Genomic DNA, 57,671 nt, shown 5'->3' with positions numbered 1-57,671 from the left:
CTGGTTATATGGCGGTGCAAGCCTTATTACAACCTTTATGAACTTAGGTCTAGTTGATGAATTTAGATTATCAGTTCATCCTGTTATTTTGGGAGAAGGAAAACCATTGTTTGTTGATATAAAACAGAGATTAAATTTAAAACTGGTGAATACCAGAACTTTCTCCTCTGGTGTTGTGCAACTAATCTATCATTTAAATAGGGATTAATCATAAAGAAGCTATTTTTTACCAATTGGACATATATCACTGCAATGTAAAGGTAATATTGGTGAGGAAATATGTAGGAGGGGTAAAGTTATTAGGCTAGAATTCTTGTTGTATCAAAGATTCTAGCCTTATTATTTAGGTGAGAAGTAATGAATTCATTATGATTTTTCTAGCTGGTCTGTTTCAGCTTAGTTCAGCGAATGGAGGAACCCATTCCATCTGCAAAAGCTGATACAGTATAAAAAATATTCCTGCGGAGGTTCCTCGAAATTCTGCGGTATTCCACAAAAAGAGTGCAGTTTTTATCATCTTCAAGCTGAGTACAATGTAAGAGTAGGATAAAGGCAGACAATAATCAAACTTCCACATAATGAAAGGAGTGTATATTATGTTTGATTGTGTAATTGTAGGCGGGGGACCAGCAGGTTTAAATGCTGCACTTGTATTAGGCAGGGCAAGAAGGAACGTGGCCTTATTCGATCATAATTCACCAAGAAACGCGGTGACTCACGAGTCGCATGGCTTTATAACTAGAGATGGAATTAATCCAATGGAATTTAGAGAAATTGCTCACCAAGACATAGCCAAATATCCTTCTGTAACGGTCAGAAATAAAAAAATTACGAACGTTGAAAAAAAGGGAAGGTTTTTTGAACTCGTGACAGAAGACGGGAAATGTATTAAAGCGAAGAAAGTTATATTAGCAACTGGTCTCAAGGAAATCCATCCGTCCGTGGAAAACCTAATGGATTATTACGGAAAAAGTCTTTTTAATTGTCCGTATTGTGATGGATGGGAGTTGAAAGACCGTCCGCTGATCGTGATATCAGAATTCCCATCTGCTTATCATATGGCTAAAATTGTTTATAATTGGAGCAAAGACTTAATCGTTTGTACCAATGGACACCAGGTTTTAACTTCCGAGCAAAAAGATTTGCTTCAAAGAAAAGGAATAAAGGTAATTGAACAAACGATCAAAACACTCGTTGGGGTAAATGGATTTTTAGAAGCTGTCATTTTTGAGGATGGTGAAGCAGTTCAAAGGGAAGGTGGATTTGTGACACCCGAATGGATTCAGGCTTCACTTTTTGGAAAATCTTTAGGATGTGAAATAAACCAGCTTGGTGGAATTATAACAGACGAGTTCGGCAGGACAAATATTGAAGGTGTTTATGCGGCAGGTGATTCATCCGTAATTGCTCCTTCACAAGTGATTATTGCCGCGGCCCAAGGCAGCAGATCCGCCATTGGTGTGAATACGGACTTAACTGAAGAGGATTTTCATTAGATCATGCGCTTACAGCGCGAAAAGGAAAGTTCAATTAGATGATTTGTGTTTTATAATAAATATTTTTTAATAAGAAAAAGAGAAATCCACTCCATTCCATTGGAGTGGATTAATTTTTATTCTTGAGGATTTATGATGGCTAAAACCTGATGGTCTGCACATTTCCCATTTATATTAACATTGCTCTTTTAGATCCCTTCTATTTCTAGCACTCTAATCGATCCAATAATTATGTGTCATAACATCAGCAGCATTTTGGATATTTGACCAAAGGACTTTTTTCTTATATGAAGAATATACATTAGGTGGTTAGAATTATATAAACTAAGATATTTGGGGGATTTCCATGTTTATCGGACACTATTCAGTTAGTTTAGCCTTAAAAAAAGCTGATATATCAATTCCTTTATGGAAACTGTTTTTGGCAGTCCAATTTGTAGACATTATTTGGTCAATATTTATATTCTTAGGTTTCGAAAAAGCGAATATAGACTTACATACGAACTAACCTTCCGCGATACAGTTAGAACTAAGTATGATTAAGTTTTCGCACTTCCTTGTACACTATAACTACGGAAATTGTTCCATTGTCCGAATTTGCCACTTTAACATCCACGTAATTCAATAGGTCGAGTTTACTCAAGAACTCATTAACCTGTTCCTCCACATCACTTGGCGCACCTGTAATGATCTTTGTACATATCTTGCGGATTGTGAAATCCATAACGCCCGCTCCTCTGATCAATTGAAATTCACTAATTACTATCACTACACCATTTCCATGTATCCTTTGTAGACATTTTTACACAACAGAAGGGGAATTCCGGTTATTCCCCCTGTTGTTGTGGTCGGATTAAACTTTCACTAGGATTTACTGTTTTTCTGACTCGTACCTACCCAAATAGCAAGAATGAAGACGATGATACCAAAAATGACACTATTCCACATTGCCCCTGCATCACTGGAGAAACCGTACACCCAAGGAGATATGATGAGCCAGATACCAATTAAACCTGTAAGCCAAAGTTGCCACACAATCAACACCTCCATGAAGATCTGACGTTGACGTCAATGTCATTAAAATATATATGACTTTTAAAAATAAATATTCACGGGGAATCACTTTTAATTAACTGTGAATATGGAAAATTCAGTTAAATTAATTGGACGTAAACGTAATATTTATTTATAATATTGTTTAATATATCAGGAGGTCAGTTTTTATGGATGAGTTTCTGAAAATAGATGAAGTAGCAAATCAAACAGGTTTAAGTAAACGAACCATTAGGTATTATGAAGAGTTGGGTATTTTACCTTCCCCAGAACGCAGCGGGGGAGGAACAAGGCTTTACAAACAGCAGCATATTAAATTCTTAAAGCGAATTACAGTTGCCAAAGAAGTACTAGGGTTTACGTTACAAGAACTACAGGAATTCCTATTACTCACGGAAATGTTAGAAAGCCACAAAGAAGAATATAAAAAGGTATCTGATCCACATGAGCAAAAAGTAAAATTGACCGAAATCATTAAAATCCTTGATGGTGAACTTGAGATAATTGAACAAAAGATTAGGAAAATACATAGTGTTCAAACAGAGCTAGTAACTCTAAGGGAACGTGCACGTGCGTTGATTGAACTGAAGAATAATGAATAACACTAACGTATGGCCTCTTGGGGAATATTACAATCAGCCTATAAAAGGCAATATGCTGATAAATCCCTCATTATACCAATATTGTGCGATGAAGGCAAAAAAAAGACCTTATTTACAGGTCAATGGAGAAATCTTTAGAAAATGTCTAATTTCGTCTACCGTAATCCCTAAATTTATAGCTTCTAAGATGAGGTCTACCCATTCATGATCTATTACTTCTTCAGTAGATAGCGTGATTTCCATAAAACCTCCTAAAAAATTTTAGAATTAGTTAAATCGGATACTGTGGGTTTTTTAGCTGATTAAAGCTTTAAAGTCTCATAAGAAAATATTAATACAAAAGACGTATGTAAAGTATGGAAAAAATTCCAAAAATTTCGACAGCACTTTAATATTAAATCCGATAAATGTACAATAGTTACATAATGAGATAGAGAAAAACGGCGCTGGTTCCAAAAGGTCCTTTAATGTAATAACGCCAGGTTAAGTGAACGACAAACTCTACTAAGGTTTAAGTTGCTTTCTTTTTTCTTTTTCTTTTTCTAAAAAAATCTTAAAATCTTCTTTCGTAATATTAGATTTCATAGCTTCCTTTACTAACTCAATCCAGTCTTTAGGGAGATCAGCCTCGCTTTTTTTCATCGTTATCCCTCCATTTATTGTAAATAAGAGAATGCATAGAAAAACTACCTTTAATATAATTTTCGAAATATAACAGCTTTTTTTGAGGTATCAAAGTAAATGAAAGATAAATGAAAAATACGTAATAATCTTATAATACAAATGTGGGCGATTTTAAATAAAACAGGAATCCCTATTTGTTTATAGAAGTGAAGAAAGAGGGAAGATGAATAATAGAAAAAAAGTATCAATATCTCCTAATAGTTAATAATAAATGTAAAGGAGGTGTGATACTTTGGCTAAAGATGTACTATGTGAGGTAAACAATTGTACTTATTGGGGCGATGGAAACCAATGTAATGCAGATGCTATTTATGTAGTCAGTCATAAAGGCAAGCAGGCAACTAATAGTGAAGAAACCGATTGTAAGACATTCGTTCCACAAATCTGATGTTTTGGGATAGCCTTGGCTGAGGTTATCCCTTTTATAATAATATTATTGATAATAATTATCAATTTCATTCATGATAACGATATATTAATTTTTCTTAGCTTATCTATTGTTGGAACCAAATAGAAGAAGTTGGAGGAGGGGATGATTCAATCTGTTATTTGTTGAGCTGCATATCAGTTTATCTAAGTGAGAACAATTGTGTACATCAATGGTTATTGATGGCTATTGCGAAGTTCAATTCCTTTTCCATCCTATTTTATTTTAGTGAAGATTTTTCCATTATTTAACTCACACCAATCTGACAATTCGTCATATGTTTCCTTTTCCCCATATTTTTCAAAAAAAGCTTCCTTATTTTCGAATACTTCCATTTCACCATTTTCTAGTAATGTTACCATTTGATAAGGATTTAATAGAAAAACCTTGGAAACAGCTATTAATTCTCCTATATGGATATTTTCAGCTATATTTTCCATTATTTCCGCTCCTTTTGAAGATCGCATTTAATTAAAACTTCTTAAAGTATTTACCAAAGGTGCCGATATTATTTATTGTGACTACTTTAGCTTTTTCGGATTGTTTTTTAATTTTCTTCCCTGTCACAATTGACTTTTCAATTACCTCTTTGGAGTGATTACCATTTATTTGGATATACTTTCCAATTTGGTGCGTTTACTTTCGAAATGGGTACTATTACTTTCCACAATCATGATTTTACTTACACTTTCTGGCCAAATACTTACCATAATACCTGATTTACTTTCCGAACTTATTTTTTAGCGGGAAATCATCTCAAAAAGCCAGGCGGCGAGCCTGGCTTAGGTAACATAATAATACCTTTTTAAATTTACTCGCTTTGTTTGTGGTTTTACTCGCGGAAAATTAGGATTTAATGCCAACTTTTGGCCTTTTCTCGCCCAAATAGAGATTTTACTCGCGAACCCCCATTACGAGCGACTAAACCACCCCAAAAAAGGAACTTTTCAATTACCTCTTTGGAGTGATTACCATTTAATTGGATAAACTTTCCGATTTGGTGCGTTTACTTTTCAAATGGTTACTATTACTTTCCACAATCATGATTTTACTATCACTTTCTGGCCAAATACTTTTCAAAATACCTTATTTACTTTCCAATCTCATTTTTCACGGGATTGACCGAAATTGCTTTGTTAAATGGGGCTTTAAAGCATTTGTTATAATGCCCAAATAGAAGTAAGTACATAACTTTTATATCAATGGTTACACTAATGAAAAATTACCATAGGTGGATTTGATGAACCAAAAGGTTATTCATGCTGTTCATATTTATATAATACTGATTATGTCAACAGGTTTCGTAGTGCATGTTCTCAATCTTTCTGCATTATTATCTATTGCTAAGAGAGACTCTTGGTTAAGTGTTATCTTTAGTGCCATCCCAGTCACAATTTGGATACTTTTAGTTTTTTATATTTATAAAAAACTAAACAATCATGATTTGATCTCCTATCTTAAGAGTTCTTTTAACAAATGGGTTTTTGTAATTCTTTCCATCCTGTTTTGTAGTTACTTTTTATTAACTGCCTTTATGACTCTAAAATTTACAGTTTATTGGGCAAAAGACAACTACACACTTGATTTTCCTAATTATGTCGTGATATTCCTGTTTTCGCTCGTTTGCTATTATGCATCAGTTAAAGGGCTGCGGACGATTGCAACAATGGCCTTTCTGTTACTCCCTTTTGTGATACTTTTTGGACTTTTAGTGGGAATAGGCAATACGCCGAATAAAAATTATGAGCAATTATTTCCTTTATTTGAGGAAGGCTATAAAGGCTTTTTTCAAGGTATAGCCTATGCCTGTGAGGGTTTTTTTGAGATTTTCCTTATTCTCTTTTTAACCCAAAATCTTAAAGGTAAACTAAAGCTGAAGTGGCTTATATTAATGGGATTGTTTCTTGTTGGATTGTCCTTTGGCCCTTTAGCAGCGGCAATTGCCGAATTTGGTTCAGTAGAAGCGGGGAAAATGAGGAATCCAGCTTACGAGGAATGGAAATTGCTTACATTTGGCCAACATGTAACTCGCCTTGATTTTTTTTCTATTTTCCAGTGGCTCTCTGGTGCCTATATCCGAATCAGTTTATCACTATTTATAGCCGGAAAAGTTTTTACATATAAAAATGAAAAATGGTGGGTACTTACAATCCTTTACATCCTATTAATCGTGGCAGCATGTATTCCTTGGGATTCCACCTCATTTATTTACTTTATGAAAAGGTATTACTTTCCCATTAACCTTTTCTTTCAAATTTTTATCATGATGTTCCTATTACTATTTATGAAAATAAAGGTGAGAAGCCATGAGCGAGCGTCAAACAACAAGGAAAGTCCTTTACATTAACCAATTGAAAAGCTGGTTCGAAAGCTCTTCCGATATTGTCATTATGAAAAGAACTTATAAAGAAAAAGCAATTGCTGTTTCTTTGGAATTTTTGTATTGTTCCAATTTAGTGGATATGAAATATATAAACGAAGTCGTTTTTCCAAGCATTCATTCAGTAGTGGAAAAGGAAGATTCCTTAAATATTGATCAGTTAAGAAATCTGATCGAAGTAAGCCGTCTTAAAGATAGAAAAAACGTAAAAAGTGAAGTAGAACAGAAGCTGTTTTCAGGCGAATTAATCCTTTTTAGTTATGAATTAAACGATCTTTTTTTTATCCCTGCATCTGGCATTCCAAAGAGGAGCCCGGAAGAATCAAACTTAGAGCCTTCTGTAAGGGGGCCAAGAGATGGATTTGTTGAAAACATATCGGATAATTTGGCGTTAATTCGCCAGAGGTTAAAGACCTCCTCCTTAAAAAGCATAGAATATACGGTTGGGGAAAGAAGCAGAACGAAATTAATCTTGCTTTATATCGAAGACATTATGAACCCCGCCATTCTCGAAAACGTAAAAAAACGATTAGAATCCATCAAAATTGATATCGTCGTGAGCAGTTACGAAATTGAGGAGCATCTATATGACAATCTATTTTCTATTTTTCCCCTTATCGACTATATTGGGAGACCAGACTTTGCGGCCCAATCTTTGAATCAAGGAAGATTCGTCGTTCTAGTCGAAGGAAATCCAACTTGCTTAATTGGCCCGACAAATTTTAATCAAATTCTATACTCGCCTGAAGACGTCCATGAAAGCTTTTTCTATACTAGTTTAGTTCGAATCCTAAGACTAGCTGCCATGTTTGCCACCGTTTATTTACCAGGGTTTTACATTGCGTTAGTTACTTTTCAGCTTGATCAAATTCCTTATTCCCTTTTAGCTACGATTACCGTTTCGCGTCTTGGGCTCCCTTTACCCGCGGCCGCAGAAGCCTTTATTATGTTATTTTCTTTTGAATTATTTAAAGAGGGGGGCTTAAGGCTTCCAAAAGCGGTTGGTCAAACTGTGGCTGTTTTGGGCGGTTTAATTATCGGAGACGCAGCGATTCGGGCAGGATTAACGTCACCTACGATGTTAGTGATTATTGCTATTACGGTTCTCTCAGGATATACACTGATTAATCAAAATTTGGCAGGCAATATCGCGATTCTCCGGTTTATTGTCTTATTATTTTCAGCATTTCTAGGATTGTTTGGCTTCTTTATTTCTTTCTTTCTCATCACAACATTAGTGGTTTCTTTGGAAAGTCTCGGCCAACCCTATGTTTCCTTTTTATCCCAACCCCATAAAATGGATATTATCAAAAACATTTTTATGCTGCCATCCCGATTACGAAAGAAGAGAAATCAAGCGTATCGTCCAATTGACCCTGATAGTCAAAAGGAGTAATGTATGAGAACAAAATTATTTCTTTTTGGAAGTTGCTTGCTGTTAGCCCTTGCTGGTTGTTCCGCTGTGAAAGAAGTTCAATATGAAACGTATATTACGGCTTTGGGACTCGATTATTCTAAAGGAGAGTATATTTTGTATACCCAAGCCGTCAATTTCACCAATACGTCTAAACAAGAGAGCAGTGCAGGTCTGGAGCAATCCGCCACCATTCTAATCGGACAAGCAAAGGGAAAAAGCATCCAGGCTGCACTAAGTCAATTAGAGAAAAATGCAGCTATGCCGCTTTACTATGGTCATGTGAATACCATTATCTTAAGTAAAAATGTGTTAGAGAAAAAATTGCCGTCAGTCATTGAATTTATGGGGCATAATCCTTTTCTCAGATACAACTGTTGGCTTTATGGGACAAGCGAAGATATGAAAGAAATTTTATCAGGAGAGGGATTCTTCAATCTTCCATCATTATTTACAATCCTGCATCGCCCAGGACCCTTAAATCGAAATAATTTTTTCATGCCGATTGAAAAATATAATCGGTTCATCTCCAGATACTATCAAGCGGTTGGCAGCTATATCATCCCCTCTATTGAAATAAAGAAAGGGAAATTTCTAAAAAATAAAAGACCGATGAATATTGTTACTCTTACAGGCGGATATGTTATTGCTCAGCAAAAATACAAAGGTTGGGCAAATAAACAAGACCTTGTTGGATTAAAGTGGTTTTCTAAAGATGCTACAGACATCCCACTCTCATTATTTAAGGAAAGTGTCAGTGTAATAATCAAGAATCCTAAAGGGTCCATTAAAGTGGTTAGCGGGAGAAATCTGTCCTATCAATTAAGCGTAAAAACCCATGCAGTAATCGTTCATAATGAAGAAAATATTGGGGTAAAAAAAATCGAAAAAGAATTATCACAAGTAATAAAAAATCAAATTGTAAAAACTTTGAATAAAGGTGATGAAATAAATGCAGACCTTTTAAATATAAGTGAGAAACCATATCGATATCAAAACAAAACGTGGGATAAAAATACAATCAACAATTTTAAGAAAGATTTAGTTAAGGTTATAAAAGTAAAGATAAATATTGATGAAACTATAAATTATAAGCGATAACACTTGTTTGAATAATAATAAGACAGGAGTGATAAAGAAGAATACTGTAAAATAATGCACTTAAAACTAGGGGGTTTTAGGTGAACAAGGCCACAATGATAGCCCTTCTATTAAAGAAGGGCTTAACCATAGTTTGAAAGTTGTCAGCTGCAGACTGAAAAAACGGACGGGTCTTGTCTGTAATTAAATCAGTTGCTTCTCTGATTCCTTGGTATAATGCACGACTTGATCCAGGCTGCCATTTTTGAGTTTAACTGCCCATTCTGGATCCGCTAACACGGCACGGCCAATCGCTACATAGTCAAATTCGCCAGCTTTGATTTTTTCATCGATAATTTTAAGATTGTCTATAATTGTTACATTATCATTATCCTGATTGCTCAAATAAGCGCGGTTAATTCCGACAGAACCGACCGCAATCGTTGGCTTTTTAGTAATTCGTTTCGTCCACCCGGCTAGGCCTAATGACGGATCTTCATCTCTAAATTCAGGTTCCCAGATTCGTCTTGTAGAGCAGTGGAAAATATCGACGCCAGCTTCAACCAAAGGGGTAAGCAATTGTTCAAGCTCAGTAGAGTTATTAGCCAATTTAGCGTGATAATCGGTTCCTTTCCATTGTGAAAAACGCAGGACAATTGGAAAATCAGGCCCGACTGCTTTCCGGCAAGCACGAACAACATCTGCCGCAAACTTTGATCGCTCGCCTATATCCCCGCCATACTCATCTGTACGCTTGTTCGTTAGTTCCCAAAAAAATTGATCAATTAAGTAGCCATGCGCTCCATGCAATTCAATGCCGTCAAATCCGATGCGCTTCGCATTTGCTGCGGCTTCAGCGTATGCATTAATCATGTCAGTGACTTCTTCTTTCGTTAACGCCTTTATTTTCTCATTTCTCTGGCCTTTTAAAGTGTATCCAGACGGACTGACAGGAGGGGCGTCAACATTTGGTTCGCTGCCTGCTCTTCTTGCTGCACCTACATGCCATAATTGTGGAATGATTTTGCCGCCTGCTTGGTGGACTTCATTCACAACATTTGCCCAGCCATTTAAGGCTTCCTCACCATAAAAACGGGGAATATCGGCGCTCATGACTGCAGCGGGGTGGTTGATCGCTGTTCCTTCAGTAATGATAAGACCGATTCCATTCTCCGCACGTTTGCGGTAATATTGCGCAACATTTTCCCCAGGTACACCTTCTGGAGAAAACATTCTTGTCATTGGGGCCATCGCTAATCGGCTCTCTAACATTTCATTTCCAAACGGTACAGATTGTAACAAAGTATGACCTGCATATTTTTGTTCCAAGGCGGGCACTTCCTTCCATTTATGTGTTTAATCATGCTTCCTTTATTCTAACAATTTCTCTATATAAATATAAACTTAAAAGTCTTATTTTTTTCTATATTTCGGTAATATTTGCTATAACATGACATGTTAATTATTTGAGGAAACGCAGACGAAGGAACGTTTTTATTAATAAGTGACAAGGGCCTTAGCAGAGGCTATAATGAAACAAGAAAATACGTTCGGTATTTACAACAATTAAGGATACTAGGGGGAGTTTTTAATGGAAGAGAGCGTTAAATTAATCCTCAACGAACTACAAAAAATGAATGGCCGTCTGGACAACTTAGAAGCAGGTCAAGCAGGTTTAGTATCAGGACATAGAGGTTTAGAAGTAGAAATCCGTGCACTAAAAGAGGGTCAGGATAAGCTGCGTTTAGTTGTAATGGATATAAAAAATGGTCAAGAAAAATTGCAAAGGAATTTAATCCAAAGCTAAGGTGTTTATACGGAGAAAATATCCTATACTTGCAGTGAGTAAACCGTGTAGAATTCAAGAATTGATCAGGTTTGGAGGGGGACGATGATAAAATCTTTAAAAGGTCAATTTATCTTGTCAATTTTAGTTGCATTTTGTTTTATCTATAATTCCTTTAATTATACTGAGTTTACTGTTCAGGGAGAATTCCATATTCCTAAATTTTTATTTTACATGGTTATGATTTTTTCAGTTTTTAATGCTGGGTTACTAACACAGAAATATATTCAATCAATGAAAAAGTAAAAGCTTTAAGACATTTATTTTAATTTGTTAGAATGAAGATATTTTTTCAACAAGAAGAAGAGTGGCCCAATATGAGCCACTCTTTTTTTGCTTAAGTAAATTATCGTACAAGGACCCAAATCTTATATTGTGGTAGCGGTAGTGGTAAAATATAGTTCTCCTAGTATTTCCTTCACTTGATAGCTATTTGGTGAAAGTTCTTTGCCAACAAAGCTGTCAATCTCTGATTTTTCAACATCATACATCACTTCAATTTCTTTTGAAAACAAAAGTTTTTCTTTTTCAAGCAGGTTAGAAAGGGATGGTTGTTGTTTTGGCTGCAGATATTCCAGATTTAGAACTTGCTTTAATCCAGCAGAATAGTTTTCCAATGGGCGGGCACCGACAATTTTTACCCCTTTATTTTCTTCATTAACGATGATTATGGTGGGGAATCCTCTTACACCAAGATTTCGTGCCAAGGTAAAATCTTCATTTAATAATTGCTGTCCGGTATGTTGTTCGGCTTCATTTACAATCGCTTTTCCATCAAGTCCAAGCTTGTTGACAATCTTAATCAAAATGGATTCATCTGAAATGTTTTGATTAAAGGCGAAAAGAGCTTCTCGTGCACGCCGTAAATATTCAAATGCCAATGCGTCGTTATGAATTTTTTGAATCACTTTAAAGACACGAGATGGGGGATAGGATGATTGAACGGGATTGTCAATCATGAGCGAACCATCAATTGGCATGCGGGAATATTCACCGACTTCTCTCCAGTGACCAGCTACGTCTGCAGGTTTATAGATTCCATTTGCAGGATCAATTGGCCCATCATGCCATTTTTCCAGCAGCCCGCCCATAAATGTATGAAAATTAAAATGTTGTCCATACTGCTCTGCAAAACGCCGCAGAACTGGTTCGAGTGCCCAGCAATGCGAGCAAATCGGGTCCGTCACATAATATACATTAACGGTTTTCTTTGGTTGATTGAAATCAATGATTTCCATATTTTCATCTTCAACTACACCGCATACACCTGTTTCTAAATCACAAATCAGGTTATTGTTTTCATTCATTTCGAGATTCCTCCTTTGTTTTTGTTAAAAAAGCAGCTAACTTAGAATTGATTTCATATTTGTTATACAATTGCATTGTAGTACATAATGAAAAACACCAATACCAATAGATCATTGAATTTATCGTATATACAACACATTTGAACAATTGTCGAAAAAGTAGGAGGTACTTTTACATGAATCAGGAAAAAACGGACCCCCGAATTCTTCGGACACGTAAATTAATCATGGCTTCGTTTATTGAACTCTCAGGTAAAAAGGAATTCAAGGATATTACTATTAAAGATATTACAACAGAGGCAATGGTCAATCGTGCGACGTTTTATTATCATTTCGAGGATAAATATGACTTATTAGAAAAGGTCCTTTCGGAAGTCTTATTGATCAATTTGAAATCCGAACAGATTGAGCAAAACGAACTAAATGAAGAAACGATTGTTAGTATCTTCGCAGCCATAACAAATTTTCAAAATTCTTTATCCAATCGCTGCCATAGAGGCTATGAAGACACTATTGCCCGCATTATCAGGGATCAACTAGAAATCATTTTTTATAAAATGCTATTAAAAAAGTACCCCAATGATGAAAATCAAACCGTAAAACAAACAGCCGTCATGCTAAGCTGGGGACTCTACGGAACAGCAGTAGAATGGAGAAGAAATAGGGAAGTACAACCAGAGGAATACATCAAACCGCTCATCCCATTTATCATAAAGTGATGTATGGGGACCGGCCTCAAAACTCTTGCATTGGATGTTGGAAGTTTCATTGATTAATAGCATGAGCTTATAAACCAATAAATATTACATAAAGATTGTGAATAATTATAACTAAGGCGTAGTATTTAACATTATTAACGTTAAATACTACGCCTTGGAATACTGAATAAATTGATAAGGTAAACTAATAAGGAATAATCTTCATTGTAACTGCATTTTTATGAGTTTTTGATAAATCTATGTTTTTATTTAAGTTTGCGGCTGTCTTTCAGGCAGCTTTTTTTCTAATTCAACTATAGGTTCCACAGTTGTCAATATTCAAACTATCTCTTTATACTTGATACGGTAAAGGTTTGTATTGCAACATAAATTATTAATAATGTTAAGACAAAGAAAGGAATTGCTATTCTTTTCTTTTTTAATATGTATTGTTCTGTCCCCAATAAAAATATAGAACGGCAAGAATTATCTGTAGAACTCCATTATAGAAAAAATTGACAGTATTAGACGTTAAAGTGAAAATTAAGATAATGATCATGGGGATTGCCAAGATCATCTGAGCAATCACAATAGGCTATACTCTGTTCTTAAAATAGCAGTCACTTAATTTCATATTCTCTCTCCAGTAGGGGGGATTTTAATCTTTTCAAATCCATTATGATGAATGGAAAATTACCTTCATACCTTCATCTTCTCAGGTAGACTCTGTATCGACTGCACCACTAAATCCAGCTTTGATTCAATCTTTTTAATCGGTCTTCTTAGTAATTATTTTCCAGTACACTTAGAACCGTCCTTATGACATTTTTTAAGGAACAAATACATCCATTCAATTAAATTGGAAATAAATAAATAGGAATAATTGTAGATGTGGAGGAACGAAGATGAATGAAAATCAAACGGAAAAACTGAAGGGGACTGGTGAAAGTTCAGATTCCTTAACGAATCGTCAAGGTCATCCTATAACAGATAACCAAAATATTAGAACAGTAGGGAATCGGGGACCATCCACACTTGAGAATTATGATTTTATCGAAAAAATTTCTCATTTTGATCGCGAAAGAGTGCCTGAAAGAGTTGTTCATGCACGCGGAGCTGGTGCGCATGGATATTTTGAGGCTTATGGAAAAGTAGGTGATAAGCCCATTGCTAAATATACAAGAGCCAAGTTGTTCCAGGAAGCTGGAAAACGCACACCAGTTTTTGTTCGTTTTTCAACCGTGGCAGGTGCAGCGGAATCTCCGGAAACCGCACGTGATCCTCGAGGCTTTGCAGTTAAATTTAATACAGAGGATGGGAATTGGGATCTTGTCGGAAATAATCTAAAAATATTCTTTATTCGGGATGCGATGAAATTTCCAGACATGATTCATGCTTTTAAGCCCGACCCAGTCTCTAATTTAAGTAATCCTGAACGAATGTTCGACTTTCTTTCCCGTACCCCCGAAGCCACCCACATGGTTACTTTTCTATTTTCCCCTTGGGGAATTCCGGCCAATTACCGTCAGATGCAGGGATCGGGTGTCAATACATACAAATGGGTTAACAAAGACGGTGAGGCGGTGTTAATTAAGTACCATTGGGAACCGTTGAAACAAGGAATTAAGAATCTTACCCAAAAGGAAGCAGAGGAGATCCAAGCTAAAAATGTAAGCCATGCTACCCAGGATTTGTATGAGGCTATTGAGCGCGGTGATTATCCGGAGTGGGAACTTTGCGTTCAAATTATGAGTGATGATGATCATCCTGAGTTGGATTTTGATCCATTGGATGATACAAAACTATGGCCGACAGACAAATTTCCATTTTTAAAAGTCGGAAAAATGGTTTTAAACAAGAATCCAGAAAACTACTTTAATGAAGTGGAGCAGGCCGCGTTTGGGACAGGCGTATTGGTCGATGGATTGGATTTCTCGGATGATAAGATGCTTCAAGGCAGAACATTTTCTTATTCCGATACACAGCGCTATCGAGTAGGCACGAACTATTTGCAACTTCCGATTAATGCACCGAAAAAGCGTGTGGCAACTAATCAGCGCGGAGGCCAAATGTCCTATCATGTGGATCTCGCCCCTGGGCAAAATCCTCATGTCAATTATGAGCCTTCCGTGATTGGAGGATTAAAGGAAGCCGAGCAAATTGGTAAAGTCCATGAGCCGCACTACTACGATAAATTGGTTCGTGAAAAAATTGACCGCACCAATGATTTTGGACAAGCTGGAGAGACTTATCGCAGCCTAGAGGATTGGGAAAGAGATGAACTCATCAGTAATTTGGTGGACGCACTTAAAGTTTGCCGACCTGAAATTCAAAATAAAATGCTTGAATATTTCACGAATGCTGACGAGAATTATGGAAGACAAGTCAAAGAAGGTTTAGCCCAGGCAATGAAAATGAGTGAGGATTCCAACAATACCAGCTCAGCGGCAGCAGATGAAGCAGCCCACAAAGCAAAACAGATGGGACAAGAAGCAGATCCTTATTAATTTTTATACCGTGGGGAAGCGATTATGAGCGTAAGCATAATGTCATTTAAATAATATAGAAAAATTCACCGATTGGCGAGCCAAAAGCGAAGACAGTGGTGTAGTTTTTCTTAATGCGATCAGAATTTATGGGAATAAACTCTGATAAAAAAAATAATCCACCCTTGAGTTAGCGCTCAGGTGGATTACCTTCTACCAAGCCGGCTCCCTGAGAGGGAACCGGCTATTGCTGGACCGGACATGTTGTTGCATGTTCGGTATTTTTTTAAGCTTTATACTTTTTTATTATAACTGATAAAAAATGAAACTATTAATATAGATACAAATTTTCACGCCGGCCTTATGGTGATGCATGAGAACAGTCCCAGTGTATCTTTATTTTTTCCTTATTACACCCTTTTTCACTAAATTAATTAGCGTCCCTTTGTTTTTATATTTTTGATAAGCAATTAACCTATTCAAATCTTTAACGGTTAACTCAGTCGGGGCTATTGCCAATTCGAATTCGTCCTTAACTTTATCGATTAAAGAAAGGGCATACTCCACCTGTTTAGAAGTTAATTTATAATCATCTTCACCCGCATTTTGTTTTTCACTGACTTTTTCCGAAACAACATTTTCAATTGCCGCAGCGTGCTCTCTCAGTTTTGCATTTATTAATGCCTCCACATCAGCGTGGCTTATGGGCTGTTCCTTTTGTTGGGGCTTATTTTGATTCGAATTAAATAATTTATCTATGATTCCTTTAATCAATATTTCCACTCCACTTTCATAAGAGTTCTCATATGTATCACATTTTGATAGGATATATCTTCCATTCTATTATGAAATAAGTACTATCGAAATGACAATACTTTTGTTGAAATATGGGGATGTTTCTTTAGTCTCACATTCTAGTAAAAACGAAGCGCGAGAACCGGAACACACGCATCTTTTGTTTGGGCCAAACGCACTATTTGTAGTATAATGGAGAAAATTGCAAATTTTGGAGCGGGTGTTATGGCGATTACGATTCCTGAAACTATTCGATCATCTGCCACGACGGGAGAACGGTTATTTTTTCGAACTTTAAAAACTTATCTTCCAGATGATTATATAGTGTACTTCGAGCCTGAGATACAAGGGAAAAGGCCTGATTTTGTGATTATAGGTCCTGACCTAGGCATCGTTGTGCTGGAAGTGAAAGATTATACAAAAAATACACTCTTTCAACTTAATCACGATGAATGGCATATTGTGACGACTTCCGGCGATCAGGCGGTTATTAAAAGTCCAATGAAGCAGGCTAGGGATAATATGTTCCATGTTGTGGATGTCTTGAAAAAAGATAAAAACCTTATTCAATTGGATGGAAGATACAAATTTCAATTAAAATTCCCATACGGCCATGGTGTTGTTTTTACGAGGATGTTTTCAAAGGATTTTGTACAAGAGGGGCTTTACACGGTTATTGAACCTCACCTTTGTTTGACAAGGGATGAAATTGACCCGGAGAAGGAAGGATTTTCAGAAGAGATTTTAATGGAAAAGATCCTGAATATGTTTGTTGTCCCATTTCGCCTTAGGGAGCCACTTTCATTAGATGATATTAATGCCATTCGTTATCATTTATTTCCCGAGGTCCGAATCAGTGCTGAATTTAAGGCGCCTGTTCCATACCAGGATCAGCTATTATTATCTCTGCATCATATTAAGACAATGGATCTTCACCAGGAAAATTTGGCCAAGCAAATTGGTGATAAGAATCGTCTGATACGTGGAGTTGCCGGCAGCGGGAAAACAATTATTTTGGCAAGCCGGGCGAAAATGTTGTCCAAACAGAATCCGGATTGGAGAATCCTGATCCTCTGCTATAATATTTCACTGGCCAATGCCATCCAGCAAATGATTACCCATATGCTGAATGAACCGGAAGATCTTTTCGATTTTGACCCAAATGTAAAAACTGTGCAAAATCAAAACATCATAGTTCGTAACTTTCATTCTTGGTTAAGGAATGATTTAAAAATAAGGGAGCAGCTGCTGCCTGAAATTATGGAAAAAATCGAGCGTAAGGAAGCGATTCTTCCAACATATGATGCTGTTTTGATAGACGAAGGACAGGATTTTGAAGCGGATTGGCTAAGGCTCGTGAGCTTGCTCATCAACGCTGATACTCAATCACTCTTATTAGTAGAAGACAGGGCACAGACCATTTACAAACGTAAACGCTCTTACCTTCAAGACACAGGTTTGAGTTTCCAAGGACGTTCAAAGGTGTTGTCGATCAATTATCGAAACACCCAACAGATTGTCAAGTTTGCCTGGGATTTCTACCGTGAACATTCCATGTTTAAAAATAAAGTCGTCAATCGCGAATTAGAGGGGGAAATCATTGCCCCGCAAAGCACAAAGAGAAAAGGACCAGAGCCCGGTATCCTAAAGGCTGGGAATTTTTTTGATGAGATGAGACTTGTGGCCCGACAAATTAAAAAGCTGTATGAAGAGCGAAAAGTAACTCTTGATGAAATGTTAATTCTATACCGGGTGAAACGAACACATCAGTATCCGATTATTGATATTATTAAGCGTTTTTTATCTGAAGCGGGTTTGCCGTTTTACTGGATTACGGAAAATGATATTTCCAAACGTTCCTATAAAAAAGATGATGGCAGAGTTAAAATTAGTACCATCGACAGCAGCAAGGGACTGGATTTTCGTGCCGTCTTTATTGTCAATGTAGATTCGATGCCATTTCCACTCGAAGAGGATAAGGAGAGGGAGGTTTCGCTCCTCTATATTGGGATGACAAGAGCCAAGGAGTATCTTTGCTTGTCCTATTCGGGGGAATCGGAGTACACGAAATATTTGGATCAAATTCTCATGTTAAGAAACCAGAAGCGGAATGGGATGGAAAAGGTCAATTAATTTAAGAATGTAATAGGACGGTTCTTTGGCCTCTTTTTCTAGTGAAAGTGATGCACGAGAACCGTCCCGTGGATCTTGTTAAATGGTTAATTTTTCCACTTCGCTAAAGCCAGCCGTTTTTTTGAATTTCATATTATGTTTGAAGTTCTGCATGGAATCAGAGCAGTCAATGTGTTCAAAGTTAAGTTTGTTTAATGTTCTTTTATCGATTTTTACAGAAAGGATTGTCATCTGTCTTTGATATCCTGTTATGGAATCCAATATCGTATCAGTTGCATGGATATAGACTGTATCTAATGGTAGAAGGGCAAACATATCCCGGGCGATTCTTAAAACACAGCTGCAGACGTAATCCTGCTGGATATCAAAATATTTGCTCTTTGGCATAGGTTTTACAGATAATTTACCGGTTTTGGTTAAAGATAGCTGTTCTTTTGGAACTACTGTATCACTTTGGACGTCAAACTCTATTTCCATTACTTTTGGGTTTTCGGCGAAAAATTCAAAACCGCTGCCAAATTCAGTAAGGTCATCGAATGGTTCAAATTCTTGAATGACTTCAAAGTATGTATCAATATCACCCTCAATGACTTTTGTTGCTATTCTAACGTCTCTTTCCCACGAGCAGTATTCCTCGTCATCTTTTTTTCTTGCTTCCATTACTTCTTTTTGCAGCTTTTCTAGCTCTTTCTCCTGTTGTCCAAACAATTTTGCCACTAAATTTGGTTTGTAATGATGGAATTTTTCAATTGCAGCATTTTCATGGGAACCAATTTCTCCTTCATTTTTTCGAAAAGGCGGGTTTGTACTCCTCACTTTGATCCAATTAATCGGATCATCTGCTTCCTTATGAATGGAATGTATTCGGTCCAATGTATTTTGATAGGCATCAACCGCAAGAGCAGCTTGTTCTAGTTCATTTAGTCTAGCAGCTTCCTTTTGTCTTACTTGGATTTCCCTTTGTCTACTGTATGCGGGTGTTCTTCTGCTTTTTCCACCGGTGGAAGTGTAGTATATTCCTGTATTAGGAATACTTGCAGTAACTCTGCTCCCGCCTCTTGAATTAACACTATATCGTAATCCCTTTACACCGGCGCTTACCCCAATACTTTTAGTACTAACATTCAAACGAACTCCTGGAGCAATCTTGAAACTTTTCCTAAAACCAAAGCCCATCGTTACATCCCTCCCTCTATAAATGTTGATTTATCAACGGTTTGACCCGTTGGTGGAGTGTCGATAAAATATTTTTCGACACGAATCCTAATAAATTTTTCATATTATGTGAAACTATTCCAATGTATGGGTACGCTACGCGGTCACTACTGGATAATGATGGTAAGTGGTGCTCTGGAATTATGCAATGCACAATGGATCTCTGCGTAGCTTATGATGACGTACCCTCCCATGTCTCTGGGCATCTAAGTGCCTACATTCCTTCGTTCGGTCTAGTCATAAGGCAGAGGCTAGCGAAGCTCCTTTAGGGACTCGAGGTCGGATGGGAAAAATATTGCCAGCTTCTCCGTGTCATCCTGTTGTCTAGGTCTATAAGGGGATGTAGACTTTACATAGCCTCTGCGAGACTAGGAATATCCTTCATCATTCGCTGTGCGTCAAACGCTTTGTGCTTTGTACTTATTCCATGTAAGACTTTTAATAGTTTTCCGCATAGAACCACAATAGATTGCTTCTTCCGTAACGGGTTAACCTTACGGTTATTGTAATATTCATGCAGCTTTCGAAAGGCTTCATTATGGCGAACCATTGGCATCATTACTCGGAAAAGGAGGGCACGTAGCTTTCTTCTTCCCCGTTTGGAGATATGTTTTTGCCCTTTGTGCTGGCCGGAAGAGTTTTCACGTAAAGTTAATCCCGCAAGTTTAATGATTTGGCGTGGATCTTCATAGTGTGAAAAGCTACCGATTTCAGCCAACAAATCAACGATAGTGGTATCGCCCAGTCCTTGAACCGTTGAGAGCCATTCGTATTCTACAGACGTTTGTACAAGCGTGACTAATTGCTGTGTAATGCTTTCAATTTCTTGTTCCAACTGGTTGTAACGGCGAACGAGCGTGGCAATTTCAATACGGGCCATCTCACGTCCTTCTGTTACTCCGATGGAGTTAGAACTGACTTCAATAAGTTGTAGTGCTTTTGGTCGTTGTGGAGATTTTAGCCCCTCAACCTGTCGGTAAAGTGATAAGACTTCATCGGGTTGCTTTTGAAAAAGATCACTTGGAATTGGAGTACATTCAAGTACAGCCAGAGCCATTTTGCCGAATGACGGAAACACCTGAGTGAATTCAGGGAAATAGCGATCTAACCAGCGAATCATCATGTTTTTGACAGCACCTAATTCCTCTGTCAACTTACCTCTAAATGTTGACCCAACACGAAGCTCCGCCTCAATGGCTTTCAAAATACGTGGATAACTAAAGCGTCCATCTTTTATGAGACGAGCGATCACCAGCGCATCTTTGCGGTCATGTTTGGTTGGTAAATTGTCGTCCAACTCTTTTGAGCGCTTGACGTGCAAAGGATTAACCATTGCGAGGGGAATGCCTCGTTCCTCAAGGAAATAAGCTAAATTAAGCCAGTAATGGCCAGTAGGTTCAATCCCAACGATGACTTCTGTTTTTTCGTGTTCTTTCATCGCAGTTAGAATACGATGATAAAAATGCTGGAAACCATCATTAGACTGTAATATAGAAAATGATTTTTGGAGCACTCGCCCTCGATCATCTACAAAGCAGGCGAAATGTTTTCTCTTCGCAATATCGATTCCGACAACGAGTGTTTTTTCAGTGACTTGATTTATTTTATGGTTTTGTTTAAAATCCATATGGAGTCCTCCTTGGTTAACAAATTAGGGGTCAATTTCTGCAGATTTTGACACCCCGTATCATACCAAGAGGGCTCTTTTTTGTTCAAGTCCCCGAAAATCCTTCTAACAGGAATGCTCCTTTTTATAAAGTATATCAAAAAAGGGTTGCTAGGAAAAAGGTCCGTACGGAACCACCTAAAACATCGATATAAATTTTATTAAATGAATTAAACCTTTAATATAGCCTGAATGTTAATTGCCAGATACCTCCTATTGATTGGTGGTGTCTGGCAATTTTTTTATTAATCTATAAAATTAGGTTTTCAAATATTTAGCAGTTTGTTACCATTATAATGGTAAAAAAGATAGAAAGGGGTCGAGGTTTTGAGTAAAAAAGTTATACTTATAACTCTATCATTCATTTTATTGTTTGGCAGTTTTGTATCTGCTCATTCCGGGAGAACAGATTCGAATGGGGGACATAATTGCAGCGACAAATCAAAGGCAAAGGGATTGTGTACCGGTTACCACTACCATAATGGAGGAGGTTCAAGTTCCACTGGCAGTTCTTCAGGAAGTGGTTCAGTAAACATAAATGATAAAGATTGTTCAGATTTTGCCTCCTATGATGAAGTTGTGGCCTACTGGAATTCAAAGGGATATTCTGCAACTTATGACCCAGAAAACTTGGATGGATGGGGTAACGGCAAAGTAGATGATGGAATTCCTTGTGAAGCACCTGGTGGCTATGATTTAACCAAAATAAACAATAGTACTCAACAAATACAATATCAACAGGATCAAAAAGACATGGCTAATGGTGAACAGCAGGGATATTCACAGGGGGTGAATGATGGATATCAAGAACTGGCTAATAATAGTGCCGCATCCAGTGGTTCCCAAGCTTTTAAAAATGGATATGCTACAGGCTATAATAAGGGCTTCGAAGAAGGTAAGCAAAAAGTTACAGTAGAAAAAGAAAATGCAAGAAATGCCGGGTATGCCTTAGGCCAACAGCAAGGCAATTTAGAGATACCCGCTATATACTCTTTACATATCGGTTTAAAAAGTGCCTTTGAAGATGGGTTTAATAATGCCGTTATTGAACGGGTCGAACAAAAAAAGCAAGAATATAGTAAGCAAGGTTACAACGATGGTAAAAAAGATGTTCGCTCTTCACCTCAAAATGTCGAGGAAATATACATAAAAGCTTATGAAGACGGATATAAAAAGGCCCAACAAGAATTGAAAGATAAGTATATAGAACAAGGATATGAAGCTGCTTTTACCATGGTATCTTATAAATCACCAAACCTCACAAATAATAAATTTGTCCAATGGTATAAAGAAGGGTTTAACTCTAATAAAGAGGTACAAAAAATAAAGGAGGCAGCTCTTGCTTTAGGGAAAAATGGAGAAGATTTAATTATTCCAACGAGTTACAGTAAAGGCGAGAAAATATATAAGCATTATTATCAAAAGGGTTTAAAAGAGTATGAGGAAAGACAAAGTACAAACCAAAAAACAGCAGCTGGAGGACTTAGTATAGTTGCGCTTGCATGGTTAGGGAGAAGATTTTTTGTTGCAAAAAAAATGATCAGCTAAGGGGGACTTTTTATGAGAATTTATAAAACAATATGCCATAAAGTGGAAGATTTATTTGTTAAAGTTTTATCTAAAAACCAAGATCCATCCATTGTAAAAGATAAGGTTAGTTCCTACCGCAATAAGCAATTAGGCGATAAAAAACTTAAGATATAAGAACTTCTTTCGTACATTTTTATATTATTAGCCATAATTAATCGGAGCCAGAGGAATGTTCCCCTGGCTCATTTCCTAAAAATGTATCCAGAACCATTTTTCTGGTTCACTCCTAATCATCGTGATTCACAAAATCGGTGACAGAAGGCGGGATATGGATTCTTTGAATCGCACGAAGCCGGATCGTTCCTGGTATTGTGAAAGGGTTAGTTCGGAGCTATGATTGCAATCTTCTACGAATAAATCAGACAAATCTTGAGCAATCTTTTCATCATAGATCAGGGCATTGACTTCAAAGTTTAGCCTGAAGCTTCGCATATCAATGTTAGTGGTCCCGACAGAGGCTACCTCCTGGTCCACCAATATCGTTTTGGCATGTAAAAACCCATTTTCATATAACAAAATCTTCGCACCATATGACAAAAGTTCACCGGCATAAGCCAAGTTTGCCCAGTACACAAAGGGATGGTCAGGCTTGCTGGGGATCATGATCCGAACATCTACCCCGGATAGTAAGGCGATTTTGCAGGCATCCATAAAGCTGCTATCAGGAATAAAATAGGGTGTTTGGATATAGACACTTTTTTGCGCTGACATGATCATCTTCAAATACATATTTTTCAAATGTTCGGTCGTAGAGTTCGGACCGCTGGCGATAATTTGGATGGCACTGCTTCCGCAATGCCGCTCCTGATTCATAGTATAGGCTTCATGGTTGATTGTTTCTTGGTTGGTTGCCTGCTTCCAATCCAGCACGAATCTCCCTTGAATATGATTGACAGCCTCACCTGTGATTCGAAGATGGGTATCGCGCCAATTTCCGAACTTTTTATCCAGCCCCAAATATTCATTACCAATATTGAATCCGCCAATATATGCAATTTCGCCATCAATAATACAAATTTTCCGATGATTCCTTGTATTAATCCGAAAGTTGATTAATTTTAAAAAGGAAGGAAAAAACACTTCCACTTCGCCGCCGCACTCGATCAGTTCCTTGAAAAAGGAACGATTCATCCGCCGTGAACCCACTTCATCGTAAAGAACACGAACCCGTATCCCTTCCTTTGCTTTCTTTGTCAGTTCATCCCGCAGCCTTACCGCCAAGGAATCACGCTGAATGATGTAATATTGCAGATTAATCTCGATTTTTGCATTTCGAATATCTTGAAACAACGCGTCGAACTTGTCTTTTCCGTGATGAAAAATCGTTACATCATTATCGTTCGTAAGCAAGGCGTTCGATGATTTCATGTTCATTTTAATAAGATCCCCGTATCTTTGAAGCAAAGGGTTATGTAGAAAATCAGAACGGGTTAAGTGGCCCATCTGCAAATTTACAGCTTCATTTAAAAAACGTCTCTCTTCTTCTGAAAGTTTATAGAAATTCTTTTGCTTTAATTGGCGGCCCAAAAAGATATAGACCAAAAACCCTAGAATGGGCAGAAAAAATAAGACCAAAAGCCAGGCCCAGGTAGAACTGACATCCCGTCTCTCAACAAAAATTACCACAATGGCAAATATTAAATTCAAAAAAGTAATTAGTGCGATGAGTATCGTATTAATATTCTGTATTTCCATGGTACCTCTCCAGCGCCAAGATCCTTTATTTCAAATATATATAAAAGTTTCAGCAAAAGCCACAGAGACGGTTCCCATGGCTTTTTCTTTTTGGAAAAAGAGCCGGCTGAACCGCCCCTGTACCCTGCAGTCTTATCAAAACTTCCTAGGGAATTGTTTCACAATGGCAAAGGTGATGGTGTCCGCCATTTCTAAAGCTTCCAACTTAATCTTATCAAATACTGCAATACTTTCTCTAAAATTTTGTTGAAGTATTAGTACAGCTTCCCTTTCAGTAAGGGCCAGATGTTCGAAAAACATTTTTTGGAATTCTTTTCTTGATATAAAAGGATTTATTCTACTTAGGAATTCTGCAATTTCTGCGCCATTGGCGTACCATCTTCGCTCTGCATCTGTCACAGCTCTTTGATTGCCTGCTTTCGCAGCTGTAACCAGTTCTGCTGCAATAACAAGGTGCGCTCTTATTAAGTTGGCGAACTGTGCGGCTATTTTATTTCCATAGAAAGGCTTTAATAAATTTCCCATATCTGTAGCATTCCGGAGAAGCCGTGCGGTATTGGTGTCTAAATCAGGTAAATTAAATGCGATGCTATTGATTGTCAATCTTGTCCAATATACGTGCTGTTCCCAAACCAAACGCATAGAACTTTTCAAACGATCTTCCCGTTCACTAATGCCATCAGTGTTGAACCACGGATTCATAGTCTCACCCCCAAACACTCAAACTCAGTTTCAGTATATTCCGATTGTAAAAAATTGCTTGTACAATTTAGAATGCAATGTGACGGTTCATTTGCCTCATTTTCTAATAAAATTGAGGAACGAGAACAGTCCCGTGCCTGAAAAATGCAAAACTTTACTTTTGTTCTGAACAAAAACCTATTATAGTAGTAGATGGAGATAAATAATCATTTATAAAGTGGAAGACTTATATATTTTTGTAGGCAAATGGGAATTAGCATCAAGAAGTTATGGGAATATGGAGGCAAATTGAAAATGTTGAATATCCGTAATGTTAAAATGGAAGATCTTTCTGAGATTACTATCATTGAAAGCCTGTGTTTTCCAATAGAAGAGGCTGCGACGAAAGAAGCATTTGAAAAACGGATTCGTTTAATACCAGATACTTTCTTTGTGGCTGAAAGGAAAGGGGCGATTGTTGGGTTTGTTAATGGGCCCGTAATCGAAACACCTTTTATCACAGACGACTTATTTCGAGAAATCAAGGCTAATCCACTGACAGGCGGACATCAAAGTGTTCTTGGAATAGCGGTTACTCCGCATTTTCAAACCCGCGGTGTAGCGGCAGCGCTTCTTGCTCATATTGAAGAAGCAGCGACTGCCAAAAAACGTGAGACCATCACACTTACTTGTAAAGAAGACTTAATTCGCTTTTATGAAAAATTTGGCTATGTCAACATGGGTGTTTCAAAGTCAGAGCACGGCGGTGTAATTTGGTACAATATGGTTAAAATATTAACCTTATGATTGAACTCTATTTTAATGGAGAGAATGAAACGTGGGGACGGTTCTGTTGCATCACTTTAGTAGATAAAGTGAGGCGCGAGAACGGTCCCCATGCCTCATTAGCTAAGGAGTGTTGAGCGTGGCACGTGTTTTGTTTATTAATGGCGGTTCTGAAGGACATGTTAATCCGACTCTTGGAGTTGTGCGGGAGCTTGTTTCGCGGGGAGAAGAGGTCGTATACTTTACGATAGGGGCTTTTCGAGAACGCGTGGAGAAGACGGGTGCTACCGTAAGAACGTTTGATGGAGAGAAATTTATAAAAGCTTTTATTTCTGGTGGAAGAAAATATTTACTCGAAAGAATCAACGGTCTCTTGCGGACGGCAGATATCATGATTCCTAGTGTTCTAGAGCAAATCAAAGGGAAACAGTTTGATTATATCATTCACGATTCCATGTTTGGCTGCGGACGAATAATAGCCCAAATTCTGAAACTTCCGGCCGTTAATTCTTGTACTTCTTTTGCACAGACAAAAGCATCATTTGATCAAATGCTGGAACATCTGTCGCAAAATATTCCAGCTGAAATTCAGGATGAGTATCAGAACCTCACAAAAAAAATACTTGAAAAATATGATGTGGAGATCCATTCTCCTTATGAAGTTTTTTGTAACCCGGCACCACTTACAATCGTTTATACAACAAGGGAGTTTCAACCTTTTGGAGAAACATTTGACCATTCTTACAAATTTGTGGGTCCATCGATCTTTTTACGACCAATGCAAGAAAATTTCGAACTACCTGTAATCCAGGGAAAAAGCCTAATTTATATTTCACTGGGTACTGTCTTTAACGAAGCAATAGATTTCTATAAACTTTGTTTTAAGGCCTTTGGAAACACTGAACATACTGTGATCATGTCTGTTGGGGAAAAAACGCAACTCTCCGATTTGGGGGAGGTTCCTAAGAACTTCATTGTGAAAAATTATCTTCCACAAACAGAGGTATTGAAATCCACAAGGGTTTTCATCACCCATGGCGGTATGAACAGTGTTCATGAGGGCCTCTATTACGGGGTTCCGCTTATTGTTATCCCACAAAGCGCGGATCAGCCGATCATTGCCGGGCAAGTTGCCAAACTCGGAGCCGGTATTACACTACAGATGCAAAACCTGACTGCAAATCAATTATATGAAACTGTGGATCAAGTATTAAAAAAACCATCTTTCCAAAAAGCTGCTGAAAGCATCGGAGAATCTTTTCAAAAATCGGGTGGATATCACCAAGCTGTGGATGAGATTTTCAAATTTAATAATTGACATATGGGGACGGTTCTTTTTGCCTCTTTTTCTAGAGAAAGTGGGCCACGAGAACCGTCCCCGTGTGTCACTTAGTGAGGTGACTTTTGGATGAGTACTAAAGATCAAGTTTCTGTGAGCGGCCATAAAGATTATCAAGCAGAACTGGAGCGCTTGGAATTTACGAAGGAATATATCCGGACCGTTTTGGAAATTTCGAAGGGGAATAGAGAATTTTTCGTTGAAAATATGAGGCAATCCTTTGCTGAACTGAATTCTAAGGACAGCAGTACGAGCTACACCGATCTCCTCGCGAATGCCAGCTTTCTAGAATTAGCGGAAAGTGAATTGAAAAGGCTGGAGAGCGTGATTGGCAAACCATATTTTTCAAGGATTGATTATACTAGCGATAGTACGAAAAAAGAAGAAATTTTGTACATCGGTAAGGTGTCACTGTTTGACCGGGTGACACAGCAGCCCATTATCGTGGATTGGAGGTCCCCGATTGCCAATGTCTATTATGATGGAAGGCTCGGTGAGGTTTCCTATGAAGCCTACGGGGAGACCCAAACAGGTTATTTATCTTTAAAGAGGCAATATGACATTGCAGAGGGATTATTAAAGGAAATCAGAGACATCGATTTAACCACACACGATGAACTATTGCAGAAATCTTTGTCAGGTAAAGCGGACAATCGTTTAACAGAAATTGTGGCGACTATTCAAAATGAGCAAAATGAAGTGATTCGGGCATCACTGAAGCACCCCATCATCGTTCAGGGCGCGGCCGGAAGCGGGAAAACAACAATTGCACTCCATAGAATATCCTACTTTCTCTATACCTTTGGCTTTCAATTTCCTCCAGAAAAATTAATGATACTCGCGCCAAATCGATTGTTTATAGATTATATATCTGCCGTCTTACCGGAACTTGGTGTCAACAAAATCAATCAAACCACCTTTATCGATTTTATGAGAAGCTGCTTGGGGCAGAAAATAAAACTTTTTTCACCTAACTCCAAGTTGATGAAACTCCTTGAAAATAACGGATCCAATAAATCGATGCAGTGGGTTTCCAGTTATAAAGGCTCACTTGAATTTAAAGAATTAATCAATAGATATATCAAGGAATTGGAAAACAATCTTGCCCCAGAAGAGGATTTTGTTATCGAAATTTCCACGCTCATGAAAGGGAAAAAGCTTAAAAGACTATTTTTAAAAGAATATACGTATTTACCCATTTACAAAAGGCTTGGAAAAATAAAAAACCTTTTAGAAGATGATCTAAAAAGGAAAAAATCCATTATGTTATCAAAACTGAACAAGAAATACGAAGAAGCACTCGAAAATGTCCTTTATAACTGGAGGCAGGATGCCGAAAAAAGAAAGCAAAAAGTGGTCACCTTAATGGAAAGGAAGGAACAACGGAAAAAAAGGATCGAACAGGAGGCAAAAGTCGCTGTAAAAAAATATATGGATGCATTTGATATGAAAGATATTTTCACCTTATATCAGGAACTAATGACTTCTCCAGATTTGCTTCATAAGCATTCCAATACTCTGACTGAACAAGAATGTAAGGTTCTCAGTAAATATTGTCAGCGAATCTTTGAACGGGGGGCATATGAGCTTGAGGATTTAGCCCCGTTATTTTATATGAAGGCAAAGCTTGAAGGCATCGATGAAAAATATAAAATGCGCAGTATTTTCATAGATGAAGCACAGGATTACAGCTATTTTCAATTTGCCGCATTAAAAGAAGGGTTTGAAACAGAATTGTTCACCATAGTGGGTGACTTGGCACAAGGCATTCACTCCTATCGCGGCTTGAATAGCTGGACACCGGTATTGAAGGAGATCTTCCCAAATGCCAATTATCAAACCTTACAAAAAAGCTACCGGACAACCGTGGAAATCATGAATTTGGCAAACGATATCCTGATGCTGATTGATCAGGACTTGCCAAAAGTGGAACCCGTCATTCGGCATGGCCAAAAGCCGAGCTATAAAAAAATAGATCCTGAGAATTTGGAACAGGTAAAGCTGCTGCTGGAACAGGATATATCCTTACTCAAAAGTGAAGAACTGAACTCCATCGCGATTATTGGCCGTACCGATAAGGAATGCCAAAGAATTCAACAATTATTGGAAAATACCCAGCTTCCAATACAATTATTAGAAGAAAAACAAGAAATGAAGAAGGGTCATATCGTCATTTTGCCTTCTTATTTATCAAAAGGCTTGGAGTTTGATGCCGTTTTGCTAGTCTGCATAGAAGAGCCTTACACACAAGCGGATCTGGACATCAAATTGTTGTACGTCTCGATGACAAGACCGATGCACCGATTATATTTATATGGTAAAGAACCGTCAGACTTTTTATTAAATAGGGCTGAGTCTTTGCATTTTGAAAAGTGAAGCACAGGGACGGTACTTCTGCCTCATTTTCGCCAGAAAATGAGGCAAGAGAACCGTCCCCATGCAACACCTAAATTAAAATCTTTTTCTTTTTGAAGAGCTAAGAATTCCTATTTCTTCCCGGTATTTTGCGACAGTGCGCCTGGAGATTAGTACTCCATTTTGTTCTAGTTGTTTGACAATTTCTTGATCGGACAATGGTTTTCCTTTGTCTTCCTCATCAATCATTTTTTTAATTTGCTCCTTAATGGAAGCGGATGATTTCGTTTCCAGCTCACCAACACGGTTAATTCCTTTCGTAAACAAGTTTTTCAGATTAAAGAGTCCATGCTTTGTTTGAATATATTTGTTGCTGGTGGCACGGCTGATTGTGGATTCATGGAAATTCAATTCCTCTGCAATATCAGTTAATGTCATTGGTTTTAACCCACTCATTCCATGCTGAAGAAATTCTTTTTGTTTTTCTATAATGGCTTTTGTAACCTTGTAGAGGGTAAGTTTTCTTTTTGCTAAACCATTCATTAAAATCATGACTTCATTATATTTTTCTTTTAGATATTTGCTCGCTTCTTCTGAATCATTATGGTCCAGTGAATTTTTATAGCATTCATTTATTGATATAGTTGGAAGAAAACGATCGTTAACAATAATCATATGCTTATTATTTATATTTTCTATTATTACATCAGGAATGATATAGTGTGTCACTTCATGATAAAAATTGTTACATGGACGAGGATTTAAGGATTTAATATAGTCTGCTGATTCCTGAACTTCATGTACTGTAACATTATACATTTTTGCTATTCTTTGATACCGTTTTGCTGCTAAATCTTCTAGGTGGTTTTCAATAATGTGATAAGTTAATTGGTTACTATGTAATTGAAAATGCATTTGTAATAGAAGACATTCTTTAAGATTTCTAGCACCAACACCGATTGGTTCGAAAGTTTGTAAGATATTAACAGTTTTTTCTACATCGTCTATAGGAACAGAAAGAATATGTGCAATAATGGCTGAATCCATTTCTAGAAATCCATTATCATTTAAGTTTCTAATAAGGAACTTTAAAATGTCTTTTTGTAAAGAAGTGATGTTAGGTATAGTGATGATTTGTTCCAAAAGATGTTCCTCGAGCTTTTCTATTTTAGAATAGCAATGATTAATTGGGTTGTAGTCTTTATCGCGGTTGAATTTACCTATTGATTTGTAACTTTGTGCAGTAAAATCGTTCTGGGAATTTTCTTTTACAATTAATAGTGGATTGTCAAGCTCTTGTTGATGTAAAAATTCCACCAGTTCAATAGAAGAGTATTGTAGGATATTGATTGATTGGTGCAGTTCAGGCGACAAATTAACCTGTAACGTTTGTTTTTGATTTACTGCCACTCCAAATTGCATATTTTCACCTGCTTTTTTTGTAGGTTATACTAAACTTGTTTGCTTCAAAAGAATATCTTTGTTTAATTTTTCTACGAGGACTAAAAATGCATTATGTAAGGGCTTACAGTGATTTTGTAATGAATAGTTTCCAATTTAAATCGTACTTACTTAATAACAATTTAAACAACCTGGGATGTTTCTAGAAGAAGAAATTTAATAATAGTAAATTTGATATGAAAATTTATTTTAGTCCATATATTTATTTTTTATTTGTTATTCATAAAGATAATGGGAAGAAAATTATTTGTCAATTGGAAATCATAATAATTTTCTGAATTAATGCTTTTACTCCTTTTTAAATTAGAGAATTTTCAATAATACAAAACGTGTTTACGACATTAACTAGAAAATGCAAGGGTGATAAAAACATCATTGATGATGAAATACATCAAAAATGATGTTTTTATACATCATTTTTGAAAAAATACAAGAAAATCGACATTTGGATTTCTTAATACTTTAAATATAATAAATAACTAAGAGTACATCTAGGTCATATTTTTATTCCTTAAAACTAATAGATTCATAAGTGTTAAAAAAATGGCATGATTTTTGCAAGTAGTTATAGTGAGTGTAGTTTCCGTCACACTTTAAAATATTTAATATTATCGGAGGAGGATTTTTATGAAATTAGGTTTATTTTTACAGTCAGTTCATCCCCCTGAAAGGACTATGTATGATGCTACGCAATGGAATCTGGAAGTTATTAAAGAAGCAGATTCATTAGGTTATGAGGAAGTTTGGATTGGGGAGCATTTTACATTCAAATGGGAACCAATTCCTTCTCCTGATTTGCTCATTGCGCAAGCACTACGTGAGACGAAAAGAATTAAATTGGCTCCAGGTGCCCACATATTACCTTTACATCATCCTGTAGAACTTGCTCACCGGCTTGCCTACTTGGATCATTTAGCTCAAGGAAGACTGATGGTGGGAGTTGGGGCAGGTTCCGTTCTAACGGATCAAACTTATTTTGATATAGATATGGCAGCAGGGGAACATCATAGAATGTTTGCTGAGGCCTTAGAAATTATCTTGAAAGTTTGGACAGAGGAAGGTCCTTTTGAATATAAGGGGCAATTTTGGAACGTTAACCAGCCAGGGTACTCAGCTGAAGGACGATTAGGACCTCATATTAAACCATATCAAACGCCCCACCCTCCAATTGGAGTTTCAGGTATGAGTAAAGGATCAGGAACTCTGAAAAAGGCAGGACAGTATGGTTTTATCCCGATGAGCTTTGGTGGTGTTGACAATAGTATCGTTGCAAGTCACTGGGATGCTATTGAAGAGGGTGCGCAACTGAGCGGAAAAACGCCAGACCGTCAAGAATGGAGAGTCTCAAAAGATGTATTTGTTGCAGAAACAGATGAAGAGGCTTTTGAACAATCGATCAATTCTTGTATGGGAAGAGTTTACAAAGAAATGTTTATACCACTTTATGTCCCGGATAAAAAAGTGAGTGCTGAATATTTGATCCAGACAAATGGACTAATCGGTTCAGTTGAAACCGTAGCCAAAAAACTAGACGCACTTTATGAGGAAATAGGTGGCTTCGGTACCCTTCTAGTTACAGGATATGATTACACGGAGCAGCCGGAAGTGTGGAAAAAATCGATGAAACTGCTTGCGGAAGAAGTCCTTCCTCGTTTGAAACATAATCGTAAACAGTATTTCACAATTTCCTAATTTTGGAGAAATCGAAAAAACATATCATTCTGCAATTTAAAAAAGTTAAGGGATATAAATAAATGACAAAAGAGTGAAATAAATATGGAGATTAAACGATCTGAAGAACTCTATGATGTGCCTGATTTAGTTTTTTCGAGATTTTGCGATAGTGAATATCAGGTTAATAAAGGTGTTTATAATACTATAGATCAGTGGTTTTATCATATGGGGATAAAAAGCATAACATGCCGGAGAAAAACAATTATTGAGTTTTTTCATTTTATTCAAGCGACGGAAGAGTGTAAGAAGGTTAAATTCGGAAATGGCGGTTTAATATCAAGGCTTCAGCAATTTTGGGAAACAAGTGAACATTCAATGGCTCTTATTGATTCGAATTGAAAGAGCTTTGAAACCGTATAGATAATCAAAGTTACTATGTTCACGTGGCAAAGAGCGATTTATCTTAATTTCGCTCTTTTTTTATAGAATTAAGCTTAGTTTTGAAATCGATGCTAATAGAAAATAGTGGGACCTTCATAAGTGGCATAATGTAGAAAATCTTGTGGTCGATTAACAAATTAATTGCATGATGGAAACATGCATCAACAATGCATAAACACTTAAACGGATGTAAAATCACATCAAATTCTCTTAAAAAATCCTTCTATTACTTTTATATTCTTATTGGCATAAATCTTGCTATTAAAATTAATGAAGAAAAAAATATTTTACAAGGAGGAAAAGGATGGTAACTTTTAATAATTCTAAAGTTTTGTTCGATGAGGCAAAAAAGTATTTAGCATCTGGTGTTTCTAGTGACCTTAGGCTTAGTGTGAAACCTGTACCTTTGTATATTGAAAAGGCTGCAGGTGGCAGAATGACAGATGCAGATGGGAATGAATTAATCGATTATATTATGGCTCTTGGTCCGCAAATTTTAGGACATTCACATCCCGTCATTATTGAAGCTATACAACAACAGGTAGAAAAAGGGCAAGTTTACGGTGCTCAACATAGAGGAGAGATTGAACTTTCTAAAAGAATTATCAAGCATATTCCTTGTGCCGAGCAGGTAACTTTTAATAATTCTGGAACAGAGGCAGTACAAGTTGCATTAAGGCTGGCTAGAGGTTTTACTAAACGTCAAAAGATAATAAAATTTGAAGGACATTATCATGGCTGGATGGATACGATTACTAGTCCCATTTCTAATGGGCAATCAAAAAGTGCTGCAAATGATATTGTTACGCTCCCTTGGAATGATATAAATACTTTAGAGGACTTTTTAAGAATGAATTGCGAGGACATTGCTGCAATAATTACTGAGCCAATAATGGGCAACTGCGGCTGTATCTCACCTTTGCCAGGTTATTTGGAAAAAATGAGAGAACTAACCTCTCAAATGGGAATTGTTTTGATATTTGATGAAGTTATAACAGGATTTAGATTAGGCTTAGGAGGTGCCCAAGAATATCTAGGTGTCACCCCTGATTTAGTGGTTCTGGGCAAAGCTTTGGCGGGAGGTCTCCCTCTTAGTGCTGTTGCAGGAAAAAAAGAAATTATGGAATTGATTGCCGAGGGAAAGGTTTCACATAAGGGTACTCATAATGGAAATCCATTATGTACGGCTGCGGCAATTGCTGCCATTGATTATTTGGCAGAAGATAATGGTGCCGCCTACAAAAAAATGAACACCTTAGCGGATAAGTTAACTTCTAATTTTGAATTGTTAGCCCAGCAATTTCATTTCCCAGTTGTAATCAATAGAGCAGGTTCACTATTCAATACAATGTTTAATAAGTTGCCAAAGGTTACTAATTTTAATGAATTCCTGAAAAGTGACGGACGGCTATTTGCAAAATTTGCAGAGGACCTTCTAAATGAAGGTGTTATAGTTAAATCGGCAGGATTATGGTTTTTATCGGCTGGTCATAATGATCAAGACATTGATCAAACTTTAGCTGCTGTTGAGAAGGCATTCATTGAGTTAAGTAAAAGTAGTGGTATAAGACAATTAAATTAAGGTTCAGCAATCGTTCTCGTAGAAAATGTAAGAAACTATCAAACTTAATTTCTTGAAGTAGAGTATACTAAACTCAAGTATTAAAGAAATACTTGAGTTTAGATACCTGTATGCAAAGAGTTTCTCAAAAAGACTGAATATTCAATTAAATATTAATAAATTTCAGAAGGGGATGATTTTATTGAAAAAAGAGCACACAACCTTAGTTAGTGGTTCTGTAGGTGTTGTCCAGCTAGTTTTGCTGGTACTTGCAACGAACACCCCGGTGACTACAATCTTTGGAATGATACCTATTGCTATGATGTTTGGTAACGGCGTAGGTGTTCCAGGGCTTTACCTTTTCATCACAATTGTCTGGTTACTTTATGCAGTTGGTTATTCAAACATGACAAGATATGTACGTAACACAGGGGCTGCGTACGCCTTCAACGCACAAGGACTTGGTCGTCCAGTAGGTATCAGTGCTTCTTATTTAACCTTGCTTAATATAGATCTTTTTTACTTTGCTTGTTTAGGTATGTTTGGATATGCCTTGGACCTTTTCCTAAGTCAACATCTTAACATCCATCTCACGTGGTGGGGGTGTTCACTGATCGCTTGGGGCATTATAGCCATCCTAGGGTATCTGGAACTTGAAATTGGCGTTAAAGTATTGTCTACTTTGCTTACATTTGAGCTCATTATTTTTGCTATCTTGGCTGTCGTAGCTCTGTTTAATCCATCACCAGAGGGATATACAATGGCTCCACTTAATCCCAAAATGATTTTTAGCGGAGCAATAGGTTTAGCCATTATGTTTACTTTTGGATCCTTTACTGGTTTTGAATCAACCGCTGTTTACAGTGAGGAGGTTAAGGACCCGTTCCGCTCAGTACCCCGTGCAACCTATTGGTCTGTAGCTCTAATAGGTGGGTTTTTATGCCTCATTTCTTTTTCCCTGGTTCAAGGTTGGGGTGAACAGGGTATTGTAAACAAATTGAACGCATCATTTGCCGAAGGCGGAGATCCAACTTCTTTAATTACTGATTTATCCAACCGACTCCTTGGTGGATGGTCCGGTGTTGCTTTGGAATTCCTTCTGATCTGCAGTGTTTTTTGTTCATGCCTAGCTTGTCATAATTTACATTCTCGATATTTATTTGCTCTTGGACGGTCTAAAACCCTTCCTGCAGTATTTTCCAAGATTCATCCACGTTATGGCACTCCATATGTTGGTAGTATCTTTAGTTCTGTTCTAATATTAGCAGCTTTATTGATTGCGGCTGTTCTAGGTATGGATCCATACCTGCAAGTTTGGGGCTGGTTTGGTGGGGTAGGCTCCATGGGAGCCCTTCTTATGTTCAGTATTACTTCGATAGCTATCATTTCCTATTTTGTCCGTACAAAAAAAGATACTCGTCTATGGCATACGAAAATTGCCCCGGGGCTTGCTACAATTGGACTAATTGGCGCGACTATTTATACTTTCAAAAACTTTGACATTCTTCTTGGCCCTGGTCAAACCACTTTGAAGATCCTAATCATAATCACATTTTTATTTCTTGGGGCAGCAGGAATCATTGTCGGCCTTTGGATGAGAAAAAACAACCCTGAAGCGTATTCTAACATTGGAGCAAGCATTTCGGAGTCAGACCTATCAGTTGATTTATCTAATCAGGAAAATAATAGCGATGCCATTCAGGTTAACTCTTGAAGGAACTAAATGAATAAATAGATTTTGTTGGGAGGTGTCTTTGTGAGTGACCAGGAAAAAATGTTACAGTATAAAACTTCTATCATTCTTGGAAAGGATACGAGCCGGATGACATTAAACGAAATTATTGAAGAACTGGTTAATATTATTGAAATAAACACAATAATTTCGCTAAATTATGAACTGATTGAAGAAGGAATTTATAAATAATGGTTAAAACACGAAAGCAGCAATCTTCTTGACAGCTTTGATACGATAGAGGGATGGAATGTGAACCATCCCTCTATTCATTAGAGTTATAGATATTTTCAAATTTTATAGTATGATATAATATTAGAAAATTCTAATAATACAAGCTGTTGTGAGGTGAGAATATGAGTTATACATTGATGCTAAATGAAAATATCGGGCAGTTAGAATTACAAGGGATTTTCATCACAGATCGTAATTTTAATATAAATCAAGTCAATAAAATGGCTGCAAAAATGTTTACTGTAGACCAATTGAAAGAAATCATAAATATCTACAAAAGTATGTCTTCATATTTTTGTCTTAAACAATCTCAATGTGAAGTGGAAGTTATTGCTACTCAAGAATCGTTTATTTTCTTTTTAATCTTTAGAAATGATTCTATAATCACTGATAAAATTGTAAATGAACAGGATATATTACTGGACTCGTTAAAAGAAATTCTTAACTCATTATCAGATGGAGTTACGATTTGCAATCGTCATGGAATTTACATATATCATAATGACGCAGAAATAAAGATACACGGCATTGAGAGTAACGGCAGTCTTGGTAGGAGTGCTCAAGAATTAGTAGATTCAGGTTTTCTGAATGAATCCGCATGTTTAAAGGTTTTAAAAGAGAACAAGTCCGTAAATATCGTACAAACTTACAAAAATGGTAAACAGGTATTAGTCTCGGCAAGACCAATTAGAGATAAATATGGAGATATTCAATACGTTGTTTCTACGACTAGAGATATGACAAAACTAAAAGCATTAGAAAACGAAATAATTGAACTTGAAAAGCAAAACAAGAAAATGAATGAACAGCTAAAAGAACTTGAAGTCAAGACGTATATTCAAACTAATCTCATTGCAAATGACCCCAAAATGTTAAGCGTTGTAGAACGAGCTATTCGGGTTGCAGAGGTAGATTCATCTGTATTAATTCAGGGTGAATCTGGAGTGGGGAAGGAAGGGATTGCTAATCTGATTCATCAAAAAAGCAAACGTCAAGATAAACGTCTCATAACGATTAACTGTGGTGCGATTCCCGAGCAATTATTAGAGTCTGAGTTATTTGGATACGAGAGAGGAGCCTTTACCGGTGCTAATTCTAAAGGAAAGCAAGGTTTATTTGAAGTCGCATCTGGCGGAACTATCTTTCTCGATGAAATAGGTGAAATGCCATTACAGCTTCAGGTGAAACTTCTCAGGGTTCTACAAGAATCTGAAATAACTAGAATTGGAGGGCATAAGCCAATACAAATCGAGGTTCGTATAATTACTGCAACAAACCGTGATTTGGGCAAACTGGTAAAAGAGGGGAAATTTAGAGAGGATCTCTTTTATCGTTTAAATATCATACCTATTCTTATTCCACCATTGAGAGAAAGGAAAGAAGATATTTTGCCAATTATATATCATTTTTTAAATGATATAAAACATAAATATGGACTAAATAGGTCGTTTACTCCTGAAACATTAGATAGGTTTAGAAATCTTCAGTGGCCAGGAAATGTAAGGCAGTTAAAGAACTTAATTGAAAGAATCTGCTTAATGATCAATAAACCAGAAATTTCATTAAGGGATATTGAACATGAATTGAATAGTGAATTGACTACTGAATTAACAACAATAGAAAGTTTAGAAATAAACACCCCTTCTAATTTAACTAAGTCATTTAGTTCATCTATGGAATTATTACCTTTAAAAGAACAGGTTGAACAATTTGAGCGGAAAATAATTATAGAAACAGTTAACCAATTTCCAAGCATAAGAAAAGCAGCAAAAGCACTAAAGCTTGATCAATCAACATTAGTTAGAAAAATGCAAAAGTACCGAATCCACAGAGAAGTTTCTTATGAAATCAATTAACCCCATCTACTACAATAGAGAAATCATACAAAAGGAAAACTTTATATTTATAAGGGACTTGTCGACTGACGGTCTCTTTTATTTTTTGCTCTGACATTTACAAGAATGATGAAAAAACGTCGAAATAAATGATATTTATCAATAGTGTTGCGAACATACATCGTTATAGTGAATCAGGGATTATTTCTTGAGAGTATAAACAGCCATTAAACATCCTATTTATGACGCAGAGGAATTATTTCCTATATATTTCAAAAATTGGCATGAATATTGCTGATTAAAAAGTAAGAACTGTTTTTGATTTGAAAAAAATAAAAAGTTTATTGGTCACCAACAAATCCTATTGGAGAGGTCTTTTTAGCAACTTTTAGAAAACCCAGATTTTAAGCCTTCGCTTTTTTTTTCACTCTATTTAGTATTTTCCACGGATGATGCATTTTTGCAAAAAGCGATGTCACAAAAGCGAGGTAAGATTGCATTATTCCTCTTACTCAGAGGATGTTTATAAAGGTGTGCTGTGATGGAATGTTGGCATGAATTTTGCAGATGGTATAACTAATAACTTTACTTATCTGAATATATATACTCATCTTCCTCAACTCAAAAGGGATAGAAGCAGAAAATGGAAATCAATCGGTATCTGTACTTCCTTCTATGTCACGGTGGTTAACTATCTAGGAAGGGATTTCTATTTAGGAAACCAATAAGGAGGTGAATAGCTAATGGAGGAAACATCATCGCATATTGGGTCCGTACTAAGTCAATCGGACAATCGAGTTTCACCAATTCTTTTCAGATTACGAGAGAGGGGATGAGGAGCTCATTCTTTTAGGTGAGATTATTTATGCTTGTTATATTGTCCGTACTAAAACCACAGCACCTGTGCCAAATTTCAACCATGAAAGAATAGAAGAATTTGAGAATCGGAACGTATAACCACTAATCGTCTAGTTGATATACTCTTTCGGAACGACAGAGGTTACGTTCCTCTCAAGCTGGAGATTAAATGCTTGATTAAGCAATTCATTGGAAAAAGTTATTTAACGGAGTGTGATCTTATGTCAAATAAATATACAATATTATCTTCGCCTATTAAGGTAGGAAATGTCGAGTTAAAGAATCGAATTATGACAAGTGGCCACCAAACTACTTTACCTCAAAACCATTTTCCAACAAAAGAGTTTGCTGCCTATCATCTTGAACGGGCTAAAGGTGGATGTGGTTTAATTGTCGTGGAAGCCCATGGCGCCCACCGGACAAGTTTTAACATACCTACAAAGATCGATTCAACTAATCCGGAAATTGTTGACTTCTATCAGGAACTCACAAAAGAAATAAAGGAATATGGTACAAGTATAATAGCACAAATTATGCATAATGGTAGTTCAGCCTTTCTAAGTGATAGACTATCCGAAGTGGTTTCAGCTTCAGATACACCTTCTGATAGATTCTACGTGGTTCCTAGGGAATTAGAGGAGGAAGAAATTGAGGAAATTATTGAAGGGTTTGTTGTTTCTGCAAAAAATTTAAAAGATGGTGGATTTGATGGAATTGAATTAACAGGTTCACATAATTATCTTTTTGCGCAGTTTTGGAACCCCCGAACAAATACAAGAAAAGATCAATGGGGAGGCACATTTGAAAATAGACTAAGGTTCGCCAGTGAAACGATAAAAAGAGTAAGGTCTATAGTGGGAACAGATTTTGTAGTTGGGATGAGAATCTCCCTAGAGTCAAAAGATGATGTTGGGACAACATTTGAAGAGTCGTTTGAAATTATAAAATATCTTAACGAAATGGGGTTGTTAGACTATTGGAGTTTGGTTATTGGTTCTTCTTCTACGCACACAGGTAGTTCATATATTGCGCCAATATCGCCAGTTACAGCAGATGACCTCTTTAAAAATGTTAAAAAGGTTAAGGATTTAATAGCTCCAGCACCATTAATAGTTACTACTCGTGTTCATCATCCCGATATTGCAGAAAAATTATTAGGACAAGGGATTTGTGATATCGTCGGAATGACCCGTGCACTTATAGCGGATCCTTACATGCCAAAAAAAGCTTTTGAGGATGATTTGAGCAGCATTATTCCTTGTATCGGCTGTAACCAAGGTTGTATTGGTAGATTTGTGGAAAATCTGCCGATAAGATGTACCGTGAATCCTAAAACGGGAAGAGAATATCTAATGTCATCCATAGAACAGGCAACACAGGTAAAACATGTATTGGTAGTCGGTGGAGGACCAGCAGGTATGATGGCTGCCATTACTGCAAATTCACGGGGGCATCATGTTACTCTTATCGAAAAGGAACAGGAGCTTGGTGGCCAATTAAACGTTATAAAAGGGGCTCTCAACAGAGAACAATTGGATCAATGGAATGATTATCTAAAAAGGCAAATAGAGCATTCTAAGATAGAATTGTTTTTAGGACAGAAATTTGATTCTCATTTTATTGAGGATAAGAAGATAGATACAATTATTATTGCGACAGGTAGTAAGCCTATTATTCCTCGAGGTTCCGATAATACTAAATATCCAGTATACACTTCATGGGAGATATTACAAGGGGTAAGTGTAAAGGAAGAGAATATTATAGTGATAGATTGGAAAGGAGATTGGTCTGGTGTTGAAGCGGCGGATCTTTTAGCCAGCAACCAGAAACAAGTTGAAATTATTTCTGCAACAAACGTTGTAGGTGAAGCATTACAAAGTTCAATAAGGTACAAATTCTTGAAACGGTTCGATCATTATGGAACAGCTTTAAAACAAACTCCTTATTTTAAATTAAAAGAACTGAAGGAAGAGGAACTTGTCATACAGAACCTGTTTAGTGAACGCTATGAAACCCGCAAGCCTCAAGCATTAGTGTTGGCTGTTGGTACAGAATCAAGGGAAGCAACAGATTTATATAGAGACTTGAAGAAAGATTATGATGTAATCAGAATAGGGGATGCTCTCTCTCCAAGATCTTTAAACGAGGCAGTATGGGAGGGTTTTAAAATCGGTATTGATATTTAAAAGAATTTTATGGGACAAGGGGACGGATACTTGTCCCGATTAGTTTTGAACGGCAGGCGATGTAGCTGCCCTTATGTCCCTCTCCAGTGGATATAAAAATAGGGGGGGATTGATATTTGAATCACGGAAACATCTAAAAGGAAGGTCAGAAATTTTTTGGGCCTATTTCATGTTTTGGTACAAAAGTGTTACAAGGGGCAATTGATCTATCAACAGGAATTAACGGCAGCCTTTCAGAAACATATCGAAAAAATCAATTAATATTTTAATTTGCTGAAAGGAATGAGACTAATGAATAAACAAGTTGTTACTGCAAGATCTAAAGGGAAGGAAATGGCATACTCCAGTCTTATGTCAGTGGATATTTCTGAAAGCAAAAGAATGGTATGGATTGCTGAAATTGGATGTGATGAGAACGGAGAATATGGTGAAAATATTACCATTCAAACTGAGCAGATATTTAAAAATATTCAAACCTTATTAGAGGAAGTCGGAGGTACGCTAGAAGATTTAGTGAATTTAAATGTTTTTTTGACCGATTTAAGAGATTGGCCAGCCTATAATCAAGTGAAACTTGATATTTTAAAGAAACCATATGCTGTCAGCGCCTGCGTGAAGGCTGAATTACTGCCACCGAATGCACTGATTGAAATCAGTGCAACCGCTGTAATCGATTTATCAAGTAAATAAAGAACCTTGCACAAATAGGGAATAAGTTTGCGTATACTCTCCAAAAATACATCATCGATGATTAATTGCATATAACATGATGTGTTTTTACATCAATGATGCAATCATGAATCTAGCAATGAGTTTCTAAACAATTGCTTGAACCGGCATTTATAAGGAGAGTAGTCCCTTAAAGTATTTTATTTCTCCAGAGAAATCGTTGGGTTTATAGGGATTATTGTTTAAAAGGTACTATTTTTAGTACCTTTATTTTCAAAATTCTAAAGGTTGGCACAAAAATTGCTTGGTTTATAAGTGAGGTTGTATTTTATCATCCATTAAGAATGTATTACGGGAGGAATTTTTATGAAATTAGGTCTATTTTTACAGCCAGTCCATCCACCTGAAAGGAGTATTTATGATGCAACTCAATGGAATCTAGACGTTATTAAAGAAGCAGATTCATTAGGTTATGAAGAAGTTTGGATTGGGGAGCATTTTACATTCAAATGGGAACCAATTCCTTCTCCTGATTTGCTTATTGCGCAAGCACTACGTGAGACGAAAAGAATTAAATTGGCTCCAGGTGCCCACATATTACCTTTACATCATCCTGTAGAACTGGCTCACCGGCTTGCCTACTTGGATCATTTATCTCAAGGAAGACTTATGGTGGGAGTTGGGGCAGGTTCCGTTCTAACGGATCAAACCTATTTTGATATAGATATGGCAGCTGGGGAACATCATAGAATGTTTGCTGAGGCCATAGAAATTATCTTAAAAGTTTGGACAGAGAAAGGTCCTTTTGAATATAAAGGGCAATTTTGGAACGTTAATCAGCCAGGTTACTCAGCCGAAGGACGATTAGGACCTCATATTAAACCATATCAAACGCCCCACCCGCCAATTGGAGTTTCAGGTATGAGTAAGGGGTCAGGAACACTGAAAAAAGCAGGACAGTATGGTTTTATCCCGATGAGCTTTGGTGGTGTTGACAATAGTATTGTTGCAAGTCACTGGGATGCTATTGAAGAGGGTGCGCAACTGAGCGGAAAAACGCCAGATCGACAAGAATGGAGAGTCTCAAAAGATGTCTTTGTCGCAGAAACAGATGAAGAGGCTTTTGAACAATCGATCAATTCTTGTATGGGAAGAGTTTACAAAGAAATGTTTATACCACTTTATGTCCCGGATAAAAAAGTCAGTGCAGAATATTTGATTCAGACAAATGGACTAATTGGTTCAGTTGAAACCGTAGCCAAAAAATTAGACGCACTTTATGAGGAAATAGGTGGCTTCGGTACCCTTCTAGTTACTGGATATGATTACACGGAGCAGCCGGAAGTGTGGAAAAAATCGATGAAACTGCTTGCGGAAGAAGTCGTTCCTCGTTTGAAACATAATCGTAAACAGTATTTTCCAACATCCTAAATCGTCTTAAATACATGAATACAATTTTCTATTAACAAAGAGGTGGATACAGTTCATGCAATTCGAAAATGTAACTGTGGTAAAAGCAGCAAACATTTATTTAGATGGAAAAGTAACAAGTCGGAGCCTTTTATTAAACGATGGGACGAGGATCACTTTAGGGATTATGCAGCCTGGAGAATTTACTTTTAAGGTAAAAGAGAAAGAACGAAAAGAGATCATATCCGGCGATTTTGAAGTCCGACTAGAGGGTGAATCTGAATGGAAACGATACAAGTCAGGTGATATTTTGGTAGTCCCACCGAATTCTACAGCAAATTATAGAGTTCATAAGGTTACCGATTATTGTTTTTCGCTTCCAAAAGAATAAAATTATTCTTTACCTGTGCCTGTCTTTTCATTTTAACTATCAAGCAAGATAGGGACCATTACTTAACTGAAATTACAAATCTGATAGGAGGATTTTTAAATGGATTTTGAAAACAAGGTAGTTCTTATTACAGGTGCAGCTGGCGGGATTGGGAAGGCTTCAGCTAATCTTTTTGCACATGAGGGAGCTAATTTAGTTCTAGTGGATGTTAATCAAAGTGCCTTAGATAAGGTAGTTGAAGAGCTTCAGTTAAATCAAGATCGTGTTTTAACGGTTGTTTCAGACGTAACAAAAGAAGAAGATGTAATTACCTATGTTAATAAGGCAGTAGAGAAGTTTAATAGAATAGATGTTTTCTTTAACAATGCAGGTGTGGTAGGAAAAATGGGGGCTTTAATTGAGCAAACATCAGAAAATTTAGACTTTGTTTTAAATGTCAATGTAAAGGGCGTTTTCTATGGATTAAAGCATGTCTTACGGGTGATGAAATCTCAGCAATCAGGTGCAATTGTAAACACTGCATCTGTTGATGGACTGAGGGGCTCAAGTGGAATTTCACCTTACATCGCCAGTAAGCATGCGGTTGTTGGTTTAACAAGTGCTGCAGCTGCAGAACATGCAACAGACGGTATTCGGGTTAATGCGGTTTGCCCGGCTCCAGTAAACACGAATCTGATGCATGAAGTGGGAAAAGTTTTGAATCCGGATGATCCCGACGCAGTAATTAAAATGGCCGGTGAACAAGTACCGATGAAGCGATATGCTAATCCAGAGGAAATCGCACAAGTAGTTCTTTTCTTAGCTTCTGATAAAGCATCATATGTTACAGGTTGTTCTTATCCAGTAGATGGTGGACAGACATCTCATTTGTAAATTAAATAAAATTTAAAAGAAGGGAAAGGGATATGAATATAGGTAGATTAAATGGAAAAGTTGCTATCGTAACCGGGGGAGCCTCTGGTATGGGAAAAGCTACTTCAGAGCTTTTTGCAAAAGAGGGGGCTAAGGTTGTCATTACGGATATTCAAGAATGGGAAGGTACTGAGGTCGCAGCAAAAATTAAGAACGATGGTTATGAGGCAATTTTTATTAAGCAAGATGTAAGCAGTGAAGGGGATTGGAAGAACGTTATCGACATTGCTATTTCTCACTATCAAAAGGTTAATATCTTAGTGAATAATGCGGGCATTGTTCAGTTGAGAGATATTGAAGAAACAACGCTTGACGATTGGAATAAAGTAATGTCAATTAATGCGGCGGGAGTCTTTTTGGGCACAAAGTATGCGATTCAAGCAATGAAGGATAATGGGGAACTATGTTCAATTATAAATCGCTCCTCTATTCATGGTACGTATGGGTATGGTGGAACTTTTGCTTATTCTGCATCAAAGGGAGCAGTGACTGTATTAACAAAATCAGCTGCACTTACTTGCGGGGAAAAAGGATATAAAATTCGTGTGAATTCTGTCCATCCCGGAGCCGTTCATACAGGTATGAGTGAAATAGAAGCGAAGGCTTATAATCTGGGATTGAATGATTTTCTAGAAGTTGCTAAAAAGTCCTCTCCGATAGGATTTGTTGGTGAACCAATTGATATTGCCTACACTGACTTATTTCTCGCTTCCGATGAATCAAGGTTTATAACAGGTTCATCACTATTTGTTGATGGTGGTTTTACGGCGAAATAACTAAGTGTTTTAGGATGCGAAAAATATAGAATGAGCAAAATAATGATTTTATTCGTAATGAAGATACATTAACAGTTAATAATTATGATCATATTATTTCTAGATACCGAGTAATTCTACGAAAATACTTACTTTAGATTAAGGGAGGGAAATAGTTGCTTAGCTTTGAAAATTCAAAGAATATGTTTAAAAAGTCAAAGAAATCCTTGGCTTCTGGGGTTTCGAGTGACCTGAGACTTAGTATTAAACCTGTTCCTGTTTTTATTGAAGAGTCTAAAGGTGGAAGAATGACGGATGTGGACGGGAATCATTTAATCGATTATGTTATGGCATTGGGTCCACAGATTTTAGGGCATTCACATCCTGTCATTGTAGAAGCTATACAAGAACAAGTTATAAAGGGGCAAGTTTATGGGGCTCAACATCAAGGAGAGATTGAGCTTGCTAAAAGAATTGTCAAGCATCTTCCTTGTGCAGAACAGGTGACCTTTAATAATTCGGGAACAGAGGCAGTGCAGGTGGCGATAAGGTTGGCAAGAGCTTATACGAAACGCCAAAAAATCATTAAATTTTCTGGACACTATCATGGATGGGTGGATACGGTCACTAGTCCTGAAACGAATGGACAATCAAGGAGTACTTTATCCGATATTGTTACGCTCCCTTGGAATGATATAAGCACATTGGAGGATTTTGTAAGATTAAACTTTGAGGATATTGCAGCAATTATTACGGAACCAATCATGGGGAATTGTGGCTGCATCTCGCCTTTACCGGGTTACATGGAAAAAATGAGAGAACTAACCAGCGAGCTTGGAATCGTATTGATTTTTGATGAAGTCATCACTGGATTTAGAATCGGATTAGGAGGTGCCCAAGAGAGCCTGGGAATCACACCTGACTTAACGACTTTAGGTAAAGCTGTGGCTGGAGGTATGCCACTAAGCGCTGTAGCAGGTAAAAAGGAAATTATGGATTTAATTTCTAATAGAAATATTTCCCATAAAGGGACGCATAACGGAAATCCGATATCAACTGCAGCAGGTATTGCTACCATCGATTATTTGGCATTAAATAATGGGGAAGCCTTCCATAAAATGACCGATCTAGCAGATAGATTCTTAGTAAATTTTGAAATGTTAGCAACGCAATATAGTATCCCGGTCGTTATAAATAGGAGAGGTTCTCTCTTCAATACGATATTTACCAGATTGCCAAAGGTGACAAATTTCAATGATTATATAAATAGTGACGCGAAACTCTTTGCTAAATTTGCTGAAATTCTTTTAAATGAAGGTGTTCTGATTAAACCAACAGGATTATGGTTTTTATCAGCAGGACATACGCACAAAGACATTGATGAGACATTAGAGGCTGTAGAAAAGGCATTTAAAGTAATTAATAAAAGTAATCATTTTAGCCAGTTCGTTTAATGAAAGAACTGGGAAGTGGATGCAGGGATGGAATGGTTCCATCCCTATTTTACATAGAATAATAGAATATATTCCTTACCAGAAGAAAATTATATTGATTGGGTAAGCAATGATTATGATATAATAATTAAAAATTCCTATTATTATGAAAATAATGATTAAAACTTTTTTGAGGTGAGAATATGGGTTCCAATTCAATCATAAACGATTCTATCGAGCAATTAGAATTACAAGGAATTTTCATCACAGATCGGAACTTTCATATAAGTAAGATTAATCGTATGGCTTCTAAAAAGGTTTCAGTAAACCAATTAAATGAAATCATAAATGTATACAAATATTATTCTTCTCCATATTTTAGCATATTAAATTTAAAATGTGAGATTGAAGTGATTGCATCACAAGAAGTTTATATTTTCTTTTTACAATTCAAAAGTGCGGTAAGAGTTCCCGGCAAAGTAAATCGTAACGAAGATATATTGATGGCCTCTTTAAAAGAAATACTTGATTCTTTATCGGATGGAGTTACAATATGCAACAATAAAGGGATTTATATCTATGAAAATGAAGCAGAAATGAAGATAAATGGTCGAAGTATTCTCGGTAAACGGGCTCAGAGATTCGTAGATGTAGGTGGCATAAGTGAATCTGCAGCGATAAAAGTTTTAAACGAGAATAGGCCTGTTACTATTGTTCAAAAATACGATAATGGGAGACAAATGTTAGTTTCAGCAAAACCGATAAGAGGAAAAAATGGAAAAATAAGATATGTGGTATCTACGACGAGAGATATGACTAACTTGAAAAAAATTGAAAATGAAATGATGGAACTTGAAAGGCAAAACAAGTTAATGAACGAACAGTTAAAGGACCTAGAACTCAAGTTAAATACCCCAAATAATTTAATTGCAAATGACCCCAACATGGTAAGTGTCGTGGAGCGAGCCATTCGGGTTGCAGGGGTGGATTCGTCCGTATTAATCCAAGGGGAATCTGGAGTGGGGAAGGAAGGAATCGCGAATTTGATTCACCTAAAAAGTAAACGCAAAGATAAGCGTCTCATCACGATCAATTGTGGTGCAATCCCTGAAAATCTATTAGAATCTGAATTATTTGGATATGAAGGTGGAGCGTTTACAGGTGCTCATTCCAAGGGAAAGCAAGGTTTGTTTGAAGTTGCAACAGGTGGGTCCATCTTTCTTGATGAAATCGGGGAAATGCCGTTAGCACTGCAAGTCAAACTTCTTCGGGTTCTGCAAGAATCGGAAATTACCAGAATTGGTGGTCATAAGCCGATCCCCACTGATGTTCGAATCATTGCTGCAACCAACCGAGAACTTGACCAACTGGTACAGGATGGGAAATTTAGACAAGATCTCTATTATCGTTTAAATATTATTCCGATCGTGATTCCTCCTTTGAGGGAAAGAAAAGAAGATATTATTCCACTCGTATATCATTTTTTAAAAGAAATAAACCAGAAATATGGAGTGAATAGGTCGTTAACTTCCGGAACACTTGAAAAATTAAAAGGTTTATATTGGCCAGGAAATGTTAGACAGTTAAAGAATCTAATTGAAAGAATTTGTTTAATGGTCAATAAACCAGAAATTTCAATCAGTGATATTGAGAATGAATTGAATAGTGAATTAGTAGATAATCCAAGTTTAGAAACGAACCCCACCCCTAAAATGGATAAGACTTTTCATGTATCTAGAGATCTCGCTTTGAAAGATCAGATTGAACATTTTGAACGTGAGATTATCATCGAAACCATTAACCAATTTCCCAGTGTAAGAAAAGCGGCAAAAGCACTAAAGGTTGATCAATCCACTCTTGTTAGAAAAATGCAAAAGTACCAAATTCAGAAGGAAATCTCTTATGAAATGAAGTAAGGAAAGATGAATCGATATTCTAATTTCAATTGTAATGTTTTATAAAAATGACCTTAAAGGGTGTGAAGAAAAGAGCCGGATATTTAGCGATATTCGGTTTTTTTGGGTTTCAATGTGCTTTGGGAGCTGTTAGAAAGCTAAAAGACCTAAGTGATGCAATCCTACATCTGTGATGTTTAACTTTTGATGTAGGATCGCATCATACTTGCAAGTCTGATATAAATAGGTACGGTTTTACTAGATTTATCTTCTGGCATGAATATTGCATATAAAGAATGTAAGTAGAATTTCTATTAAATGACGAAGCAGATTCAAGTATAAAGGGAATAGATGGAGAAGGAAAAATTCCTCTGTAGTTTTCCTTCAAATACGCTTCGTACAAAGGAAGGATGATTTAGAAACGTTTATTGTTCAACTAATCAAGCAGATTCGTACAGATGTTGGGAGGCTAGCGACCTAGGGTGAACCAGATATAGGTATTGTTACAAATATCTGAAAATTGGGAAACATAGTTAATGAGGTGATATCAAGAAAAATCAACAGCCAGTTTAACACGCCTTAATAAAAGTAGGGAGGATATAGATGCAAAATTCTGCAGACACTCAAACTAGTAAACTTGGGCTTGGGTCATTAGTATTTAATACAATTGGTATGTCTCTTGGGGGAGCCATTGTATCCTATATTGGGTTCGCGATCGCTTTAGGTGGGCGTTCGACCATTTTCACTGTCTTGATCTGCCTTTTGATAGGGATTGGCCTTGCATTACCATTTTATATGCTGAGTAAATTAGCTACTGTGAAGGGAAGCCAGTATTCGATCATAATGGAAAACCTGGGTCCAAAGATAGGCGGATTGACCCAATATATCTATATAACTGATATCATATTTTACGCTACATATCCATTGGCGATCAGTTCATATATCGTCGCGCTTTTCCCTAACTTAAATAAGACCGCTGTCGCTATTGGGATTGTCCTGATTGTGTATGTCATTCTTATGATAGGCATTGAGGGCTTTGCCAGGTTTCAAAGCTTATTTACAATTATTCTTTTGATAGCGCTCACCCTATTTTCAATCATTGGTATTTATTATTTAGTAAATAACAATATCAATCCGTTCAATTTTAATGAACCAAATTACTTTTATAAAGGAATGGATGGAATTACGGCGGGGATTCCCCTCCTTATCTTCTATACTTTCGGATATTATTATATTCTTTATTACGGTCCGGTAGCGAAAAGACCGACGAAAAATATTCCGAAGGCAATGTTGGTTGGCGGTGGAGCCATGATCATCTCTTGGGTGGTTGTGACCATTGTGGGCGCGAATGTCCTTCCAATTGAACAGGTAGCCAATCAACCATTGACTGTAGTTGCTGAGGAGATTATGCCTAAATATCTGGCACTGTTCTTCGTGATCGGTGGACCAATCATGGCTATTCTGACTTCCTATCTTGGTTTGGTCCCAGTTACTACGGCAGGTATGTTGCAAACGGCGAAAGAAGGATGGTTCCCTAAAGTACTTGCAAAGAAGTCGAAAAAAGGGACACCAATTGTGATCTATACCTTATTGCAAGGGGCTATTCTCATTATTGTTGCATTAGAAATTCCAATTACTGCCCTCCTTTACCAATTTGCCTTTATCACTGCCATTGCGACAGTGGTATTATATGTAGCCATCCTGAGGTTGCCCAAGAAACACCCTGAATTGTTCGACAGGGCAGGGGCTAAAGTAACGAGCATGTCTTACAGAATAGCTAGTATGATCGCTATTATTTTGGCACTTGTGATATTCTATCTCTCAATTCAAGGGGTATCGGTTATTCAAATATTGATTAATGTGGTGGCAATTGCCCTTCTTTATCTGCTTTCGAACTACCTTGTCAATACAGGAAAAGTTCATGTTGAAGAAAATTTTGAACTGGATGTAGAAGATACTGAACCAAGAACTGGTGGCGTGATTCCAGGCCCATCATTTAGCGAACAACTAAAAATGTAGGCGCTTAGAAAATGAGGGGAAATTGTCGCTCAAGCTTTTATTGAAATCTCAAGGTAACAAAATGGTAGAAAACTATAAATATAAAATGAAAAGGATGATGTAAAGTGAATCAAGTATCGACGAATGCAAACATTTTCAAACAAATTATGAGCCAATATCCAACAGGTGTTACGATTGTCACTACTTTGGATGGAGAAGGAAAAGCAGCAGGACTTACAGTTAATTCTTTTGCTTCTGTATCCTTGGACCCTCTTTTAGTCCTCTGGTCTATTGATAAAAGGGTATCTTCTTTAGCCCAATTTTTAAATGCTGAAAAATTTGCGATTCACACATTGGCATCAGATCAAGGTGACGCGTGCTGGGCATTTGCAGGGAAGGATGAAGACCGTTTCTCAAAGGTGAATTGGAGAGTTTCAGAAAATGGTTTGCCAATCATTGATGGTTCATTGGGTACCATGGAATGTAAAAAGGTTCAACAAATTGAAGCTGGAGATCATTATATTTTATTAGGGCAAGTGATTGATTTAGCTGTTCAGGATAAAGATCCGTTACTCTTTTTTAATAGAAATATCGGATCTATTCCAGCAAACTGGCCAAAGTAAACAAGGCTAAACTGGCTCTCCTTGCCGCACCTTGGCAGAAAAAGAAAGATTGTCTTTCACTTTAAAAAGTGTTAGGCAATCTTTTTTTAGTTCAAAAAGATGTTGATAGTGCCGTTCCAAAAGGACCAATCAAGTTAAGGGTGCAGCACTCTATTTAGGTACAAAAGCAAGTGACTTTGTAACCGGTGTTGTCTAAAATGTAGATTGAGGCAGTACCTTATAAAAAAATTCGATGTAGAAACACATCGATGACAATGATATGCATTTAAAATGATGCATTAACACATCGTTTACTTGGATACCGAGAATAGATTTTGAGATTATCTGAAAACTTTAAACATCTATATATAAATTGAAAAGGCTAAATTTTTAGACACTCCTAAAAATGGCATGAAAATTGCTAATATAATTAAGTGAATGTGTTTCTGTCACTTTTTCTAAAATAAATGTTTAACGAAGGAGGATTTTTATGAAATTAGGTCTATTTCTACAGCCGGTTCATCCCCCTGAAAGGACCATGTATGATGCTACGCAATGGAATCTGGAAGTTATTAAAGAAGCAGATTCATTGGGTTATGAAGAAGTTTGGATTGGGGAGCACTTTACATTCAAATGGGAACCAATTCCTTCGCCTGATTTACTTATTGCACAAGCACTGCGTGAGACGAAAAGAATTAAATTAGCTCCAGGTGCCCACATATTACCTTTACATCATCCTGTAGAACTGGCTCACCGGCTTGCCTACTTGGATCATTTATCTCAAGGAAGACTTATGGTGGGAGTTGGGGCAGGTTCCGTTCTAACGGATCAAACTTATTTTGATATAGATATGGCAGCTGGAGAACATCATAGAATGTTCGCTGAGGCCTTAGAAATTATCTTGAAAGTTTGGACAGAGAAAGGTCCTTTTGAGTATAAGGGGAAATTTTGGAACGTTAACCAGCCAGGTTACTCAGCTGAAGGACGATTAGGACCTCATATTAAACCATATCAAACGCCCCACCCGCCAATTGGAGTTTCAGGTATGAGTAAGGGGTCAGGAACACTGAAAAAAGCAGGACAGTATGGTTTTATCCCGATGAGCTTTGGTGGCGTGGACAATAGTATCGTTGCAAGTCACTGGGATGCTATTGAAGAGGGTGCGCAACTGAGCGGAAAAACGCCAGATCGTCAAGAATGGAGAGTCTCAAAAGATGTCTTTGTCGCAGATACAGATGAAGAGGCTTATGAACAATCGATCAATTCTTGTATGGGAAGAGTTTACAAAGAAATGTTTATACCACTTTATGTCCCAGATAAAAAAGTCAGTGCAGAATATTTGATTCAGACAAATGGACTAATTGGTTCAGTTGAAACCGTAGCAAAAAAACTAGACACACTTTATGAGGAAATAGGTGGCTTCGGTACCCTTTTAGTTACTGGATATGATTACACTGAGCAGCCGGAAGTGTGGAAGAAATCCATGAAATTGCTTGTGGAAGAGGTGGTTCCTCGATTGAAACATAATCGTAAACAGTATTATTCAACATCTTAAACCGTCTTAAATACACGAATACTATTTTCTTTTAGTAGAAAGGTGAAGACAAGGAGAAAGAACGAAAAAAAGATATTATCCGGAGATTTTGAAGTAAAACAAGAAGGTGAATGGAAACGATACACTGAAGGTGATATTTTAGTTGTCCTCCCCGAATTCTACAGAAATTATAGAGTTCAAACGGTTATAGATTATTGTTTTTCTGTTCCAAAAGAATAAAAAGATTATTCCTTACCTGTCCTTGCCTTCTTATTTTAAAATGTCTAGCATGATAGGGACGAATACTATACTCAAATTACTAATCAAGTAGGAGGATTTTTAATGGATTTCGAAAACAAGGTAGTCGTTATTACAGGTGGTGCCGGGGGAATCGGGAAGGCTTCTGCCAAACTTTTTGCACAAGAGGGAGCTAATCTAGTTCTAGTGGATGTAAATCAAAATGCCTTAGATCGGGTAGTGGATGAGCTACAGTTAAATAAAGACCGTGTTTTAACAGTTGTTTCAGATGTAACAAAAGAAGAGGATGTAATTTCTTACGTGAATAAGACTGTAGAGAAGTTTAATAGAATAGATGTTTTCTTCAACAATGCAGGAGTAGTAGGAGATTTGGGGCTTTTAACACAACAAAAATCTGAAAATTTAGACTTTGTTTTAAATGTCAATGTAAAGGGCGTTTTCTACGGATTGAAGCATGTTTTACGGGTGATGAAAGCTCAACAATCAGGTGCCATTGTCAATACTGCATCTGTTGATGGATTAAGGGGCTCAAGTGGAATATCGCCTTACATTGCAAGTAAGCATGCTGTTGTTGGTTTAACCAGTGCCGCAGCTGCAGAACATGCAACAGACGGTATTCGGGTTAATGCGGTTTGTCCAGCTACAGTAAATACAAATCTGATGCATGAGGTTGGAAAGATTTTAAATCCGAATGATCCCGAAGCAGTTATCAAAAGATCTGGTGAAAAGGTACCGATGAAGCGATTTGCCAATCCAGAGGAAATTGCACAGGTTGTTCTATTCTTAGCCTCTGATAAAGCCTCTTATGTCACCGGTTGTTCTTATCCAGTAGATGGTGGACAGACTTCTCAATCATAAATTAGACAAGAAAGGAATGGGGTATTCATATGGGCCGATTGGATGGTAAAGTTGCTATTGTAACCGGCGGAGCATCCGGAATGGGAAGAGCAACTTCAGAGCTATTTGCAAAAGAGGGGGCAAAGGTTGTTATCACGGATATTCAAGACCGTGAAGGTATAGAAATGGCGGAAAAAATAAAACATGATGGTTTTGAGGCCATTTTTATCAAGCAGGATGTAACCAGTGAAAGGGACTGGAAAAACGTTATCGACACTACCCTTTCTCACTATCAAAAGGTTAATATCTTAGTGAATAATGCGGGGATTGTTCAGATTAATGATATTGAAGAAACAACATTAGACGATTGGAATAAAATGATGGCTATAAATGCGACGGGAGTCTTTTTGGGTACAAAGTATGCGATACAAGCGATGAAAAATAATGGGGAATTATGTTCAATTATCAATCGCTCCTCTATCCATGGTGTGTATGGGTTTGGTGGAACTTTTGCCTATAGTGCATCTAAGGGGGCAGTGACTGTATTAACAAAATCAGCTGCACTTAGCTGCGGAGAAAAAGGATATAAAATCCGGGTTAATTCTGTCCACCCGGGAGCCGTTAAAACAGCGATGGTTGAAATAGAGGCGGAGTCTTTAAATCTTGAATTGAATGATTATTTAGAAAGAGCAAAAAAATCCCATCCTATCGGATATCTTGGCGAACCTATTGATATTTCCTACACTGACTTATTTCTAGCTTCAGATGAATCTAGGTTTATCACTGGTGCATCACTAATGGTTGATGGCGGTTATACGGCGAAATAAAAGGAGCGATTTTTTCGCTCTTTTTTTGTCTGTCGTCTAGTTTGTTTTGCTAGACATCATCTATAAAATAGCTAAACTTCATAGTTGTATTTAGCACTGAAATATTATGGAGTTCCACTCCTGATGTAATAACGCTTATATGATGTTTAAATTTTGATGAAGTATTGCATCATTAATATATCTTTGAGTATAAATATTTATCGAAGTATTCAGGTTTAGAGGTTATAGGGGGGCCAATAAAATGGTAGAGAATTTCCTCTTTACCCATCGACTTAAGGTCTGTTGGTAAGAAATTGATGGACAAAGCATAGTGTTTAACGCTCATCATTTGACATATTTAGATGTTGCTAAAAACCTTCCCTTTATACAGGGGAAGGTTTTATTAATATACATGTAAAATTGCATCAAAAATGATGGTAATTATCAAAAATGATGTAATATCTCACCTAATTTTTTTTATGCAAGGAGTAATACTTATGAATTTTTCTTGCTCGAAAGTTTACTAATTGCTAGATATTATTAGCCTCAAATGTAAAGTTATTCATTTTCGGTAAGAGAAGTTACGATTTTTTTGAATTTTTGGAAAAGTGGCATGGAAATTGCTTATATAAGTATGTGAGTGCAGATATATTTTAAATAATTTTACAGGAGGTTAATGAATGGTATTAGGTGATAGCTTATTAATCAATAATGTTTCAAAGTCTTATAAAAATTTTTTGGCACTTGAACATGTAAACCTGACAGTAAAAAAAGGTGAATTTTTAACAATCCTAGGGCCGAGTGGATCTGGAAAAACTACACTTTTAAAGTTGATAGCCGGATTTGAAGATATAACCAATGGTGAAATATTATTGGATTCTCAGGATATCTCAAAAAAGAAAGCGTATGAACGAGGGTTTGGAATGATGTTTCAAAACTATGCGCTTTTCCCGCACATGACGGTTTACGATAATATAGCCTATCCTTTAAAACTTCGTAAAACTAAGAAAAAAGATTTGCATGACAGGGTGAAAGAAATAATTAGATTGGTCCGTTTGGAGAATTTTGAATCCCGATATCCGGATCAATTAAGCGGAGGCCAGCAGCAGCGCGTAGCACTAGCGAGGGCAATTGTGTTTAAACCCCCGTTATTATTGTTAGACGAGCCTCTTGGTGCATTGGATAAAAACTTACGGCAACAGATGCAATTGGAAATTAAATCTATTCAACAAAAAGTTGGGATAACGACAATTAGTGTCACACATGATCAAGAAGAAGCATTGACCATGTCTGACCGCATTTGTATCATGGACCACGGTTGCATAAAACAGGTTGACACTCCTAAAAAAATTTATAATAAACCCCAAAATCGTTTTGTAGCGGAGTTCATTGGAGAAATTAATTTACTTGAGGGCGCGATTATGGAAGCGAATACAGATTTCGCTAAAGTGAAAATTTTCGGCGAGCAGATTATTAACGCTACAGCAGAAAACGTAGCATCGGTAAAAGAAAATACAGAGATATTTGTTGCGATTCGTCCAGAGAACTTAAAAATTGTTCAGGACAATTCTAATTTTGAGAATATTATTCAGGTAAAAGTGACTGAAGTTATTTATCTTGGTGAAGCATTAAAAATTAAAACTCAAACTCCTAACGGGCAAGAGATTCTCGTGAAGGTGCCTTATACAGAATCAAGTCCGATTGAAATGGGTAGAGAAATCCGTTTGGGTTGTAATAGCAAAGAAGCTCTGTTGATTCAAAAAGACTAGGTAGTAAAACTGATAATTGGCTAAAAGAATTAAGTATTTACAGATGGAGAATATTTTTAGAAATTTTTTAGCCTGACTGCCAAAGTAAAGTAGGAGGTCATTTAATGGAACTTAAAACAGAAATGAATACACACGTCCCAAGGAACGTGCCCTTAGCATATAAATTGTCACGCATTAATGTGCTAAAATGGATTCTTTTGGCAGCACCTCTATTTTATATTCTTTATTTCCTTATGTTTCCTTTGATTGGATTTTTAAAACTTAGTGTTTTTGACGAAAACGGTTTTACATTAAAATACATTCTTGATATGTTTTCAACTACTGTCTATTTACAGGTAATCTGGACAACAATAAAGCTTGCCACATATGTGACCATTATTACTCTATTAATTTCCTATCCATTCGCCTATTATATTGTTCACATGAAATCAAAATCTTGGAAAATAGCAATCATAAGTGTCGTTGCGATTTCACTTTGGATTAGCATAATCGCTCGAACATTTTCATGGACTATTCTGCTGCAGGATCAGGGAGTGATAAATAAATTTTTGATTAACATTGGCATCATTTCAGAACCATTACCGCTGCTATTTAATTTGACAGGTGTCATTATTGGGATGTCACATATTCTCTTGCCGTATATGGTATTAAGTCTTATTTCGGTCATGCAAGGTATTGACACGCGATTGGTT

At 36.9% G+C, this 57,671-nt stretch carries 50 protein-coding genes (2 of these 50 cut by a window edge); 37 read left to right on the top strand and 13 right to left on the bottom strand.

Going from position 1 to position 57,671, the window contains the following annotated elements; genetic code table 11:
• Positions 1-208, top strand: the end of a protein-coding gene (locus tag ACZ5AE_RS15590) for a dihydrofolate reductase family protein (RefSeq protein ID WP_464565306.1). 362 nt of this gene lie to the left of the window's left edge; 208 of the gene's 570 nt are visible here — the last part of the coding sequence; its start codon lies beyond the left edge, outside the window; the stop codon is at positions 206-208.
• A 385-nt stretch (positions 209-593) separates the two neighbouring features.
• Complete coding sequence (locus ACZ5AE_RS15585) at positions 594-1,496, top strand: NAD(P)/FAD-dependent oxidoreductase (protein WP_464573642.1); 903 nt, start codon at positions 594-596, stop codon at positions 1,494-1,496.
• 529 nt (positions 1,497-2,025) lie between these two features.
• Here ACZ5AE_RS15585 and ACZ5AE_RS15580 read toward each other — a convergent pair.
• Together ACZ5AE_RS15580 and ACZ5AE_RS15575 are read right to left on the bottom strand one after the other, a co-directional pair.
• Positions 2,026-2,220, bottom strand: a complete 195-nt coding sequence (locus tag ACZ5AE_RS15580) for a hypothetical protein (protein WP_464565304.1) — start codon at positions 2,218-2,220, stop codon at positions 2,026-2,028.
• A 140-nt stretch (positions 2,221-2,360) separates the two neighbouring features.
• Positions 2,361-2,531 (bottom strand): SPW repeat protein, encoded by a 171-nt coding sequence (locus ACZ5AE_RS15575; RefSeq protein ID WP_464565302.1) that lies wholly within the window; start codon positions 2,529-2,531, stop codon positions 2,361-2,363.
• 188 nt (positions 2,532-2,719) lie between these two features.
• Here ACZ5AE_RS15575 and ACZ5AE_RS15570 point away from each other — a divergent pair, with 188 nt between their 5' ends.
• Positions 2,720-3,151: a MerR family transcriptional regulator gene (locus ACZ5AE_RS15570; RefSeq protein ID WP_464565301.1), complete on the top strand. Its 432-nt coding sequence runs from the start codon at positions 2,720-2,722 to the stop codon at positions 3,149-3,151.
• Between the two features lie 108 nt (positions 3,152-3,259).
• Here the strand turns inward: ACZ5AE_RS15570 and ACZ5AE_RS15565 are convergent, their stop codons facing one another.
• Together ACZ5AE_RS15565 and ACZ5AE_RS15560 are read right to left on the bottom strand one after the other, a co-directional pair.
• The gene (locus tag ACZ5AE_RS15565; RefSeq protein ID WP_464565299.1) at positions 3,260-3,394 is read right to left on the bottom strand and encodes an anti-repressor SinI family protein; all 135 of its coding nucleotides are present in this window, start codon (positions 3,392-3,394) and stop codon (positions 3,260-3,262) included.
• Positions 3,395-3,655: 261 nt separating this feature from the next.
• Entirely contained in the window at positions 3,656-3,793 is a 138-nt protein-coding gene (locus tag ACZ5AE_RS15560) for an anti-repressor SinI family protein (protein ID WP_464565297.1), read from the bottom strand.
• A gap of 274 nt (positions 3,794-4,067) precedes the next feature.
• Here ACZ5AE_RS15560 and ACZ5AE_RS15555 point away from each other — a divergent pair, with 274 nt between their 5' ends.
• Complete coding sequence (locus tag ACZ5AE_RS15555; RefSeq protein ID WP_464565295.1) at positions 4,068-4,223, top strand: DUF1540 domain-containing protein; 156 nt, start codon at positions 4,068-4,070, stop codon at positions 4,221-4,223.
• Between the two features lie 254 nt (positions 4,224-4,477).
• Here the strand turns inward: ACZ5AE_RS15555 and ACZ5AE_RS15550 are convergent, their stop codons facing one another.
• On the bottom strand, positions 4,478-4,702 hold the full coding sequence (locus ACZ5AE_RS15550; RefSeq protein ID WP_464565293.1) for a hypothetical protein: 225 nt from the start codon (positions 4,700-4,702) through the stop codon (positions 4,478-4,480).
• Positions 4,703-5,502: 800 nt separating this feature from the next.
• Here ACZ5AE_RS15550 and ACZ5AE_RS15545 point away from each other — a divergent pair.
• Genes ACZ5AE_RS15545 through ACZ5AE_RS15535 form a run of 3 tightly spaced genes read left to right on the top strand, consistent with a single transcriptional unit; the run spans position 5,503 to position 9,157 of the window.
• Entirely contained in the window at positions 5,503-6,609 is a 1,107-nt protein-coding gene (locus tag ACZ5AE_RS15545) for a GerAB/ArcD/ProY family transporter (RefSeq protein WP_464565291.1), read from the top strand.
• Positions 6,569-8,038 (top strand): spore germination protein, encoded by a 1,470-nt coding sequence (locus tag ACZ5AE_RS15540; protein ID WP_464565289.1) that lies wholly within the window; start codon positions 6,569-6,571, stop codon positions 8,036-8,038. Before ACZ5AE_RS15545 ends, ACZ5AE_RS15540 begins: the two co-directional genes overlap by 41 nt.
• A 3-nt stretch (positions 8,039-8,041) precedes the next feature.
• Positions 8,042-9,157: a Ger(x)C family spore germination protein gene (locus ACZ5AE_RS15535; RefSeq protein WP_464565287.1), complete on the top strand. Its 1,116-nt coding sequence runs from the start codon at positions 8,042-8,044 to the stop codon at positions 9,155-9,157.
• Positions 9,158-9,340: 183 nt separating this feature from the next.
• Here the strand turns inward: ACZ5AE_RS15535 and ACZ5AE_RS15530 are convergent, their stop codons facing one another.
• A complete protein-coding gene (locus ACZ5AE_RS15530; RefSeq protein WP_464573641.1) occupies positions 9,341-10,408 on the bottom strand; it encodes an NADH:flavin oxidoreductase in 1,068 nt (355 codons plus the stop codon).
• 319 nt (positions 10,409-10,727) lie between these two features.
• On the opposite strand from ACZ5AE_RS15530, the gene ACZ5AE_RS15525 reads away from it, so the two are divergent.
• On the top strand, positions 10,728-10,943 hold the full coding sequence (locus tag ACZ5AE_RS15525) for a hypothetical protein (RefSeq protein WP_464565285.1): 216 nt from the start codon (positions 10,728-10,730) through the stop codon (positions 10,941-10,943).
• 407 nt (positions 10,944-11,350) lie between these two features.
• Here the strand turns inward: ACZ5AE_RS15525 and ACZ5AE_RS15520 are convergent, their stop codons facing one another.
• Complete coding sequence (locus ACZ5AE_RS15520; RefSeq protein WP_464565283.1) at positions 11,351-12,289, bottom strand: DsbA family protein; 939 nt, start codon at positions 12,287-12,289, stop codon at positions 11,351-11,353.
• A 176-nt stretch (positions 12,290-12,465) separates the two neighbouring features.
• Here ACZ5AE_RS15520 and ACZ5AE_RS15515 point away from each other — a divergent pair, with 176 nt between their 5' ends.
• Positions 12,466-13,008: a TetR/AcrR family transcriptional regulator gene (locus ACZ5AE_RS15515; protein ID WP_464565281.1), complete on the top strand. Its 543-nt coding sequence runs from the start codon at positions 12,466-12,468 to the stop codon at positions 13,006-13,008.
• Positions 13,009-13,892: 884 nt separating this feature from the next.
• Positions 13,893-15,494 carry a catalase gene (locus ACZ5AE_RS15510; protein ID WP_464565279.1) on the top strand — a complete coding sequence of 534 codons (1,602 nt, stop codon included), beginning with the start codon at positions 13,893-13,895 and terminating at the stop codon, positions 15,492-15,494.
• A gap of 375 nt (positions 15,495-15,869) precedes the next feature.
• On the opposite strand, the gene ACZ5AE_RS15505 is transcribed toward ACZ5AE_RS15510, so the two are convergent.
• A complete protein-coding gene (locus ACZ5AE_RS15505; RefSeq protein ID WP_464565278.1) occupies positions 15,870-16,256 on the bottom strand; it encodes an ABC transporter ATP-binding protein in 387 nt (128 codons plus the stop codon).
• A 237-nt stretch (positions 16,257-16,493) separates the two neighbouring features.
• On the opposite strand from ACZ5AE_RS15505, the gene ACZ5AE_RS15500 reads away from it, so the two are divergent.
• Complete coding sequence (locus ACZ5AE_RS15500; protein WP_464573640.1) at positions 16,494-18,401, top strand: 3'-5' exonuclease; 1,908 nt, start codon at positions 16,494-16,496, stop codon at positions 18,399-18,401.
• Positions 18,402-18,479: 78 nt separating this feature from the next.
• Here the strand turns inward: ACZ5AE_RS15500 and ACZ5AE_RS15495 are convergent, their stop codons facing one another.
• Together ACZ5AE_RS15495 and ACZ5AE_RS15490 are read right to left on the bottom strand one after the other, a co-directional pair.
• Positions 18,480-19,577 (bottom strand): DUF4236 domain-containing protein, encoded by a 1,098-nt coding sequence (locus tag ACZ5AE_RS15495; RefSeq protein ID WP_464565277.1) that lies wholly within the window; start codon positions 19,575-19,577, stop codon positions 18,480-18,482.
• Positions 19,578-19,965: 388 nt separating this feature from the next.
• Positions 19,966-21,243 carry an IS110 family RNA-guided transposase gene (locus tag ACZ5AE_RS15490; RefSeq protein ID WP_464565276.1) on the bottom strand — a complete coding sequence of 426 codons (1,278 nt, stop codon included), beginning with the start codon at positions 21,241-21,243 and terminating at the stop codon, positions 19,966-19,968.
• Between the two features lie 366 nt (positions 21,244-21,609).
• Between ACZ5AE_RS15490 and ACZ5AE_RS15485 the strand changes: the two genes are divergently transcribed.
• Entirely contained in the window at positions 21,610-22,830 is a 1,221-nt protein-coding gene (locus ACZ5AE_RS15485; protein WP_464565274.1) for a YHYH domain-containing protein, read from the top strand.
• A 12-nt stretch (positions 22,831-22,842) separates the two neighbouring features.
• Positions 22,843-22,986, top strand: coding sequence for a hypothetical protein (locus ACZ5AE_RS15480; protein WP_464565272.1), 144 nt, complete (start codon positions 22,843-22,845; stop codon positions 22,984-22,986).
• A gap of 126 nt (positions 22,987-23,112) precedes the next feature.
• Here ACZ5AE_RS15480 and cls read toward each other — a convergent pair whose 3' ends face one another.
• Together cls and ACZ5AE_RS15470 are read right to left on the bottom strand one after the other, a co-directional pair.
• Entirely contained in the window at positions 23,113-24,567 is a 1,455-nt protein-coding gene (gene cls, locus ACZ5AE_RS15475) for a cardiolipin synthase (RefSeq protein WP_464565271.1), read from the bottom strand.
• Positions 24,568-24,702: 135 nt separating this feature from the next.
• A complete protein-coding gene (locus ACZ5AE_RS15470) occupies positions 24,703-25,269 on the bottom strand; it encodes an acetylglutamate kinase (RefSeq protein WP_464565269.1) in 567 nt (188 codons plus the stop codon).
• Positions 25,270-25,563: 294 nt separating this feature from the next.
• Between ACZ5AE_RS15470 and ACZ5AE_RS15465 the strand changes: the two genes are divergently transcribed.
• From ACZ5AE_RS15465 to helD, 3 genes are all read left to right on the top strand, one after another.
• On the top strand, positions 25,564-26,055 hold the full coding sequence (locus ACZ5AE_RS15465; RefSeq protein WP_464565267.1) for a GNAT family N-acetyltransferase: 492 nt from the start codon (positions 25,564-25,566) through the stop codon (positions 26,053-26,055).
• A gap of 118 nt (positions 26,056-26,173) precedes the next feature.
• Complete coding sequence (locus ACZ5AE_RS15460; protein ID WP_464565265.1) at positions 26,174-27,352, top strand: macrolide family glycosyltransferase; 1,179 nt, start codon at positions 26,174-26,176, stop codon at positions 27,350-27,352.
• A 90-nt stretch (positions 27,353-27,442) separates the two neighbouring features.
• On the top strand, positions 27,443-29,749 hold the full coding sequence (gene helD / locus ACZ5AE_RS15455) for an RNA polymerase recycling motor HelD (protein ID WP_464565263.1): 2,307 nt from the start codon (positions 27,443-27,445) through the stop codon (positions 29,747-29,749).
• Between the two features lie 75 nt (positions 29,750-29,824).
• Here helD and rpoN read toward each other — a convergent pair whose 3' ends face one another.
• The gene (gene rpoN, locus ACZ5AE_RS15450; protein WP_464565261.1) at positions 29,825-31,150 is read right to left on the bottom strand and encodes an RNA polymerase factor sigma-54; all 1,326 of its coding nucleotides are present in this window, start codon (positions 31,148-31,150) and stop codon (positions 29,825-29,827) included.
• A 666-nt stretch (positions 31,151-31,816) separates the two neighbouring features.
• Between rpoN and ACZ5AE_RS15445 the strand changes: the two genes are divergently transcribed.
• The 21 genes from ACZ5AE_RS15445 to ACZ5AE_RS15345 form a co-directional block, all read left to right on the top strand.
• Entirely contained in the window at positions 31,817-32,881 is a 1,065-nt protein-coding gene (locus tag ACZ5AE_RS15445; protein WP_464565259.1) for an LLM class flavin-dependent oxidoreductase, read from the top strand.
• Positions 32,882-32,965: 84 nt separating this feature from the next.
• The gene (locus ACZ5AE_RS15440) at positions 32,966-33,262 is read left to right on the top strand and encodes a hypothetical protein (protein WP_464565257.1); all 297 of its coding nucleotides are present in this window, start codon (positions 32,966-32,968) and stop codon (positions 33,260-33,262) included.
• Between the two features lie 346 nt (positions 33,263-33,608).
• On the top strand, positions 33,609-34,886 hold the full coding sequence (locus ACZ5AE_RS15435; protein WP_464565255.1) for an aspartate aminotransferase family protein: 1,278 nt from the start codon (positions 33,609-33,611) through the stop codon (positions 34,884-34,886).
• Positions 34,887-35,067: 181 nt separating this feature from the next.
• Positions 35,068-36,579: an APC family permease gene (locus ACZ5AE_RS15430; RefSeq protein WP_464565253.1), complete on the top strand. Its 1,512-nt coding sequence runs from the start codon at positions 35,068-35,070 to the stop codon at positions 36,577-36,579.
• A gap of 42 nt (positions 36,580-36,621) precedes the next feature.
• The gene (locus ACZ5AE_RS15425; RefSeq protein ID WP_464565251.1) at positions 36,622-36,789 is read left to right on the top strand and encodes a hypothetical protein; all 168 of its coding nucleotides are present in this window, start codon (positions 36,622-36,624) and stop codon (positions 36,787-36,789) included.
• Between the two features lie 164 nt (positions 36,790-36,953).
• Positions 36,954-38,687, top strand: a complete 1,734-nt coding sequence (locus ACZ5AE_RS15420) for a sigma-54 interaction domain-containing protein (protein WP_464565249.1) — start codon at positions 36,954-36,956, stop codon at positions 38,685-38,687.
• A 1,010-nt stretch (positions 38,688-39,697) separates the two neighbouring features.
• A complete protein-coding gene (locus ACZ5AE_RS15415) occupies positions 39,698-41,710 on the top strand; it encodes an oxidoreductase (RefSeq protein ID WP_464565248.1) in 2,013 nt (670 codons plus the stop codon).
• A 291-nt stretch (positions 41,711-42,001) separates the two neighbouring features.
• A complete protein-coding gene (locus tag ACZ5AE_RS15410; protein WP_464565246.1) occupies positions 42,002-42,400 on the top strand; it encodes a RidA family protein in 399 nt (132 codons plus the stop codon).
• Between the two features lie 345 nt (positions 42,401-42,745).
• Positions 42,746-43,810 carry an LLM class flavin-dependent oxidoreductase gene (locus ACZ5AE_RS15405; protein WP_464565244.1) on the top strand — a complete coding sequence of 355 codons (1,065 nt, stop codon included), beginning with the start codon at positions 42,746-42,748 and terminating at the stop codon, positions 43,808-43,810.
• A 55-nt stretch (positions 43,811-43,865) separates the two neighbouring features.
• Entirely contained in the window at positions 43,866-44,180 is a 315-nt protein-coding gene (gene ppnP / locus ACZ5AE_RS15400) for a pyrimidine/purine nucleoside phosphorylase (protein ID WP_464565242.1), read from the top strand.
• Between the two features lie 99 nt (positions 44,181-44,279).
• Positions 44,280-45,053 carry an SDR family NAD(P)-dependent oxidoreductase gene (locus ACZ5AE_RS15395; protein WP_464565240.1) on the top strand — a complete coding sequence of 258 codons (774 nt, stop codon included), beginning with the start codon at positions 44,280-44,282 and terminating at the stop codon, positions 45,051-45,053.
• Positions 45,054-45,085: 32 nt separating this feature from the next.
• Complete coding sequence (locus ACZ5AE_RS15390) at positions 45,086-45,868, top strand: glucose 1-dehydrogenase (protein WP_464565238.1); 783 nt, start codon at positions 45,086-45,088, stop codon at positions 45,866-45,868.
• Between the two features lie 155 nt (positions 45,869-46,023).
• Positions 46,024-47,301, top strand: a complete 1,278-nt coding sequence (locus tag ACZ5AE_RS15385; RefSeq protein ID WP_464565236.1) for an aspartate aminotransferase family protein — start codon at positions 46,024-46,026, stop codon at positions 47,299-47,301.
• A gap of 182 nt (positions 47,302-47,483) precedes the next feature.
• Positions 47,484-49,196: a sigma-54 interaction domain-containing protein gene (locus tag ACZ5AE_RS15380; protein WP_464565234.1), complete on the top strand. Its 1,713-nt coding sequence runs from the start codon at positions 47,484-47,486 to the stop codon at positions 49,194-49,196.
• A 582-nt stretch (positions 49,197-49,778) separates the two neighbouring features.
• Positions 49,779-51,194, top strand: coding sequence for an APC family permease (locus ACZ5AE_RS15375; RefSeq protein WP_464565232.1), 1,416 nt, complete (start codon positions 49,779-49,781; stop codon positions 51,192-51,194).
• A gap of 104 nt (positions 51,195-51,298) precedes the next feature.
• Positions 51,299-51,796, top strand: coding sequence for a flavin reductase family protein (locus tag ACZ5AE_RS15370; protein WP_464565230.1), 498 nt, complete (start codon positions 51,299-51,301; stop codon positions 51,794-51,796).
• A gap of 469 nt (positions 51,797-52,265) precedes the next feature.
• The gene (locus tag ACZ5AE_RS15365) at positions 52,266-53,330 is read left to right on the top strand and encodes an LLM class flavin-dependent oxidoreductase (RefSeq protein ID WP_464565228.1); all 1,065 of its coding nucleotides are present in this window, start codon (positions 52,266-52,268) and stop codon (positions 53,328-53,330) included.
• A 321-nt stretch (positions 53,331-53,651) separates the two neighbouring features.
• Complete coding sequence (locus tag ACZ5AE_RS15360) at positions 53,652-54,425, top strand: SDR family NAD(P)-dependent oxidoreductase (RefSeq protein WP_464565226.1); 774 nt, start codon at positions 53,652-53,654, stop codon at positions 54,423-54,425.
• Between the two features lie 29 nt (positions 54,426-54,454).
• Positions 54,455-55,231 carry a glucose 1-dehydrogenase gene (locus tag ACZ5AE_RS15355; protein WP_464565224.1) on the top strand — a complete coding sequence of 259 codons (777 nt, stop codon included), beginning with the start codon at positions 54,455-54,457 and terminating at the stop codon, positions 55,229-55,231.
• Between the two features lie 659 nt (positions 55,232-55,890).
• The gene (locus ACZ5AE_RS15350) at positions 55,891-56,979 is read left to right on the top strand and encodes an ABC transporter ATP-binding protein (RefSeq protein WP_464565222.1); all 1,089 of its coding nucleotides are present in this window, start codon (positions 55,891-55,893) and stop codon (positions 56,977-56,979) included.
• 104 nt (positions 56,980-57,083) lie between these two features.
• A protein-coding gene (locus ACZ5AE_RS15345) for an ABC transporter permease (protein WP_464565220.1) crosses the window boundary here: on the top strand, positions 57,084-57,671 show its 5' portion. 315 nt of this gene lie beyond the right edge of the window; 588 of the gene's 903 nt are visible here — the first part of the coding sequence; the start codon lies at positions 57,084-57,086; its stop codon lies beyond the right edge, outside the window.

The sequence above is a fragment of the Neobacillus sp. S1227 genome (assembly GCF_055385255.1).
This window is presented reverse-complemented; position numbering and strand designations above follow the sequence as displayed.

Bases quoted from the DNA above. Each gene is read 5' to 3' on its own strand.
- ACZ5AE_RS15535 (WP_464565287.1), top strand. From the start codon at position 8,042: ATGAGAACAAAATTATTTCTTTTTGGAAGTTGCTTGCTGTTAGCCCTT.
- ACZ5AE_RS15440 (WP_464565257.1), top strand. From the start codon at position 32,966: ATGGAGATTAAACGATCTGAAGAACTCTATGATGTGCCTGATTTAGTT.
- ACZ5AE_RS15435 (WP_464565255.1), top strand. From the start codon at position 33,609: ATGGTAACTTTTAATAATTCTAAAGTTTTGTTCGATGAGGCAAAAAAG.
- ACZ5AE_RS15490 (WP_464565276.1), bottom strand. From the start codon at position 21,243: ATGGATTTTAAACAAAACCATAAAATAAATCAAGTCACTGAAAAAACA.
- ACZ5AE_RS15480 (WP_464565272.1), top strand. From the start codon at position 22,843: ATGAGAATTTATAAAACAATATGCCATAAAGTGGAAGATTTATTTGTT.
- ACZ5AE_RS15390 (WP_464565238.1), top strand. From the start codon at position 45,086: ATGAATATAGGTAGATTAAATGGAAAAGTTGCTATCGTAACCGGGGGA.
- ACZ5AE_RS15365 (WP_464565228.1), top strand. From the start codon at position 52,266: ATGAAATTAGGTCTATTTCTACAGCCGGTTCATCCCCCTGAAAGGACC.
- ACZ5AE_RS15565 (WP_464565299.1), bottom strand. From the start codon at position 3,394: ATGGAAATCACGCTATCTACTGAAGAAGTAATAGATCATGAATGGGTA.
- ACZ5AE_RS15445 (WP_464565259.1), top strand. From the start codon at position 31,817: ATGAAATTAGGTTTATTTTTACAGTCAGTTCATCCCCCTGAAAGGACT.
- ACZ5AE_RS15350 (WP_464565222.1), top strand. From the start codon at position 55,891: ATGGTATTAGGTGATAGCTTATTAATCAATAATGTTTCAAAGTCTTAT.
- cls (WP_464565271.1), bottom strand. From the start codon at position 24,567: ATGGAAATACAGAATATTAATACGATACTCATCGCACTAATTACTTTT.
- ACZ5AE_RS15545 (WP_464565291.1), top strand. From the start codon at position 5,503: ATGAACCAAAAGGTTATTCATGCTGTTCATATTTATATAATACTGATT.
- ACZ5AE_RS15375 (WP_464565232.1), top strand. From the start codon at position 49,779: ATGCAAAATTCTGCAGACACTCAAACTAGTAAACTTGGGCTTGGGTCA.
- ACZ5AE_RS15520 (WP_464565283.1), bottom strand. From the start codon at position 12,289: ATGAATGAAAACAATAACCTGATTTGTGATTTAGAAACAGGTGTATGC.
- ACZ5AE_RS15410 (WP_464565246.1), top strand. From the start codon at position 42,002: ATGAATAAACAAGTTGTTACTGCAAGATCTAAAGGGAAGGAAATGGCA.
- ACZ5AE_RS15405 (WP_464565244.1), top strand. From the start codon at position 42,746: ATGAAATTAGGTCTATTTTTACAGCCAGTCCATCCACCTGAAAGGAGT.
- ACZ5AE_RS15500 (WP_464573640.1), top strand. From the start codon at position 16,494: ATGGCGATTACGATTCCTGAAACTATTCGATCATCTGCCACGACGGGA.
- ACZ5AE_RS15530 (WP_464573641.1), bottom strand. From the start codon at position 10,408: ATGTTAGAGAGCCGATTAGCGATGGCCCCAATGACAAGAATGTTTTCT.
- ACZ5AE_RS15515 (WP_464565281.1), top strand. From the start codon at position 12,466: ATGAATCAGGAAAAAACGGACCCCCGAATTCTTCGGACACGTAAATTA.
- rpoN (WP_464565261.1), bottom strand. From the start codon at position 31,150: ATGCAATTTGGAGTGGCAGTAAATCAAAAACAAACGTTACAGGTTAAT.
- ACZ5AE_RS15570 (WP_464565301.1), top strand. From the start codon at position 2,720: ATGGATGAGTTTCTGAAAATAGATGAAGTAGCAAATCAAACAGGTTTA.
- ACZ5AE_RS15360 (WP_464565226.1), top strand. From the start codon at position 53,652: ATGGATTTCGAAAACAAGGTAGTCGTTATTACAGGTGGTGCCGGGGGA.
- ACZ5AE_RS15495 (WP_464565277.1), bottom strand. From the start codon at position 19,577: ATGGGCTTTGGTTTTAGGAAAAGTTTCAAGATTGCTCCAGGAGTTCGT.
- ACZ5AE_RS15470 (WP_464565269.1), bottom strand. From the start codon at position 25,269: ATGAATCCGTGGTTCAACACTGATGGCATTAGTGAACGGGAAGATCGT.
- ACZ5AE_RS15525 (WP_464565285.1), top strand. From the start codon at position 10,728: ATGGAAGAGAGCGTTAAATTAATCCTCAACGAACTACAAAAAATGAAT.
- ACZ5AE_RS15550 (WP_464565293.1), bottom strand. From the start codon at position 4,702: ATGGAAAATATAGCTGAAAATATCCATATAGGAGAATTAATAGCTGTT.
- ACZ5AE_RS15510 (WP_464565279.1), top strand. From the start codon at position 13,893: ATGAATGAAAATCAAACGGAAAAACTGAAGGGGACTGGTGAAAGTTCA.
- ACZ5AE_RS15355 (WP_464565224.1), top strand. From the start codon at position 54,455: ATGGGCCGATTGGATGGTAAAGTTGCTATTGTAACCGGCGGAGCATCC.
- ACZ5AE_RS15465 (WP_464565267.1), top strand. From the start codon at position 25,564: ATGTTGAATATCCGTAATGTTAAAATGGAAGATCTTTCTGAGATTACT.
- ppnP (WP_464565242.1), top strand. From the start codon at position 43,866: ATGCAATTCGAAAATGTAACTGTGGTAAAAGCAGCAAACATTTATTTA.
- ACZ5AE_RS15580 (WP_464565304.1), bottom strand. From the start codon at position 2,220: ATGGATTTCACAATCCGCAAGATATGTACAAAGATCATTACAGGTGCG.
- ACZ5AE_RS15380 (WP_464565234.1), top strand. From the start codon at position 47,484: ATGGGTTCCAATTCAATCATAAACGATTCTATCGAGCAATTAGAATTA.
- helD (WP_464565263.1), top strand. From the start codon at position 27,443: ATGAGTACTAAAGATCAAGTTTCTGTGAGCGGCCATAAAGATTATCAA.
- ACZ5AE_RS15395 (WP_464565240.1), top strand. From the start codon at position 44,280: ATGGATTTTGAAAACAAGGTAGTTCTTATTACAGGTGCAGCTGGCGGG.
- ACZ5AE_RS15540 (WP_464565289.1), top strand. From the start codon at position 6,569: ATGAGCGAGCGTCAAACAACAAGGAAAGTCCTTTACATTAACCAATTG.
- ACZ5AE_RS15420 (WP_464565249.1), top strand. From the start codon at position 36,954: ATGAGTTATACATTGATGCTAAATGAAAATATCGGGCAGTTAGAATTA.
- ACZ5AE_RS15560 (WP_464565297.1), bottom strand. From the start codon at position 3,793: ATGAAAAAAAGCGAGGCTGATCTCCCTAAAGACTGGATTGAGTTAGTA.